The organism is Stenotrophomonas sp. Steno-C17 (assembly GCF_056393165.1).
In genome coordinates, this window is record NZ_JBWJPD010000005.1 from 115,344 (window position 1) to 172,113 (window position 56,770).

General features: G+C 67.0%; 50 protein-coding genes and 1 pseudogene (2 of these 51 only partly in view). 30 read left to right on the plus strand and 21 right to left on the minus strand.

Translation table 11 applies throughout. From position 1 onward, the window contains the following. Both AC06FA_RS06515 and AC06FA_RS06520 read left to right on the plus strand, forming a co-directional pair. Positions 1 to 2,277: the 3' portion of a bifunctional acetate--CoA ligase family protein/GNAT family N-acetyltransferase gene (locus AC06FA_RS06515; RefSeq protein WP_478067594.1), read on the plus strand. Its footprint begins 444 nt before the window's first position; the window shows 2,277 of its 2,721 coding nt (coding positions 445-2,721); the start codon falls outside the window, past its left edge; it ends in the stop codon at positions 2,275 to 2,277. Between the two features lie 181 nt (positions 2,278 to 2,458). Then, on the plus strand, positions 2,459 to 3,160 hold the full coding sequence (locus AC06FA_RS06520) for an alpha/beta fold hydrolase (protein ID WP_478067595.1): 702 nt from the start codon (positions 2,459 to 2,461) through the stop codon (positions 3,158 to 3,160). 76 nt (positions 3,161 to 3,236) lie between these two features. Here AC06FA_RS06520 and AC06FA_RS06525 read toward each other — a convergent pair. Then, a pseudogene (locus tag AC06FA_RS06525) lies at positions 3,237 to 3,803 on the minus strand (YdcF family protein); the annotation flags it as partial. Positions 3,804 to 4,211: 408 nt separating this feature from the next. Between AC06FA_RS06525 and AC06FA_RS06530 the strand changes: the two are divergent. Further along, positions 4,212 to 4,586 carry a hypothetical protein gene (locus AC06FA_RS06530; RefSeq protein ID WP_478067596.1) on the plus strand — a complete coding sequence of 125 codons (375 nt, stop codon included), beginning with the start codon at positions 4,212 to 4,214 and terminating at the stop codon, positions 4,584 to 4,586. A gap of 12 nt (positions 4,587 to 4,598) precedes the next feature. Continuing rightward, positions 4,599 to 6,335, plus strand: a complete 1,737-nt coding sequence (locus AC06FA_RS06535; RefSeq protein WP_478067597.1) for an ATP-binding response regulator — start codon at positions 4,599 to 4,601, stop codon at positions 6,333 to 6,335. 66 nt (positions 6,336 to 6,401) lie between these two features. Here the strand turns inward: AC06FA_RS06535 and dkgB are convergent, their stop codons facing one another. Continuing rightward, positions 6,402 to 7,211: a 2,5-didehydrogluconate reductase DkgB gene (dkgB, locus tag AC06FA_RS06540; protein ID WP_478067598.1), complete on the minus strand. Its 810-nt coding sequence runs from the start codon at positions 7,209 to 7,211 to the stop codon at positions 6,402 to 6,404. A gap of 87 nt (positions 7,212 to 7,298) precedes the next feature. Then, positions 7,299 to 8,513 (minus strand): MFS transporter, encoded by a 1,215-nt coding sequence (locus AC06FA_RS06545; protein WP_478067599.1) that lies wholly within the window; start codon positions 8,511 to 8,513, stop codon positions 7,299 to 7,301. 104 nt (positions 8,514 to 8,617) lie between these two features. Here AC06FA_RS06545 and AC06FA_RS06550 point away from each other — a divergent pair, with 104 nt between their 5' ends. Next, positions 8,618 to 9,523, plus strand: a complete 906-nt coding sequence (locus AC06FA_RS06550; RefSeq protein WP_478067600.1) for a LysR substrate-binding domain-containing protein — start codon at positions 8,618 to 8,620, stop codon at positions 9,521 to 9,523. A 25-nt stretch (positions 9,524 to 9,548) separates the two neighbouring features. Here the strand turns inward: AC06FA_RS06550 and AC06FA_RS06555 are convergent, their stop codons facing one another. Further along, positions 9,549 to 11,669, minus strand: coding sequence for a methyl-accepting chemotaxis protein (locus tag AC06FA_RS06555; RefSeq protein WP_478067601.1), 2,121 nt, complete (start codon positions 11,667 to 11,669; stop codon positions 9,549 to 9,551). A gap of 183 nt (positions 11,670 to 11,852) precedes the next feature. Between AC06FA_RS06555 and AC06FA_RS06560 the strand changes: the two genes are divergently transcribed. After that, entirely contained in the window at positions 11,853 to 12,308 is a 456-nt protein-coding gene (locus AC06FA_RS06560; protein ID WP_478067602.1) for an Rrf2 family transcriptional regulator, read from the plus strand. Further along, entirely contained in the window at positions 12,298 to 13,239 is a 942-nt protein-coding gene (locus AC06FA_RS06565) for an NAD(P)/FAD-dependent oxidoreductase (RefSeq protein WP_478067603.1), read from the plus strand. Before AC06FA_RS06560 ends, AC06FA_RS06565 begins: the two co-directional genes overlap by 11 nt. Before the next feature lie 63 nt (positions 13,240 to 13,302). Here AC06FA_RS06565 and AC06FA_RS06570 read toward each other — a convergent pair whose 3' ends face one another. Together AC06FA_RS06570 and AC06FA_RS06575 are read right to left on the minus strand one after the other, a co-directional pair. Next, a complete protein-coding gene (locus AC06FA_RS06570; RefSeq protein WP_478067604.1) occupies positions 13,303 to 14,523 on the minus strand; it encodes an RtcB family protein in 1,221 nt (406 codons plus the stop codon). 396 nt (positions 14,524 to 14,919) lie between these two features. Then, entirely contained in the window at positions 14,920 to 15,876 is a 957-nt protein-coding gene (locus tag AC06FA_RS06575) for an aldo/keto reductase (protein ID WP_478067605.1), read from the minus strand. Between the two features lie 169 nt (positions 15,877 to 16,045). On the opposite strand from AC06FA_RS06575, the gene AC06FA_RS06580 reads away from it, so the two are divergent. Together AC06FA_RS06580 and AC06FA_RS06585 are read left to right on the plus strand one after the other, a co-directional pair. After that, positions 16,046 to 16,906, plus strand: a complete 861-nt coding sequence (locus tag AC06FA_RS06580) for a class I SAM-dependent methyltransferase (protein WP_478067606.1) — start codon at positions 16,046 to 16,048, stop codon at positions 16,904 to 16,906. Between the two features lie 142 nt (positions 16,907 to 17,048). Then, positions 17,049 to 17,588, plus strand: coding sequence for a pseudouridine synthase (locus AC06FA_RS06585; protein WP_478067607.1), 540 nt, complete (start codon positions 17,049 to 17,051; stop codon positions 17,586 to 17,588). A 98-nt stretch (positions 17,589 to 17,686) separates the two neighbouring features. Here AC06FA_RS06585 and AC06FA_RS06590 read toward each other — a convergent pair whose 3' ends face one another. Together AC06FA_RS06590 and hrpB are read right to left on the minus strand one after the other, a co-directional pair. Beyond that, complete coding sequence (locus tag AC06FA_RS06590) at positions 17,687 to 18,076, minus strand: hypothetical protein (RefSeq protein ID WP_108751293.1); 390 nt, start codon at positions 18,074 to 18,076, stop codon at positions 17,687 to 17,689. A gap of 212 nt (positions 18,077 to 18,288) precedes the next feature. Then, the gene (hrpB, locus tag AC06FA_RS06595) at positions 18,289 to 20,793 is read right to left on the minus strand and encodes an ATP-dependent helicase HrpB (protein WP_478067608.1); all 2,505 of its coding nucleotides are present in this window, start codon (positions 20,791 to 20,793) and stop codon (positions 18,289 to 18,291) included. 67 nt (positions 20,794 to 20,860) lie between these two features. On the opposite strand from hrpB, the gene AC06FA_RS06600 reads away from it, so the two are divergent. Continuing rightward, complete coding sequence (locus AC06FA_RS06600) at positions 20,861 to 21,658, plus strand: TatD family hydrolase (RefSeq protein WP_478067609.1); 798 nt, start codon at positions 20,861 to 20,863, stop codon at positions 21,656 to 21,658. 335 nt (positions 21,659 to 21,993) lie between these two features. Here the strand turns inward: AC06FA_RS06600 and AC06FA_RS06605 are convergent, their stop codons facing one another. The 6 genes from AC06FA_RS06605 to AC06FA_RS06630 all read right to left on the minus strand — a co-directional run bounded on the left by AC06FA_RS06605 (position 21,994) and on the right by AC06FA_RS06630 (position 27,263). Then, entirely contained in the window at positions 21,994 to 22,908 is a 915-nt protein-coding gene (locus AC06FA_RS06605; protein ID WP_478067610.1) for a Rossmann-fold NAD(P)-binding domain-containing protein, read from the minus strand. Then, positions 22,905 to 23,843, minus strand: a complete 939-nt coding sequence (panE, locus tag AC06FA_RS06610; protein ID WP_478067611.1) for a 2-dehydropantoate 2-reductase — start codon at positions 23,841 to 23,843, stop codon at positions 22,905 to 22,907. Before panE ends, AC06FA_RS06605 begins: the two co-directional genes overlap by 4 nt. A gap of 87 nt (positions 23,844 to 23,930) precedes the next feature. Beyond that, entirely contained in the window at positions 23,931 to 24,698 is a 768-nt protein-coding gene (locus tag AC06FA_RS06615) for a hypothetical protein (protein WP_478067612.1), read from the minus strand. Between the two features lie 92 nt (positions 24,699 to 24,790). Further along, on the minus strand, positions 24,791 to 25,342 hold the full coding sequence (locus AC06FA_RS06620; protein WP_199933653.1) for a hypothetical protein: 552 nt from the start codon (positions 25,340 to 25,342) through the stop codon (positions 24,791 to 24,793). Between the two features lie 164 nt (positions 25,343 to 25,506). Continuing rightward, positions 25,507 to 26,298 carry an ABC transporter permease gene (locus AC06FA_RS06625; protein ID WP_312709180.1) on the minus strand — a complete coding sequence of 264 codons (792 nt, stop codon included), beginning with the start codon at positions 26,296 to 26,298 and terminating at the stop codon, positions 25,507 to 25,509. Further along, positions 26,295 to 27,263 carry an ABC transporter ATP-binding protein gene (locus tag AC06FA_RS06630; protein WP_312709178.1) on the minus strand — a complete coding sequence of 323 codons (969 nt, stop codon included), beginning with the start codon at positions 27,261 to 27,263 and terminating at the stop codon, positions 26,295 to 26,297. The genes AC06FA_RS06625 and AC06FA_RS06630 overlap by 4 nt, the downstream gene beginning before the upstream one ends. A gap of 84 nt (positions 27,264 to 27,347) precedes the next feature. On the opposite strand from AC06FA_RS06630, the gene AC06FA_RS06635 reads away from it, so the two are divergent. From AC06FA_RS06635 to AC06FA_RS06650, 4 genes are all read left to right on the plus strand, one after another. Beyond that, positions 27,348 to 28,097 (plus strand): ferredoxin--NADP reductase, encoded by a 750-nt coding sequence (locus AC06FA_RS06635; protein ID WP_478067613.1) that lies wholly within the window; start codon positions 27,348 to 27,350, stop codon positions 28,095 to 28,097. A gap of 145 nt (positions 28,098 to 28,242) precedes the next feature. Beyond that, the gene (locus AC06FA_RS06640; RefSeq protein ID WP_478067614.1) at positions 28,243 to 29,769 is read left to right on the plus strand and encodes an alpha/beta fold hydrolase; all 1,527 of its coding nucleotides are present in this window, start codon (positions 28,243 to 28,245) and stop codon (positions 29,767 to 29,769) included. Further along, positions 29,766 to 30,512: an ABC transporter ATP-binding protein gene (locus AC06FA_RS06645; RefSeq protein WP_478067615.1), complete on the plus strand. Its 747-nt coding sequence runs from the start codon at positions 29,766 to 29,768 to the stop codon at positions 30,510 to 30,512. Before AC06FA_RS06640 ends, AC06FA_RS06645 begins: the two co-directional genes overlap by 4 nt. Continuing rightward, a complete protein-coding gene (locus AC06FA_RS06650; RefSeq protein WP_478067616.1) occupies positions 30,509 to 31,693 on the plus strand; it encodes an ABC transporter permease in 1,185 nt (394 codons plus the stop codon). The genes AC06FA_RS06645 and AC06FA_RS06650 overlap by 4 nt, the downstream gene beginning before the upstream one ends. Here the strand turns inward: AC06FA_RS06650 and AC06FA_RS06655 are convergent. From AC06FA_RS06655 to AC06FA_RS06665, 3 genes are all read right to left on the minus strand, one after another. Continuing rightward, a complete protein-coding gene (locus AC06FA_RS06655; RefSeq protein WP_478067617.1) occupies positions 31,680 to 32,318 on the minus strand; it encodes a transposase in 639 nt (212 codons plus the stop codon). The two genes, AC06FA_RS06650 and AC06FA_RS06655, sit on opposite strands and share 14 nt — an antisense overlap. A gap of 211 nt (positions 32,319 to 32,529) precedes the next feature. Then, entirely contained in the window at positions 32,530 to 33,546 is a 1,017-nt protein-coding gene (locus tag AC06FA_RS06660; RefSeq protein ID WP_478067618.1) for an energy transducer TonB, read from the minus strand. Positions 33,547 to 33,746: 200 nt separating this feature from the next. Beyond that, complete coding sequence (locus tag AC06FA_RS06665) at positions 33,747 to 34,370, minus strand: TIGR00645 family protein (protein WP_478067619.1); 624 nt, start codon at positions 34,368 to 34,370, stop codon at positions 33,747 to 33,749. Positions 34,371 to 34,480: 110 nt separating this feature from the next. On the opposite strand from AC06FA_RS06665, the gene AC06FA_RS06670 reads away from it, so the two are divergent. From AC06FA_RS06670 to AC06FA_RS06695, 6 genes are all read left to right on the plus strand, one after another. Further along, positions 34,481 to 35,170, plus strand: a complete 690-nt coding sequence (locus AC06FA_RS06670) for a glutathione S-transferase N-terminal domain-containing protein (protein WP_478067620.1) — start codon at positions 34,481 to 34,483, stop codon at positions 35,168 to 35,170. Between the two features lie 169 nt (positions 35,171 to 35,339). Further along, positions 35,340 to 37,565 (plus strand): S9 family peptidase, encoded by a 2,226-nt coding sequence (locus AC06FA_RS06675; protein WP_478067621.1) that lies wholly within the window; start codon positions 35,340 to 35,342, stop codon positions 37,563 to 37,565. Between the two features lie 24 nt (positions 37,566 to 37,589). Then, a complete protein-coding gene (locus tag AC06FA_RS06680) occupies positions 37,590 to 38,105 on the plus strand; it encodes a cytochrome c oxidase assembly factor Coa1 family protein (protein ID WP_478067622.1) in 516 nt (171 codons plus the stop codon). Positions 38,106 to 38,510: 405 nt separating this feature from the next. Further along, complete coding sequence (locus tag AC06FA_RS06685; RefSeq protein ID WP_478067623.1) at positions 38,511 to 43,214, plus strand: RHS repeat-associated core domain-containing protein; 4,704 nt, start codon at positions 38,511 to 38,513, stop codon at positions 43,212 to 43,214. Beyond that, on the plus strand, positions 43,205 to 43,696 hold the full coding sequence (locus tag AC06FA_RS06690) for a hypothetical protein (RefSeq protein ID WP_478067624.1): 492 nt from the start codon (positions 43,205 to 43,207) through the stop codon (positions 43,694 to 43,696). Before AC06FA_RS06685 ends, AC06FA_RS06690 begins: the two co-directional genes overlap by 10 nt. 147 nt (positions 43,697 to 43,843) lie before the next feature. Next, positions 43,844 to 44,155, plus strand: a complete 312-nt coding sequence (locus AC06FA_RS06695) for a hypothetical protein (RefSeq protein ID WP_478067625.1) — start codon at positions 43,844 to 43,846, stop codon at positions 44,153 to 44,155. 31 nt (positions 44,156 to 44,186) lie between these two features. On the opposite strand, the gene AC06FA_RS06700 is transcribed toward AC06FA_RS06695, so the two are convergent. Next, positions 44,187 to 44,753: a hypothetical protein gene (locus AC06FA_RS06700; protein WP_478067626.1), complete on the minus strand. Its 567-nt coding sequence runs from the start codon at positions 44,751 to 44,753 to the stop codon at positions 44,187 to 44,189. A gap of 27 nt (positions 44,754 to 44,780) precedes the next feature. Beyond that, positions 44,781 to 45,146 carry a hypothetical protein gene (locus AC06FA_RS06705; protein ID WP_478067627.1) on the minus strand — a complete coding sequence of 122 codons (366 nt, stop codon included), beginning with the start codon at positions 45,144 to 45,146 and terminating at the stop codon, positions 44,781 to 44,783. Positions 45,147 to 46,410: 1,264 nt separating this feature from the next. Between AC06FA_RS06705 and AC06FA_RS06710 the strand changes: the two genes are divergently transcribed. The 3 genes from AC06FA_RS06710 (at position 46,411) to AC06FA_RS06720 (ending at position 49,128) form a co-directional block, all read left to right on the plus strand. Further along, a complete protein-coding gene (locus AC06FA_RS06710; RefSeq protein ID WP_478067628.1) occupies positions 46,411 to 46,770 on the plus strand; it encodes a hypothetical protein in 360 nt (119 codons plus the stop codon). A 52-nt stretch (positions 46,771 to 46,822) separates the two neighbouring features. Further along, positions 46,823 to 47,173 carry a hypothetical protein gene (locus AC06FA_RS06715; protein WP_478067629.1) on the plus strand — a complete coding sequence of 117 codons (351 nt, stop codon included), beginning with the start codon at positions 46,823 to 46,825 and terminating at the stop codon, positions 47,171 to 47,173. Between the two features lie 155 nt (positions 47,174 to 47,328). Continuing rightward, a complete protein-coding gene (locus AC06FA_RS06720; RefSeq protein ID WP_478067630.1) occupies positions 47,329 to 49,128 on the plus strand; it encodes a DUF885 domain-containing protein in 1,800 nt (599 codons plus the stop codon). Positions 49,129 to 49,257: 129 nt separating this feature from the next. Here the strand turns inward: AC06FA_RS06720 and AC06FA_RS06725 are convergent, their stop codons facing one another. Then, positions 49,258 to 49,716, minus strand: a complete 459-nt coding sequence (locus AC06FA_RS06725) for a hypothetical protein (RefSeq protein ID WP_478067631.1) — start codon at positions 49,714 to 49,716, stop codon at positions 49,258 to 49,260. Positions 49,717 to 49,893: 177 nt separating this feature from the next. Between AC06FA_RS06725 and AC06FA_RS06730 the strand changes: the two genes are divergently transcribed. The 4 genes from AC06FA_RS06730 to AC06FA_RS06745 all read left to right on the plus strand — a co-directional run bounded on the left by AC06FA_RS06730 (position 49,894) and on the right by AC06FA_RS06745 (position 52,508). Then, complete coding sequence (locus tag AC06FA_RS06730) at positions 49,894 to 50,142, plus strand: hypothetical protein (RefSeq protein ID WP_108754522.1); 249 nt, start codon at positions 49,894 to 49,896, stop codon at positions 50,140 to 50,142. Positions 50,143 to 50,266: 124 nt separating this feature from the next. Further along, the gene (locus tag AC06FA_RS06735) at positions 50,267 to 51,184 is read left to right on the plus strand and encodes a bestrophin family protein (protein WP_478067632.1); all 918 of its coding nucleotides are present in this window, start codon (positions 50,267 to 50,269) and stop codon (positions 51,182 to 51,184) included. Between the two features lie 19 nt (positions 51,185 to 51,203). Further along, on the plus strand, positions 51,204 to 52,193 hold the full coding sequence (hemB, locus tag AC06FA_RS06740; protein ID WP_108751261.1) for a porphobilinogen synthase: 990 nt from the start codon (positions 51,204 to 51,206) through the stop codon (positions 52,191 to 52,193). Between the two features lie 45 nt (positions 52,194 to 52,238). Next, on the plus strand, positions 52,239 to 52,508 hold the full coding sequence (locus AC06FA_RS06745) for an SHOCT domain-containing protein (protein ID WP_478067633.1): 270 nt from the start codon (positions 52,239 to 52,241) through the stop codon (positions 52,506 to 52,508). Positions 52,509 to 52,638: 130 nt separating this feature from the next. On the opposite strand, the gene AC06FA_RS06750 is transcribed toward AC06FA_RS06745, so the two are convergent. After that, entirely contained in the window at positions 52,639 to 53,502 is an 864-nt protein-coding gene (locus AC06FA_RS06750) for a TolB family protein (protein WP_478067634.1), read from the minus strand. Positions 53,503 to 53,550: 48 nt separating this feature from the next. On the opposite strand from AC06FA_RS06750, the gene aroE reads away from it, so the two are divergent. The 3 genes from aroE to dinG form a co-directional block, all read left to right on the plus strand. Beyond that, entirely contained in the window at positions 53,551 to 54,396 is an 846-nt protein-coding gene (gene aroE, locus AC06FA_RS06755; RefSeq protein ID WP_312709150.1) for a shikimate dehydrogenase, read from the plus strand. 3 nt (positions 54,397 to 54,399) lie between these two features. Further along, on the plus strand, positions 54,400 to 54,756 hold the full coding sequence (locus AC06FA_RS06760) for a hypothetical protein (protein WP_108751257.1): 357 nt from the start codon (positions 54,400 to 54,402) through the stop codon (positions 54,754 to 54,756). A 250-nt stretch (positions 54,757 to 55,006) separates the two neighbouring features. Beyond that, positions 55,007 to 56,770 carry the 5' portion of an ATP-dependent DNA helicase DinG gene (gene dinG / locus AC06FA_RS06765; RefSeq protein WP_108754518.1) on the plus strand. 339 nt of this gene lie beyond the right edge of the window, so the window shows 1,764 of its 2,103 coding nt (coding positions 1-1,764); the start codon lies at positions 55,007 to 55,009; its stop codon lies off the right edge, out of view.

Consider the following 56,770-nt stretch of genomic DNA (forward strand, 5'->3'; position numbering starts at 1 on the left):
TTCCCGCAGGCCGGCGACCTCGCCCTGATCTCCGAATCCTCGGCCATTGCCGCGGCGCTGGTGGAGTGGGGCGTGGCGCGTTCGGTCGGCTTCTCTGCCGTGGTGTCGCTGGGCGATACGATGGACGTCGACTTCGGCGATCTGCTCGATTACTTCGCCACCGACTACCGCACCCGCGCCATCCTGTTGTACGTCGAACACATCAAGGACGCGCGCAAGTTCATGTCGGCCGCGCGTGCCGCTGCGCGTGCCAAGCCGGTGGTGGTGGTGAAGTCCGGCCGCGCCGAGCGCGTGCAGCCCGGCAGCGCCGATACCCACGTGCAGGCCCTTGCCCGTGCCGATGATGTCTACGGCGCCGCCTTCAATCGGGCCGGGCTGCTGCGCGTCAGTGCGCTGGACGAGCTGTTCACCGCGGCCGAAACCCTGGGCCGCCTCGGCACGTTCCCGGGCCGCCGACTGGCCGTGCTCAGCAACGGTGGCGGCGTCGGCCGCCTGGCCGTGGACCAGCTGGTCGCGCTGCGTGGCACCCTCGCGCAGCTGTCCGACAGCACGGTGCAGACGCTGGACAAAGTGCTGCCGCAGGGCTGGTCGCGCAGCAACCCGGTGGACATCGTGGTCGACGCTGATGGTGATCGCTACGCCGCCGCCATCGAAGCGCTGCTGGCCGACAGCGAGAACGATGCGGTGATGGTGGTCAACGTGCCCACCGCCTTCACCTCATCGGCCGATGCGGCGCAGGCGCTGACCCGGACCCTGGGCCTGCGCCCGCGCTACCACCGCGACAAGCCGGTGTTCGCGGTCTGGCTGGGCAACGATGACCAGGCCACCGCCACGCTCAATGCGGCGCGCGTGCCGACCTATCCGACCGAAGCCGAAGCCGTGCGCGGCTTCCAGCACCTGGTGCGCTACCGCGAGGCGCAGAACGCGCTGATGGAAACCCCACCCAGCCTGCCGCAGGATTTCAGCGTGGACACGGCGCGGGCACGCACGCTGGTCGATGCCGCGCTGGCCAATGGCCAGCAGTGGCTCGATCCGCTGGCCACCCATGAACTGCTGAAGGCCTACGGCATTCCTTCCGCGCCAGTGCTGCACGCACGCGATGCGCACGAAGCGATGGACCTGGCCCAGCCGCTGCTGGAACGCGGTGCCACCGTCGCGCTGAAGATTCTGTCGCCGGACATTCCGCACAAATCGGAAGTGGACGGCGTGCGCCTGAACCTGGCTACGCTGCCGGCGGTGCAGAGCGCGGCCAACGAGATTCTTGCCCGCGCGCGCCAGCTGCGCCCCGATGCGCGCATCGACGGCCTGCTGGTGCAGCCCACCATCGTGCGGCCGAAGGCGCGCGAGATCATCGTCGGCATTGCTGATGATGCAACCTTCGGCCCGGTGATCGTGGTCGGGCGCGGCGGCACCGCCGTGGAAGTGATCAACGACAAGGCGCTGGCGCTGCCACCACTGGACCTGCGCCTGGCGCACGAACTGATCGGCCAGACCCGCGCCTCGCGCATCCTGAAGGCCTATGGCGATGTGCCGGCTGCCGACGAACGCGCGCTGGCGCTGGCCCTGGTGAAGCTGGCGCAGCTGGCCGCCGACATTCCCGAAGTGCGCACGCTGGACATCAACCCGTTGCTGGTCGACAGCAAGGGCATCCTCGCCCTCGATGCGCGCGTGGCCATCGCACCCTCGCGCATCCTGCACAAGGGCCGTGGCCATCCGCGCTTCTCGGTGTTCCCGTACCCGAAGGAGTGGGAGCGCACCATCGAGCTGTCTGATGGTGGACGCGCCTTCGTGCGCCCGGTACGGCCGGAAGACGATGCGCTGTTCCGCGCGTTCTTCGCCCGGGTCAGCGACGAAGACCTGCGCCTGCGCTTCTTCCAGTCGGTGAAGCATTTCAGCCACGAGTTCATCGCGCGCCTGACCCAGCTCGACTACGCGCGCTCGATAGCGCTGGTGGCCATCGATCCGCGCAGCGGCGACATGCTGGGCGCGGTGCGCCTGCATGCCGACGCCGATTACCACCGTGGTGAGTACGGCATCCTGATCCGCTCGGACCTGAAGGGGCACGGTATCGGCTGGCGCCTGATGGCGATCATGATCGAGTACGCCAAATGGCTGGGCCTGGACGTGGTGGAAGGGCAGGTGCTGCGCGAGAACAGCACCATGCTGGCGATGTGCCAGAGCCTGGGCTTCAAGGCGAAGCTGGACCCGGACGACCCTACCGTGATGGTGGTGACCCTGCCGGTGCAGCAGGTTGAGATCGCCGCCGCCCCGCCGTAGAGCCGAGCAAGCTCGACCGCTTAGGCGTTTAGTAGAGTCGAGCTTGCTCGACTGCTTTGGATCTTCGTAGAGTCGAGCTTGCTCGACTGATGTGTGCAGCGCAGTCGAGCAAGCTCGACTCTACCGTGCAATCGCCCGTTCCGGCATGGCCACGTCGCCCCGCCGGCGCGACAATACCCCCATGACCGAACGCATTCCCCTTCTGCTGCTGCCCGGCCTGCTCAACGATGCCGAGCTGTGGCGCGCGCAGCTGGCCGACCTGGCCGATATCGCCGACTGCACGGTGGGCGACCAGACCCGTGGTGAAACCCTGCAGGCGGTCGCCGAGGACGTGCTGGCGCAGGCGCCGCACCGCTTCGCCCTGGCCGGCTTCTCGCTGGGGGGCTTCGTCGCCCAGCAGATCCTGCGCATCGCGCCCGAGCGCGTGCTGCAGCTGGCGCTGATCGACACCTCGATCCATGCCGATTCGCCGGAGCGTGCCGAACAGCGCCGCAGCCAGCGCGCCAGCGTGCGCCTGCCGGGCAAGTTCCATGGCTTTGGTGATGCGTTGATGCGCAGCTACATCGATGCCTCGCGGCTGGACGACTACGTGCTGGTGCAGCGCGTGCGTGACATGACCGCGCGCCTGGGCGCCGAGGTATTCCTGCGCCAGAGTGGGCTGGAACGCCGCGATGGCCACGACGTGCTGGCCGCCTACCGCGATCCGCTGCTGATTGTCTGCGGGGCCAACGACCGCATCACGCCGTTGGCGGTGAGCGAGGAAATGCACGTGCTGGTGCCGCAGTCGCAGCTGGTGGTGGTGCCCGATTGCGGGCATCTGGCACCCATGGAAAAGCCGGACGAAGTGAATGCGGCGATGCGCGGGTGGTTGTTGCGGGAGTGAGCGGGGCCAGCGGAAGGGGCGGCTCGTTCCATCCCAGGCGGTTATAGACGTGGTAGCGGAGCACGCCGATGCGCTCGTGCAGCATCACTTCCACCAGTAGAAAATTCAGCGCCGATGGAAGCCAGCCGGGTGCGGCGCGCAGCCGATCGCTGGAAACACCTTCTGCGATCACGCCGAAATGCCGGAAGTAGAGCAGGCTGCGTTTGAGGTGCAGGCCTGAGGTGACCAGTACCACGCGGGACACTCCAGAGCGCAGGATCGCACTGGTATTGCGGGCGTTCTGCCAGGTATTCGCGCTCGCCCCCTCGTGCACGATGTGATCCAGCGGCACGCCCAGCGCGGCCAGTTCGCGCGCGTAGATGCCCGCTTCGCTGGATTGCCCCGCACGTGGCGCCCCGCCGCTGACGATCACAGTGCACGCTCGCCGCTGCTGCTGCTGGCAGAGAAGATGGTGCTGTGCCGTTGTCAGCAGGCGGCTGTACCCGGCCAGGCCTGGCCGCACACCGTGGTCGTCGCTATCGATGCCGCCGGCAAGCAGGACAATCACGGTGTCCTGTGGGTCATCGTTCGGTTCGAATGAAGCAGGCATGTGGGCGCGGTCCAGCATCCATTGCGTTGCAGGCGCCGTTGCGCTGGCCAGCATCGCCAGGGGAAGCAGGGACAGCAGCGCCGCGCTGCGCAGGCGCCGGGCGGCGACCAGGGCCGTGCAGAGCAGCAGAAGAAGAATGGTGAGGACCAGCACGGAGCACCCCAGACGAATTTGAATGGATTCCGATGGCGCGGTGCCATCGTTGTGTGGATGCTGGATGCCATGGATCTGAAGCAGCTGTCACCCGTGGCTAGAGCGATCGTCATCCTTGGGGGCGTAGTACTTGGAGCGGCGTTTGGCTATGTGCTTTCCGCGCTGTTTCCCAGCGTTTTTGCGCTTGTTCACGAGCGGATGCAGTAGTTCTACGTCCGCGCGTGCTGTCGCGATTAGCTCATTGCTACGTCGCGTTTGGCCGCCCGCGGTCTGCGAAAGCAGGTCATAAGCGACACATGGAGGAGCGTCATGCGCGTCAGAAAACGAACTGTGCCGTCCACGGAGAGGCCTGTGCTCGGCGAAGGCTCCGTGCTCCGGATGATGGCATCGGCGTCGCGCTCCGAGCTGCCCCGCTTCGTGGCAGCGGTGGACCACGCGATCTCCCAGTGGGCGCTGGCGGCCATGGACGAGCCGTGTTGCGATCTGGATTCAGAGCTGGCACGCCTGCATGCCCTGAAGAGCATCACCTCGGTCCTGGGTAGCGGCATGGTGGCCAGCGCGTGCGACGACCTCAGTGATTCCCTTCAATCGGGCATGGCAACCGAGGTGGTGCGGAAGCGGTCATGCGCCGTCGCTGCCGCGGCCCAGCGCCTTCTGCAGCGTTCCTTTGTTCCATACCGGTGAGGCGACACCTGCATGCGACCCGAATCGATCCATTCAATTCCCTCAGGTCCCACCGCCCTTCTTCAAGCCGCACGTGCGCTGGAAATGGATCGGCTGGCAGTGTTGCTGTCCTGTCTGCAGGAGCCGCGCGCCAGTCTGTTCAGGGTCCTGCTGCAGGCGCTGACAGTACTCTGGTGCTGGATCTGGAGTGATGGACCGCAGCCGGTGCTGGCAAACGAGGCCACGCGGGTGCTGCCCCTGTCCGTCGCGCTTCTGGGCGTGTCGGCGGCATGGGCACTCTGGGTCAATTACTTCCAGCATTGGGGTACAGCGTGGCGCGATGCGGCAGGTCTTCTGCTCAGTCTGGCCATGGTGACGATGCAGGTCGATGCGGCGTTCATCCTCTTGATGACCCTCAACGCAACGCTGCCCTTCCTGGTGATCGCCGCGACCGCGGTGTATGGGCGAGGCGCGATCGTGCCGGCGATCGTCGCTACGGCGCTGGGGTTGCTGTGGGCCGCGCCGGCGGGCTACTGGTACTCCCGCCCGGCGTATCTGGCGTATGCCCTGGCGCTGACTATCCTGCTACCTGCCGTGGTGGCCACCCTTGTCGCCGCCATGCGCGTCATCGCCCTGCGTGCCATTGCTTCTCGCCAGGCCCAGGGGCGGTTCGTGGGAACGATGAGCCACGAGCTGCGAACCCCCTTGAACGCCATCATCAACGGCATCCAGTTGCTCGAAGTGGATACGGCCACCCTTGCCCAGCGAAGTTCACTGGCAGTGGTGGCCCGGCAGGCGCGGGCGCTGCGGCACCGCATCGATGATGTGCTGGACGTCGCCAGCATGGACGGTGGAAGGCTGCGGTTGCGGCGCGAGCCTTGTTCGTTGGCATCCATCGTCGAGGCGATGCGAGCGAGCTGCGCACCTGCTGCAGAAGAGCGAGGCGTGCTGTTGAACATCGGGCGTTGCGATCCTGCCGTATGGATGTTGGCCGACGCAGGACGGGTCGAACAGGTGATGACAAACCTCGTCTGCAACGGCATCAAGTTCAGCCCGATGGGTGGCGAAACACGCGTGTCCGTCGAGGCCAGGAGCAGTGCTGGAGCGTGGCGGGTACGGGTGGTGGTCGCCGATTCCGGTTGCGGCGTCGACGAGGGTGATCGACAGGCGATCTTCTCCCCCTTCGTACAAGTGAGCGAGGGCGATGCTCGCTGCGAGCAGGGCGTGGGCCTGGGGCTCTACATCGTGCGACTGATTTCCGATGCCATGGGCGCTACGATCGAGGTGGGCCGCAGCGAGTGGGGAGGCGCAGCGTTTGAATGGAGTTTCAGCGCGCCTGCTGTCGCCGCAGGCGATGATTCACCTTCGCTTGCGGAACTGTTCGCGGCGCACGCCGCCTCGGTGCGGCCGCTGCATTGCCTGCTGTTCGAAGATGTAGACACCAACCGCCAGGTGGTCGAGCGCCTGATGGCGTGTGCGGGTCACCGACTCAGCTGTCGGCACGATGGACGTGAGGCGAAGGAAGTAATGGCGGCGCTGGCTCCCGATGTGGTGCTGCTTGACCTGCACATGCCCGGGTGCAGTGGCTGGGAGGTGCTCGAGGACGCAACACGCACGGCAGGCGCACCGCCCATTCTGGTGATGAGTGCCGACACTCGCCCGCAGGTGATCGAAAGGGCGCGTTCGCTGGGGGCGGCTGGTTTCCTGTGCAAGCCGTTGGACGTGCAGGAGGTGCTGGACCACCTGCGCAGGGCTTCGCCCCCAGCCTGAAAGGGCCGGCATTGCGCCGGCCCCACGGTTGCCCGGTAGCGCCGGGCCATGCCCGGCGGCCGTTCCTCAATCCCAGGCCGGCGCAATGCCTTCCGGGTTGGCCAGGCGATGGCCGCGGTCCAGCTTGGCGATCTGCGCCATGTCATCGTCGGTCAGGCGGATCGCGGCGGCTTCCAGGTTGCCGGCCAGGTTCTCGCGCTTGGTCGACGAGGGAATGACCGCAAAGCCCTGCTGCAGTGCCCAGGCCAGCGCCACCTGCGCCGGGGTGGCCTGGTGGCGGCCGGCAATGGCTTGGATTACCTGGTCCTTCAGCACTTCGCCATAGGCCAGGCTCATGTAGGCGGTAATGCGGATGCCGTTGTCCTGCAGGAACTTCACCAGCAGGCGGTTCTGCAGGTACGGGTGGATCTCGATCTGGTTGGTGGCGATGGCATCGGCGCCCAGGATCTCGATTGCCTTGCGGGTCTGGGCGATGGTGAAGTTGGAAATGCCGATCTCGCGGGTCAGGCCCTGCGCCTTGGCCTCGGCCAGTGCGGGCAGGTATTCCTCCATCGGCACATCCACCTTGTCGTTCGGCGAAGGCCAGTGGATCAGCGCCAGATCCACATGGTCGGTGCGCAGCTTCTGCAGGCTGGTGCGCAGGCTGGCCAGCAGCGCGTCGTGCTTGAACTCGCTGATCCACACCTTGGTGGTCAGGTAGATGTCGTCGCGCGGCACGCCGGATTCGGCAATCGCCTGGCCGACTTCGGCCTCGTTGTCATAGATCTGCGCGGTATCCACGGCGCGGTAGCCGACGTCCAGTGCGTTGCGCACCGAATCGATCACGGTCTGGTCTTTCAGGCGGAAGGTGCCAAGGCCAAAGGCGGGGACAGTCATGGGAAGCTCCAACGGGGGGAAAGGAGTGAACAGGAAGGGTAGGCCAGCGACCGTATGCATGCCGGCAACGGTGCATTGCATGGCCGGTCAGTGTGCGGCGGCGGCAATGCCCTCGGCGCGGTGGTCCACGCCATCGCGGCGGTCCAGGCGGCCGCTGAGCGCGGTCAGTGCATAGGCGGCCAGCACCACCAGCGCACCCAGCCACGGGGTGTGCATCAGGCCGATGTGCTCCACCACCAGACCGCCCAGCGAGGCGCCCAGGGCGATGCCGATGTTGAAGGCGGCGATGTTCAGGCCCGAGGCCACGTCGGTCGCCTGCGGTGCATAACGCTGCGCCTGCTTGACCACGTACACCTGCAGGCCCGGCACGTTGCCAAAGGCCACTGCGCCCAGCGCCAGCACGGTCAGCAGCATCAACCACGTGTTGTGGGCGGTGAAGGTCAGCACGAACAGCACCAGCGCCAGCAGCGCGAAGATGCGCTTCAGCGCCGGCACCGGGCCCAGCCGGTCGGCCAGGCGGCCGCCCCACAGGTTGCCGATCGCCACCGACACGCCGTACACCAGCAGCACCAGGCTGACCGCATTGGCCGAAAAGCCGGTGACGTCCTGCAGGATCGGCGCCAGGTAGGTGAAGGCCAGGAAGGTGCCGCCGTAGCCCAGTGCAGTCATCGCATAGACCAGCAGCAGGCGCGGCTGCGCCAGTACGCCCAGTTGCTGGCGGAAGCTGGCCGGCGCGCTCTGCGGCACCGTGCGCGGCACGAACAGCAGCGCGCCCAGCAGGGCCACCACGCCCAGCGCGGCCACGGCCAGGAAGGTCGCACGCCAGCCCAGATGCTGGCCGATGAAGGTGCCCAGCGGCACGCCGGTCACCAGCGCCACGGTCAGGCCGGTGAACATGATGGCGATGGCACTGGCGGCCTTTTCCTTCGGTACCACTGCGGTGGCGATGATCGAGCCGATGGAGAAGAACACGCCGTGGGCCAGGCCGGTGAGGATGCGCGCAGCGATCAGCGAGCTGTAGCCCGGCGCCATCCAGGCAATCACGTTGCCCAGGGTGAACAGCACCATCAGCGCCACCAGCAGCTGCTTGCGTGGCACGCGCCCGGTCAGCGCGGTCAGCACCGGCGCGCCGATGGCCACGCCCAGCGCGTACAGGGAAACCAGCAGACCGGCCGACGGCAGGCTGACGTGCAGGTCGGCGGCGATGGTCGGGATCAGGCCGACGATGACGAACTCGGTGGTGCCGATGGCGAACGCACCGAGAGTCAGCGCCAACAGGGCCAAGGGAATGCCACGGGTCATGACAGGGTCCAGAAGAGGGGAGGGGCGCAGTGTGCGCGGCCCACCTTTGCCGAAAAACCGCTCTTCACGCCAATCACTCTTGCGCTGTGGTCAATAATGGCGGCATGAAGACCACCCTCGACGAAATGCAGGCCTTCCTGGCGGTGATCGACAGTGGTTCGATCAGCGCGGCGGCCGAGCAGCTGGGCCAGACCCCATCGGGGGTCAGCCGCGCGCTGGGCCGGCTGGAGGACAAACTGGGCACCACCCTGTTGACCCGCACCACGCGCAGGTTGCACCTGACCGCCGAAGGTGAGGCCTACCTGCGCCATGCGCGGGCGATCATCGATGCGGTGGAATCGGCCGAAGAGCAGATGGCGGTGCGCCGCGAGCGCCCGGCCGGTCGGCTGCGGGTGGATGCGGCGATGCCCTTCGTGCTGCATGTGATCGCACCGCTGGTGGCTGGTTACCGCGCCCGCTACCCCGAGGTGCAGCTGGAGCTCAACAGTTCCGAGCGCTACATCGATCTGCTGGAGCGGCGTACCGATCTGGCCATCCGCATCGGCCCGCTGGCCGATTCAACGCTGCACGCGCGGCCGCTGGGCCGCTATCGGTTGCAGCTGGTGGCCAGCCCGGCCTACCTGGCCGCCCATGGCGAGCCAGCCAGCGTGGCCGGGCTGGGACAACACACGCTGCTGGGGTTCAACGAACCGGAATCGCTGAATCGCTGGCCGCTGCCGGGCGATGCCGATGGGCAGTTGCTGGTGCGCCCGGACGTGGCCGTTTCCAGCGGTGAAACGCTGCGTCGGCTGGCGGTGGAAGGCGTGGGCATCACCTGCCTGTCCGATTTCGTCACCGCCGGTGATCGCGCTGCCGGCACGCTGGTGCCGGTACTGGCCGCGCAGACGCTGGATGTGTACCAGCCGATCCACGCGGTGTACTACCGCAACACGGCTGTATCGGCGCGCATCACCTCATTCCTCGATCATCTGGGCGAGGCGATGGCGCAGGGCCAGCACCCGCGCTGGTAGCGCCGGGCCATGCCCGGCGGAACCCTCACGCCGCGCGCGCCAACGCTTCCTCCGTCGCAGCGTCGCTCGACAGGTCGAATACATCCACCGCGTCGATCAGGCGGTCGGCCTGCTGTTCCAGGCTGCGTGCGGCGGCGCTGGCTTCTTCCACCAGCGCGGCGTTCTGCTGGGTAGTGCCATCCATCTGGATCACCGTCTGGCTGACCTGTTCGATACCCGCGCTCTGTTCCTGCGACGCGGCGGAAATCTCGGCCATGATGTCGGTCACCCGCTGCACCGAGGCCACGATCTCGGCCATCGTGTTGCCCGCCTGGCGCACGTGCTGCGCACCCTGACCGACCTGTTCCACCGACGCTTCGATCAGTGCCTTGATCTCCTTGGCGGCGCCGGCCGAGCGCTGTGCCAGCGTGCGCACCTCACTGGCCACCACCGCAAAACCACGGCCCTGGTCGCCCGCGCGCGCTGCTTCCACTGCGGCGTTCAGGGCCAGGATGTTGGTCTGGAAGGCAATGCCGTCGATCACGCTGATGATCTCGGCGATCTGCCGCGACGACGCTTCGATTGCATCCATCGTCGCCACCACCTGGCCGACCACCGCACCGCCCTGCGAGGCCACGCCGTGGGCGCCGATCGCCAGCTGGTTGGCCTGCCGCGCGTGCTCGGCGTTCTGGCGCACGGTCGAGGTCAGTTCTTCCATCGACGCGGCGGTTTCTTCCAGATTGGCCGCCTGCTGTTCGGTACGCCGTGACAGATCGTTGTTGCCCGCGGCGATCTCGGCCGCTGCACTGTGGATGCTGCCGGAGGTGTGCTTGATGTCGGTGACGATGGTCGCCAGCTGCGCGGCAGTGGTATTGGCATCGCCGGCAATGCGGGCGAACACGCCCTGGAAATCGCCGTGCATGCGCGCGCCCAGGCGGCCATCGGCGATGGCGCGCAGCATGCCCGAGACCTCGCCCAGGTTGTGTTCGGTGGTCTCCATCAGGCGGTTCAGGCCTTCCACCATGCTGCGGAAGTCGTGCTGGAAACGGCTGCTGTCGCCGCGCTGGCTGAAATCACCTGCCGCCGCAGCTTCGGCCAGACCGCGGATCTGCCCGTTGATCGCGCCCAGGTTCGCCTTCACTGCATCCAGCGCCTGGGTAATCACCGCCTTCTCGCCCGGCAGCCGCTCCATGTCCTGGCTCAGGTCGCCCACGGCATAGCGGCCCATGATGGCGATCGCGCGCATCTTCACCTGGATGTGCGCGTCCACCAGCGCATTGGTATCGGCCACCATGCGCCCATAGGCACCGGGGAAGGCGCTGACATCCATGCGGTGGCTGATGGTGCCGGCATCGTGCTGTTCGGCCATGTCGGCCTGCGCGGCCAGCACGTTGCGCAGGGTGCCCTGTACGGCCTGCATGGCCTGCGCCAGGCGACCGATTTCATCACGGCTGCGCACCTGCACCACATGGTCCAGATCGCCGGCGGCCACCGCGCGTGCGGCCGCTTCCACCGCCAGCACCGGCTGCACCACCCCACGCCGCAGCCACCAGCCCAGGGCCAGCAGCAGGGCGACGGCGGCGGCCACGGTCAGCGCGCCGCTGACCACCAGCATGTGCCGCGCATCCTGCGACCCGGCGGCCACCGCAGCCTCGGCCACCTTGCCGGTGTGCTCGCCCAGCGCATCCAGCGCGGCGGCGACCGGTCGGTCCTTGCCGCGTACCAGGGTGTCACCGGCGGCCGGATCGTACTGGGCCTCGGCGAAGGCCTGCAGCGCGCCGTGGTAGGCCTGCTGCAGCTGCGTGTGCTGCGCGCTGAAGGCCTGCGCCAGTTCGCGCGTACGCGCATCGGGGCTGGCCGCCACACGCTGCGCGAGCTGGGCCACCACGCGGCCTTCGCTGTCGAACGCCTCCAGGTGGCGCTGCCGCAGCGCATCGTCGTGGCCGCGCAGCAGCACGTTCTTCCATTCCTGCACCTGGCTGCGGAACTCGCGCTGCAGGCGTTCGGCATCGCGGCTCAGCGCCACCTCCGGCGGCACTTCGGTGGACAACTTCAACCAGGCCGAGGCCAGGCCGGCCAGGGCACACAGCAGGACGACAGCCAGACCAACAGAGACGGCACCGAGCAACTTGGACTGCAGTCGCGGCGCAGCGGACGACACGTTCATGGAAGGGGCTCACGGATGAATGGCGATGCGGTATCGACCGTTCTTGATGCCCCTGAAGTGGGATTCAGATCACATTACCGTTCTGTTTAGAGAGGTGAAGATTTTGTTTCATAGGACAGATGTGTCCATATGAAACGAAAACGGACGCTAGACGGTTGGTTTAAATGTAACTATCGTAGTTACATGAAATCCGCCAATCCACTGTCCGACGCGCTGCATGTGATGGCCCACCTGGTGGGCCAGCACGGCCCGCGAACCTCTGAACAACTGGCTGCCTGCCTGCCCACTCATCCGGTGGTGATCCGTCGCCTGCTGGCACAGCTGCACAAGGCCGGGCTGGTGCACAGCAGCCGTGGTCACGGCGGCGGCAGCCAGCTGGCGCGCGATGCGGCCGCGATCACCCTGCATGACGTGTACGTGGCGGTGGGCTCACCGCCGCTGGTGCAGGTCGGTACACGCGACAGCGGCGGCGGCTGCCCGATCCAGCAGCTGGTCAACCAGGCGCTGCTGGACGGCGCACGCGAGGCCCAGCGTCTGCTGGAAGCGCGTCTGCAGGCCAGCACGCTGGACCAGCTGGGCGCCGACTTCGCCCGCCACCTTGCCCATCACCGTTCCCTGGAAGGTCCCCATGAATCCTGATGTCCTCATCGTCGGTGGCAGCTACGCCGGCATTGCCGCCGGCCTGATCCTGGCGCGGGCGCGGCGTCCGGTCACCGTGATCGACAGCGGCCTGCCGCGCAACCGCTTCGCCACCCACTCGCACGGCGTGCTGGGCCAGGACGGTATCAGCGGCGCCGAGCTGCTGAAGAACGCGCGCCAGCAGCTGCTCGATTACCCCACCGTGCGCTGGCTGCACGGCGAAGCGGTGGACGCGCAGGCCGGTGCAGATGGCGTGCAGGTCCGCACCGCCGATGGACAGGTGCTGGCCGCGCGCAAGCTGCTGCTGGCCACCGGCATTGCCGACCAGCTGCCGGATCTGCCCGGCCTGGCCGAGCGTTGGGGCAGCACGGTACTGCATTGCCCGTACTGCCACGGGTACGAGGTGGGCGGCGGCGCCATCGGTGTGTTGGGCGGCCATCCGCTGTCGGCGGCGAAGGCACCGTTGTTCGCCGAATGGGGCAACGTCACCTTCTTCAGCCAGGGCCTGCCGATCAGCGATGACGAACGCGCAGCCATGCAGCAGCGCAACGTGCAGGTGGAAGACACGCCGGTGGTGGGCGTGCGCGGCGATCAGGACACGTGGCTGGAAGTGGAGCTGGCCGATGGCCGCCGCATTGCCCAGCGGGCGCTGTTCGTCGCTGCCCCGCAGGTCATGGCCACGCCGCTGGTGCAGCAGTTGGGCTGCGCGTTGCTGGAACACCCGATGGGCGTGCTGGTGGAGGTGGATGCAATGAAGCAGACCAGCGTTGCGAATGTGTACGCCGCCGGTGATGTCACCACAGTGGGCAACATCACCCTGTCGATGGCCGAAGGCGTGCGCGCCGGCATCGGCATCCATCACGCCCTGGTGGGCGAAGACAGCAGCGGGGCCGGATCCGGGGTCGGATCCCTTTCGCAGAAAGGGCTCTGACCCCGCGATGTGTCGACTAAGGTCGACACCTACCAGGGCGGTGTTCCAAAGCGGCGGGAACCCTCAGCCCTTCACGCACAGCACCTGGCGCAGCGTGTGCACCACTTCCACCAGGTCCCGCTGCGCGGCCATCACATCATCGATCGACTTGTACGCCGCCGGTGATTCATCCAGCACGCCGCTGTCCTTGCGGCACTCCACGTGCGCGGTGGCTTCGCGGTGCTGGGCCAGGGTGATCTGCTGGCGCGCCGCACCCCGGCTCATCACCCGGCCGGCACCGTGGCTGCAGCTGTGGAAGCTGTCCGCGTTGCCCTTGCCACGCACGATGTAGCTGCGCGTGCCCATGCTGCCGGGAATGATGCCCAGTTCGCCCGCACGCGCGCTGACGGCACCCTTGCGCGTCACCAGCAGTTCCTGCCCGGCGTGCGATTCCTTCTGCACGTAGTTGTGGTGGCAGTTCACCGCCATCGCCGCCAGCTTGAACTTCGGCAGGCGCTGGCGCATCTCGGCCAGCACGCGCGCCATCATCGCCTCGCGGTTCTGCCGTGCGTAGTCCTGCGCCCACGACACCGCCTGCACGTAATCGTCGAACAGCGGTTCGCCTTCCATGAAGAACGCCAGGTCCTTGTCGGGCAGATGGAAGCCAAGCACGCGGCGCTCCAGTTCACGCCGTGCCTGTTCGATGAAGTAAGTGCCGATCAGGTTGCCGGTGCCGCGTGAGCCGCTGTGCAGCATCACCCACACCGCATCGGTTTCATCCAGGCAGAGTTCGATGAAATGGTTGCCACCGCCCAGCGTGCCCAGCTGGCAATCCAGCTTGTCGGTACGGATCTTCCGGTGCTTTTCCTTGATGCGCTCCAGCCCCGCGGCCAGCCCCGACTGCACCAGCCGGGTGCCGATGCTGTCGGGCAACCGCTGGTGCTCGCCGCTACAGCCGTTGCCGACCGGCACGCTGCGTTCGATGCCGCTGCGCAGTTGGCGCAGGTCATCGGGCAGGTCGTTGGCACGCAGCGTGGTGCGTACCGCGGCCATGCCGCAGCCGATGTCCACGCCCACAGCGGCCGGAATGATCGCGCCCCGGGTGGGGATGACCGAGCCGACGGTTGCGCCCTTGCCCAGGTGTACGTCGGGCATGACCGCCACCCACGGCCCGACGAACGGGATCGCGGCGATGTTGCGCAGCTGCGCGTGGGCCTCGGCTTCCAGCGGAACGCCGTCCACCCAGCCCTTGATCGGCGTGCTGCCTTCGGCATGCAGCCATTGATAATTGTGTTGAATGTCCATGTCGTGATGAATGTCCTGCACAGGCCAGCACCACGGCACGGCCGTGGGCATTTCCCTGTGGTTGCAGTGCGGGCACGCGGGCGTGCGCGGCGCAATGCCGATACGTGTGACGACGCAAACGAAAACGCCCCCGGAACTGCATTCCGAGGGCGTCGACAAGCCTCGGAGATCGGGGCGACCGATCTCCGCAGCGCGGGTATCAGGCCGTTGTCAGCTGGAATTCCTTCACCGACGCACGGATCGCCACGTCCATGCGCAGGCATGGCAGCAGGTTGGCGATGGCGACGGCGGGTGTGTTCAAGGAAGGAATCCGGTAGCTGTTGAAACGTGGCGCGCACCATAAACCACGAACCCGTGGTGCGCAACCACGCCATGCAGGGCGATTGATCCGTTGCCTCAGCCTTCGGCGCTGGCGGCATCGAGCTGCGCGATGTCCTGCACGCTCAGGCCAAGGTTGGCCGCAGCCAGCAGATCGTGCAGCTGTTCAACGCTGGTGGCGCTGACAATCGGTGCGGTGACCGACGGCCGTGCGATCTGCCACGCCAGCGCGATCTGCGCGGCGCTGGCGTTGTGCTTGCTGGCCACATCATCCAGCGCCTGCAGGATGCGCAGGCCGCGCGGGTTCAGATAACGCTTGACCACCATCTCGCCACGCGCCGGGCTCTTGGCCGCATCGGCGGCGGTGCGGTATTTGCCGCTCAGGAAGCCGCTGGCCAGCGCGTAGTAGCCGATCACGCCGATCTGTTCGCGCTGCACCAGCGGCTCCAGTTCGGTTTCATAGCCGGCGCGGTCGTACAGGTTGTACTCCGGCTGCAGGGTCTCGTAGCGCGGCAGCTTGTAATCGCTGGATACCTTCAGCGCATCGGCCAGGCGCGTGGCGCTGTAGTTGGAGGCACCGATGGCGCGCACCTTGCCGGCCTCGATCAGGCGACCGAACGCGGCCAGGGTGGCTTCCAGCGGGGTGGATTCGTCATCCTCGTGCGCCTGGTACAGATCGATCACATCGGTCTGCAGGCGGCGCAGCGAATCTTCCACCGCCGCATCGATGTTGTCCGGGGTCAGGCCGGGGCGCTCGGCCCACTTGGCCACCTTGGTCGCCAGGATGACCTTGTCACGCTTGCCGCTGCGGGCGAACCATTTGCCGATCAACGTTTCCGATTCACCGCCCTGGTTGCCCGGTACCCACTCCGAATACACATCGGCGGTATCGACCAGGTTGAAGCCGGCATCGACGAAGGCATCGAGCAGGGCGAAGCTGGCCTTTTCATCGGCGCTCCAACCGAACACATTGCCGCCGAAGGCGAGCGGACGTACATGCAGGCCGGAACGGCCGAGTTCGCGGGTTGCCGTCATGGACACGGACTCCTTGGGGGAAGTCCTCCAGCATAGAGCGCCGCCTGTGACCGTGCTGCGGCGGTCACCACAAAACAGTGTTCCGTCGCGCGCATGCCGCTAACGTTTTGTGAACACCTGCGACGCGGCGACTGCTAGTCTCGCCGCATCTTCCGCTGGAGTCGTCCCGATGAATGCTGTTTCGTCCCTGCGTGGCTGCCGTCTGCTGCTGGCCTCCGCCCTGCTGGTTGCCGTACCCGCGCTTGCTGCGCCTGCGACCGTGGTGGCGCCGACGAAGATCCAGGTGTCGCCCGCGCTGAACGCGGCGATCAAGGCGCCGACCCGCGATGCCAACAACATCAAGCGTGACGGATACCGTCATCCTGCGCAGACCCTGGCGTTCTTCTCGGTGGCACCGGAAAAGACCGTCATCGAGATCACCCCCGGCAACGGCTGGTACTCGGAAATCCTGGCACCGCTGCTGCGCGACAAGGGCCACTACATTGCCGCGGTGGTCGATCCGCAGGCCGTGGCCGAAGGTCGCGGCCGTGATTACCAGCAGCGCAGCCGCGATGGCCTGGAAAAGAAGTTTGCCGGCGCGCCGGCGCAGTTCGACAAGACCGCCGTGGTGGCCTACGACCCAGCCAAGCCGGTGTTCGGTCCGGCCGCGTCGGCCGATGTGGTGCTGACCTTCCGCAACGTGCACAACTGGCGTAAGGCCGGCCAGGCGCAGGGCATGTTCCAGGGCTTCTTCAACGTGCTCAAGCCGGGCGGCGTGCTGGGCGTGGTCGAGCACCGCGCCAAGGCCGACGTGGCCGATGATGATGACACCGGCTATGTCGGCCAGCAGCAGGTGATCGCGATGGCCGAGGCCGCCGGCTTCAAGCTGGACGCGCGTACCGAAGTGAACGCCAACCCGCGCGATACCAAGGACCACCCCAATGGCGTGTGGACCCTGCCGCCGACCAACCAGCACGACAAGGCCGACGACGCCAAGTACCAGGCCATCGGTGAAAGCGACCGCATGACCTTGCGGTTCGTGAAGCCGTAAGGGGGTAGCGCCGGGCCACGCCCGGCGAGCGCAGCGGCGCTGCAGTGGTCGTACTGTGTATCCGCCGGGCATGGCCCGGCGCTACCGTTGGGGTGACGCGCGGCGTGGGACAATAGCCCATCGCCGCCTGCCGTCCCCTGCAATGCTGATCGCCTTCAACAAGCCCTTCAACGTGCTGTGCCAGTTCACCGACCGCAGCGTGCCGCCGCGGCCGACCCTGGCCGGGTTCGGTCTGCCGCCGCGCGTGTATGCCGCTGGTCGCCTGGACCATGACAGCGAGGGCCTGCTGCTGCTGACCGACAACGGCACGCTGGCACACAAGCTGACCGACCCGCGGCACAAGGCCGACAAGACCTACTGGGTGCAGGTGGAAGGCACGCCCAGCGACGAGCAGCTGCAGCGGCTGCGTGACGGCCTGGTACTGAATGACGGGCCGACCCTGCCAGCGAAGATTGAGCGCCTCGATCCGGCGCCGGAGCTGTGGCTGCGCGATCCGCCGGTGCGGTTCCGCAAGACCGTGCCTGACAGCTGGCTGGCGGTCACCATCCGTGAAGGTCGCAACCGCCAGGTGCGGCGCATGACCGCCGCGGTGAACCTGCCAACGCTGCGGCTGCTGCGCGTGGCGATGGGGCCGTATCGGCTGGACGACCTGCAGCCGGGGCAGTGGCGGCAGATCGGCTGAAACGAAAAGGGTCGGAGCCCTTCCTGCGGAAGGAATCCGACCCTGGGTCGTGGGGTCAGACCCCTTCCGCAGGAAGGGCTCTGACCCCTGAGGGGGGCTCAGGTATCGCTGCCGATATCGCTGTGCTCGTCCACCACGGTGTCGTTGCGGCGATCACGCGCATGGATGCGCTGCGCCTGGCCATTGACCACATGGCCGTTGGCCGCCTTCTTCTTCTGCTGCTTGCGGTACAGCGCGTAGCCCAGCAGGCCCACGCCCACGGCAGCGGCGGCAATGGTCACCGCCGGATTGCGGCGCGCGAACTTGGTGGCGACCTTGCCGCCGGTCTTCACTGCGCCCAGTGCGGCGCCGGTCTTGATCCAGTCACTGGCCTGCGGGCCCAGATGGCGCAGGCTGCCGCCGGCACTCTTCAGGCCGTCGCCGGCGCTGTGGGCCAGGTCCAGGGCGCGCTCCAGGGCGCGGTCGGTGATTACGGTCAGCTTGCTCATGCGGGGGTCCTTTGCCTCGGGTCGAAGTCCAGTGTGTCGTGCTGCCTGTAAACGGTATGTCAGGCAGGGCTGTCGATGCGTTGACGCTACCCCGTCCATTCAGCATCCGGCAGGCCGGGGTCGGATCCCTTTCCCCAGGAAAGGGCTCTGACCCCGCTGGGTGAATCCGGGGTCAGAGCCCTTTGCGTTGCAAAGGGATCCGACCCCATCGCTCAGGTGCCGCGCGGCTTGGCCCGGTGGGTGGCGGTGGCGGTCCACGGGTCGTCCGGCCACGGGTGCCGCGGGTAACGCCCCTTCATTTCCTTCTTCACCTCGGCATAGGTGTTTTCCCAGAAATTGCGCAGGTCCTGGGTGACCTGCAGCGGGCGGCCGCCGGGCGACAGCACGTGCAGGGTCAGCGGCACCCGGCCATCGGCAATGCGCGGGGTGTCGGCCAGGCCGAACAGCTCCTGCAGCTTCACCGCCAGCACCGGTGGCTGCGGTTCGCCGGTTTCACTGTCCAGACCGTAGCTGATGCCGCGTTCCAGCCCCGACGGCACGCTGATGCGGGTGGGCGCGTGGCGCTCCACCAGCTGCCGCTGCGCCCATTCCAGCGGCGACTTCAGTGCTTCGCCAAAACTGCTCTCGTCCAACGCATCCAGGCGGGTCTTGCCGGCGAACGCCGGTTGCAGCCACTGCGCGCGGCTGGCCAGCAGCGCGTCGTCACTGCAATCGGGCAGGCCCAGCTCGGGCATCCAGCGGCGCAGCGACTCCACCCTTGCCTGCCATTGGCGCAGGCCCTCGGTCCACGGCAATGCCTGCAGGCCCAGTTCGGCCACGGCGTCGGTCAGCGCCTGCGCGGCGTGCTGCGGGTCCACACGTCCGGCCGAGCGGCTGTCCAGCACGATGCGGTCGAAGCGGGTTTCGCGCAGCGCCACCAGGGCACGCCGTTCGCTGTCCCAGCGCACGGCGTCCTCGGTCACGAAGCGCTGCGGCCACGCGCCGCGCAGATAGCCTTCATCCACCGGTGCGGCGCGCAGCAGCAGCGCATCGCGTGCCTCGAAGCGCAGTTCGCTGGCCACCAGCCACGGTTCACCGCGCAGGTCGCTCAGCTCGTGCAGGCGTGCGCTGCGGCCGTTGGCCAGCAGGTAGCGCAGCGGGTCGGCCGGGTGCTGGAAGGCGATGCGGTCGGGGAAGGCATGGGCCAGCAGGTCGCCCAGTTCGTGCGCTTCAATGCTGGACGGTGGCAGCGCATCGCAGCGCAGGCGTCGGCGCCACTGCTTGGCGGCCGCATCGATCGCGGCCAGGCCGCTGCGGTTGGCATCGGCCGGTGCACGGCCGTTGCGGAACGCCGCCAGTGCCCGCCAGCGTGCTGCCAGCGCATCACCGCCCTGGCGCAGCGGATCACGTGCTTCCAGCAGCGCGGCCAGATCGGCGGCCAGCGCCTGCGCGCGACCTGCCGGCGCGGCCAGCAGCATGGCCGCCAGCCGCGGGTGCGTGCCCAGTGCCAGCACACGGCGGCCCAGCGCGGTGATCGCCCCCGTTTCCGACAGCGCGCCCAGCCGCTGCAGCAACTCGCGCGCGGCGGCCATCGGCCCACTCGGTGGGGGATCGACGAAGCGCAGATCGCTGCTGCCCCAGGCGGCCAGTTCCAGCGCCAGCCCGGCCAGTTCCACCTGTTCGATTTCCGCACGCCGCTGCGGCTCCAACCGTTGCGACTGCGGCCACAGGCGCCAGGCCACGCCTTCGGCCACGCGGCCGGCACGCCCGGCGCGCTGGTCGGCCGACGCCTGGGCGATGGCCACCACGTCCAGCCGGGTGAAGCCGCTGTTGGGGTCGTAGCGCGGCTCCCGGGCCTGGCCACCGTCGATCACCACGCGCACGCCGGGCAGGGTCACCGACGATTCGGCCACGTTGGTGGCCAGCACCACGCGGCGGCGGCCATCGCTGGCCGCCTGCAGCACGCGCGCCTGCTGTTCCACCGGCAGTTCGCCATGCAGGGCCAGTACCTCCACGCTGCTGTCCAGCGCGTCCTGCAGGCCGGCCTGGACGCGGGCGATCTCGCGCTGGCCGGGCAGGAACACCAGCGCGTCGCCGGGGTGTTCGGCCAGGGCCTGCTGCACCGCGCGGCGCACCTGCAGCTCCAGGGTCTCGTCACGGCGGGCCGGAAAGTGGCTGATCGCCACCGGGTAGCTGCGGCCTTCGCTGCTCAGCCGCGGCGCATCCAGGAAGCGCGCCAGGCGCTCGCCATCCAGCGTGGCCGACATCACCAGCAGGCGCAGGTCGTCACGCAGCTGCGCCTGCACGTCCAGCGCCAGTGCCAGCCCCAGGTCACCACTCAGGTGGCGTTCGTGGAATTCATCGAACAGGATCGCGCCCACCGTTTCCAGCATCGGGTCGTCCTGCAGCATGCGGGTCAGGATGCCCTCGGTGACCACCTCGATGCGGGTGCGCGCCGAGACCTTGTTCTCGAAGCGGATGCGGTAGCCCACCGTGCCGCCCACCTCCTCGCCCAGTTGCCGGGCCATGAACAGCGCAGCGCTGCGTGCGGCCACCCGGCGCGGTTCCAGCAGGATGATCCTGCGGTCCTGCAGCCACGGCGCATCCAGCAGGGCCAACGGCACCTGGGTGGTCTTGCCGGCGCCGGGTGGGGCTTCCAGCACCAGGCGCGGGTGGTCGGCCAGGTGCTGCTGGATCTGCGGCAGCAGCGGCGAAATCGGGAAGAGCGGGGCATTCATGTGCAAAGGATAAGGGGCGCAGCGCGGCGCAGGTACAATGCGCGGGTTTCCTGTCTCTGCTGCCCCCATGCACCTGATCGATATCGGCGCCAACCTCACCCACGATTCCTTCGACCGCGACCGCGATGCCGTCCTGGACCGCGCGCGCCGGGCCGGGGTGGTGCAGATGGTGATCACCGGCGCCAGCCGCGAGCATTCGCCGCTGGCCCTGCAGCTGGCGCAGCAGCACCCGGGCTTCCTGTACGCCACCGCCGGCGTCCACCCGCACCACGCGGTGGAATACACCGACGAATGCGATGCGGAAATGCGCGCGCTGCATGCGCATGCCGAGGTGGTGGCGGTGGGCGAATGCGGGCTGGACTACTTCCGTGATTTCTCGCCGCGCCCGGCCCAGCACCGTGCGTTCGAGCGCCAGCTGCAGCTGGCGGCCGACAATGGCAAGCCGTTGTTCCTGCACCAGCGCGACGCGCACGCCGATTTCATGGCGCAGATGAAGAACTTCGACGGCCGCCTCGGCCCGGCGGTGGTGCACTGCTTCACCGGCGAACGTGACGAACTGTTCGATTACCTGGACCAGGATTGGTACATCGGCATCACCGGTTGGCTGTGCGATGAACGCCGTGGCGCGCACCTGCGCGAGTTGGTGAAGAACATCCCGGCCAACCGCCTCATGATCGAGACCGATGCGCCGTACCTGCTGCCGCGCACCCTGAAGCCAATGCCGAAGGACCGCCGCAACGAGCCGATGTTCCTGTCGCACATCGTGGAAGAGCTGGCCCGCGACCGTGGCGAAGACGTGGCCGTGACCGCAGCCAACGCCACCGCGGCTACGCGCACGTTCTTCCGGCTGCCCGACGCGGGTTGACCGCGTTGCCGGCGGCACGTCGCGCCGGTTGACCCGAACGTTGAACGAACCGACGTTGCGTCGTGATGGCGAACCGACCGACATTGCGCCGTGATCTCGAACGAATCGACGTTGCGTCGTGATCTCGAACGAATCCACGTTGCATCGTGATCTCGAACGAAACGACATTGCTTCGTAGAGTCGAGCTTGCTCGACTGCTGTTGGCAGAAGCAGTCGAGCAAGCTCGACTCTACGGCGCCGGCCATCCGGCCATCCGGCCATCCGGCAATCCGGCAATCCGGCAATCCGGCAATCCGTCATCGCCCGGCGGTGCGGGCAATCCGCAAGCGCTCGGATCAACCAACGCTGGCAGCAGGTAGCGCCGGGCCGTGCCCGGCGAGCGCAGCGGCCAGCTGTTCCAGCCCTTCCCGATACGTCGCATACCGCGGTGCCCATCCCAGCGCTTCGCGCGTGGCACGGCTGTCGATGCGCTTGTTGCTGGCATAGAAGCGCCGCAGCGTTGCGCTCACTGCCGGGTCATCCCAAGCCACGGCCGGTGGCAGGGTGAAGCCCCCCAGCTGCGCGGCGAACGCCAGTACCTCCTGCGGTGGCGCAGGTTCGTCATCGGCGGGCAAGTACAGCCCGCCCGGCGTGGGCCGCTGCATCGCCGCGATGACCACCGCGGCCAGATCCTCCACGTGCAGCCGGTTGAACACCAGCCCGGGGCGCACCACATGGCGGGCGCGCCCCTGCGCCAGCTGCAGCAACGCATTGCGGCCAGGGCCATACAGGCCCGGCAGGCGGAACATCGCCGAGGCGATGCCACGCTCCTTCGCCAGCGCCTGCCATTGCGCCTCCGCACGCAGGCGCTGCACGCCCGCCGCTTCGGTGCTGTCGGCCAGGCTGTGTGCATCCACCCAGCCGCCCTCACGGTCTGCATAGACCGAGGTGGACGACAGATAGCCCACCCAGCGCAGCGCCGGGCTGGCCAGCAAGACTGGCCGCAGCAGGCGCAGCGCGGGATCGCCGTCGGCATCGGGCGGTACGCTGCAGAGCACGGCCTGCGCCTGCGCAACGGCCTCCAGCAGGTCTGGCGACGGGATTGCATCGGCACGCAGCGCGAACCGCCGTACCCCATCATCCGGCGCGGCAGCGGGATCGCGCACCGTGCCCGCCACCGGTACCCCCTGCGCCTGCAGGCGGGTGGCCAGCACGCGCGCGCTCCAGCCCAGGCCCAGGATCAGCACCGGCCCGGGCAGCGCCGTGTTCACGGCGCGCGCTGTGCCTGGTAGGCCTGCAGGCTGCTGTAGGCGACCTGCAGCAGCAACGCTTCCTGGTCGGCAGCACGTGCACGGGCCAGCATGTCGCCGACGATCTGCGCGGCCTCGACCTGCTGGCCGGCCTCCAGATCGCGCAGCATCGAGGCTTTCAGTGCCGAACCGGCTTGGGTCAGGGTGCTGCGCGCAACGTCCTGCGCATCGTCGGGAATCGCTTCGCCGGCCGCTTCGGCCACGGCCAGGCATTCGTCGTACAGGCCGCGCACGATCGCCTCGCCATCATCGGTGGCCACGATCGTGCCGATGTCCGCGCGCAGCAGGCAGGTTGCGGCGGCCAGTGCGGTCAGGAAGGTGTACTTGATCCATTGCTCCTGGCCGATCTGGCCGCTGGCCAGGTGGTCCACGCCCGCCTGCACGCAGGCGGCAGCGAAGGCCTGCACGCGCGGCGACAGCGCGCCGCCGTCACGCTCGCCGAACGTCAGCTTGGCCGGCCGGCCCAGGTGCAGCACCGCGCCGTCGGCGGCCTTGGTGGCACTGATGAAGCACAGCCCGCCCAGTACCGCCTCGCGGCCGAAGCGTGCGTCCAGCGCGCCGTAGTGGTGCAGTCCGTTGAGGATCGGCAGCACGGTGGTCGCCGGGCCCACGGCCGGGGCGATCGCGTCAATCGAACTGTCCAGGTCGTAGGCCTTGCAGCTCAGCATCACCAGGTCGAACGGCTGCGCGGCGGCCAGAGCGGGCAGGGCCTCGGCGGTGACATGCTGCACCGGGAAGCGCGCATCGCCCAGCGGGCTCTGGATCACCAGCCCGTCGCGGTCGAGCTGGGCCGCGCGCGCGGGGCGCACCAGGAACGTCACATCCACGCCGGCCTGGGCCAGGCGACCGCCGAAGTAACCGCCGGTGCCACCGGCACCAAGAATCAGGATACGCATTGCATGCTCACCGCAGTTGGGGGATCTACCCATTGATTGTGCCGGAGATCGCCCACCCGCGTCGTGCCGCGCATGGCGGCGGCGCTGTCAGCGCAACGCGGCGCTGAAGTCCTCGGTGTAGCCCAGCAGCAGCGTGGTGCGCGTCGCCAGCGTCGCCCCCAGGCCTGCCCAGACGGCGTCGGTGCCGGCGGCGTAGACCTGTTCCAGGTCCGCAACCAGCGCAGCGGCCTGCGCCGGTCCAGGCGCACTGTCACGCTGGAACCCCAGCCACGCAGCGCCCAGTCCGAACAGGCGGTAGCCGTACTGCTGCTGCAGGTGGCAGATCAACGCGTGGTTCTGGAAGACATCCCAGTCGGCGCTGAAGTAGCCATTGGGCAGCGCGGCGATCAGCAGGTCATCGCGCTCCACCGGTACCTGCTGCACGCACACGACGTCGTCCACGATCCGATCCGGCGTGCTGTTGGCCGCCAGCAGGGCTTCGATATCAGGGGCGCTGCACATCAGCGTGCCAGCCAACGCGGTCCAGTGCAGCCGATGGCGGGCGTCTTCCAGCTGCGCAACTACATGTGCCAACAAGCGCTCGCGGATCACCAGGGCATCGGCAGGCGTTGCCGGTTCTTCATCGTCATACAGCGCGATCCGCTCATCATCCGCGGCGTGCATGCTGGTGTACCGGCATTGGCCCGCATCATCGAGCGTGCACAGGTAGCGGTGCCGTTCATCGCCTGCGCGCAGCGATGCCAGGCAGGCGCGCACCTCGTCCAGGGTTGGCGCATCGGTCAGCAGCGCATGGCTGAACGCATCGATGGGGCCGTCCGACACGGCGTTTTCCAGTGGAATGAGCGTCATCTTCATGTCCACAGCCTACCGGCAAAAAGAAGAGCCGGGCACAGGCCCGGCGCTTCCGATGGCGGCATCCACGCAGCACGTGGATGACCTGGCACGGCTCAATTGATCGCGGTGATGAAGGCCGGATCCTTGATGGTCTGTTCGATGTTGAGCTTGATGGTCTCGTTCAACGAACCAAAGATGTTCACGAACTTGGACGTGTTGCGCTGCACGTTCTTCACCTGGTCGTAGACCACCTGGCCCTGCGGGTCGGTCACCACGTAGCGCACGCGCAGGGTCCAGTCCACGCTGTAGCCCAGATCGTCGATCAGGAACTCTTCCACCTTGCCGCTCAGGACATTGCCTTCCTTGTCCATCTTGATGCCGACCAGGCGCAGCTCGGAAAACACGGCATCGCGCATGATCGCATCCACGTTCTTCTCGAACAGGATGTTGCCCATGGCGGTGTTGCGCACCTGGTTGGGCTTGATCTCGCCGCCCTTGGCCGGCAGGTACTCGAACGCGGTTACATCCACCCGGCCTTCGGCGGTCAGCACCGAGCTGGGGGCGTAGTTCAACGGAATGGGCCGGGAAGCGCAGCCGGCCAGAACGAGCAGGAACAGCGATGCAGCGACGAGCCGGGCAGGGCCGGCAGTACGACGGGTGAACATCTGGTTGGGTCCCCTGGTGCGTCCATGACATATGAAAAACCAGCCGGCCCGGGGGCCCGCTGGTCGGTCTGGTGAAGCGCACCGATTAGACGACCGAACCGGGCGCCAGGCAAGTGCCCTGGCGCCACCGGAATCGATCCCGCCCCGCAGGGCGTGGAACTACCTCAGCTGCGCATGCCTACGCCGCGGCGCAGCAGCCACAGCGCAAGGGCGGTCAGCACCACCACGAAGCCGATCATCAGGGCGTAGGCCACCCACACCGGCACGTCGCTGCTGCCCAGCAGGCCGTAGCGGAACGCGTTGACCATGTAGAAGATCGGGTTGGCATGGGTGGCCGCCTCGGCCCAGGTCGGCAGCAGCTTCACCGAATAGAACACGCCGCCCAGGTAGGTCAGCGGGGTCAGGATGAAGGTCGGCACGATCGCCACGTCATCGAACTTCTTGGCATACACCGCGTTGATGAAACCGGCCAGCGAGAAGATCGTCGCGCCCAGCACCACGGTGCTCAGCGTCACCAGCGGGTGCGGGATGCGCACCGGGGTGAAGAACATGGCGATGATCAGCACGATCACACCGACCATCAGGCCGCGCAGCACTGCACCGGCCACGTAGCCCCACAGGATCACCCAGTTCGGCATCGGGCTGACCAGCAGCTCTTCCACGTGGCGGCCGAACTTGGCGCCGAAGAACGAGGAGCTGATGTTGCCGTAGCTGTTCTGGATCACGCTCATCATCACCAGGCCCGGCACGATGAACTCCATGTAGCTGTAGTCGCCCATGTCGCCCACCCGCGAGCCGATCAGGCGGCCGAAGATGAGGAAGTACAGGGTCATGGTGATCGCAGGCGGCACCAGGGTCTGGCCCCAGATGCGCAGGATGCGCGCGACTTCCCGGCGCACGATGGTCATCAGCGCGATGCGGTTGCGCTGGCCGTCGGTCAGCTCGGTGGTGCTCATGCAGACGTCTCCAGGTTGCCGGTGAGGCGCACGAACAGCTCCTCCAGGCGGTTGCTCTTGGTGCGCATCGAACGTACGCGGATGCCGGCCTCGTTCAGCGTGGCGAACACGCGGTTGAGGTCCATGGCGCGCGGCATGTCGATGTCCAGCGTGTGTGCGTCGGGCGCGGTCAGGGTCGCGCCTTCGATCACCGGCAGCTGCGCCGGCAGGTCACCGTCGATGTCCAGCAGGAAGCCTTCCACGTCGAGTTTGGCCAGCAGGGCGCGCATCGGCCCCTGCTCCACGATCTGGCCGTGGTTGATGATGGCCAGGTTGCGGCACAGGTATTCGGCTTCTTCCAGGTAGTGGGTGGTCAGGATGATCGTGGTGCCGGCGGCATTGATCTCCTTCAGCACCCGCCACATGTCGCGGCGGATCTCGATATCCACACCGGCGGTGGGTTCATCCAGGATCAGCAGGCGCGGGCGGGTCATCATCGCGCGGGCGATCATCAGCCGGCGCTTCATGCCACCGGACAGGGTGCGGCTCATCACCTGCGCCTTTTCCCACAGGTGCGCACGCTTCAGCTCCTCTTCGGCTCGCTGCTCCGCTTCCTCGCGGGGCACGCCGTAGAAGCCGGCGTAGTTCACCAGGATGTCGAAGGGCTTCTCGAACAGGTTGAAGTTGATTTCCTGCGGCACCAGCCCGATCAGGCGCATGGTGGCGCTGCGGTTCTGCACCAGGTCGCTGCCGAACACCTCCACCTTGCCCTGGCTCAGGTTGACCAGGGAGCTGATGATGCCGATCAGGGTGGACTTGCCGGCGCCGTTGGGGCCCAGCAGGGCGAAGAAATCGCCCGGGGCGACCTCCAGCGAGACCCCCTTCAGGGCCTGGGTGCCGTTGTCGTAGGTCTTGCGCAGGTCGCGCACGCGCAGGGCGGGCGCCGTTTCGTTCAGGGAAGCCAAGCTTGCAGCCTTCGCGCCCATGGGCTGGCGCAGGAGAGGGGCGGGGAGGGTCTATTATAGAAGACCCCGAGGGCTTGCCCCGGCTACACACTGTCCCGAAAAGTCGTGCCTGTCCAATTCCCCATCAAGCTGGTCGGCCGCCGCATGCTGGCGCCGACCATTGGCCACTACCAGTTCGTGCGTGATGACGGCCAGCCGCTGGATTTCCAGCCCGGCCAGTTCATCCAGGTCCATTTCGCCTACGCCGACGGCACCGAAACCAAGCGCAGCTACTCGCTGGCGACCATCCATGACCATGCCCTGGGCCCCGGCGAGGCGGTCGACATCGCCGTCAGCTTCGTGCCCGGCGGCGCCGCCACGGCGCTGTTCGAGGCGCTGGACATCGGCGGCCAGGTCAGCGCGTCCGGCCCGTATGGCCGCTTCTGCCTGCAGCCCGGCGATCACAATGCCCGCTACCTGCTGATCGCCACCGGCACCGGCGTCACCCCGTACCGGTCGATGCTGCCGCTGCTGGAAACGGCCATGGCCGAGCGCGGCGTGCAGGTGGTGCTGCTGCAGGGCGCACGCAGCCCCGGCGAACTGCTGTACAGCGATGATTTCTACAGCTTCGCCGAAAAGCACCCGAACTTCCGCTATGTGCCGTGCCTGTCGCGCGAACTGCCGGCCGAGCCGCACCCGGACGTGCACCACGGCTACGTGCAGCAGGCCCTGGCCGGCATCCAGCCGGACCCGGCCACCGACATCGCCTACCTGTGCGGCAACCCGGACATGGTCGATGCCTGCGCCGAGGCGCTGAAGGCGGCCGGCCTGGGCAACCCGCAGGTGCGGCGCGAGAAGTACGTCAGCAGCAAGTAAGGCAGCCGATGGGCGCCCGGTTTTTCGTCCGGCGCCCATCGCCGCCAGCACCGTGCCCGTGTAAGTTGTTCTCCTGCAGTTGGTCACATCCGCCACGGCTGCCCGTCGTGGTCGACAGGAACGTCCTCCAGGGGAAACACGCACGATGCAAAAGCACCCACTTGTACTGGCCGGGGTACTGGCCAGCCTGCTTGCCGCCGGCTGCAGCGCACCGCCTGCCAACGGCACCGCCGACGGCAGCCAGACCCCCAGCCGCCGCTACGGCCAGATCGATTTCCACCCGTGCACGCTGTCCACCGTGGGCGCCAGCGCCAACGTGGAAGCGCAGTGCGCCACCTTCAAGGTGCCCGAGGACCGCGCCAACCCGGCCGGCCGCAGCATCGACCTGCGCATTGCCCTGCTGGAGGCGGGCAACAGCGGTGCCGGTGAACCGGACCCGGTGTTCTTCCTGGCCGGTGGGCCGGGCCAGGCCGCCAGCGAGGTGGCCGTCATTGTCGATACCGCCCTGCGCCAGGTGCGCAAGCAGCGCGACGTCTTCCTGATCGACCAGCGTGGCACCGGCGGTTCCAACCCGCTCAGCTGCCTGGGGGCCGACGGCAAGGAACTGCATCTGGACGAAGACGCTGCGCCCACCGAAGCGGTGATGCGCGACTTCGCCACGCAGTGCCTGGCCTCGCTGCAGGGCCGTGCCGATCCGCGCTTCTACACCACCACTGAAGCCATCGCCGACCTGGACGCCGTGCGCCAGGCGCTGGGCGCGGAAAAGCTGAACCTGGTGGGCGGTTCGTATGGCACGCGCGTGGCCCAGCGCTATGCCATGGCCTACCCGCAGCACACCCGCAGCATCGTCATCGATGGTGTAGTGCCCAACGACCTGGTGGTGGGCGGCGAGTTCGCCAAGACCTTCGACAACGCCATCACCCTGCAGTCGGCGCAGTGCCGCAAGGATCCCACCTGCAGCAAGCGTTTCCCGGTCGATACCCGCGATCAGCTGCGCAGCGTGGCCGACACCCTGCGCCGCGCACCGGTTACCGTGGATTACCGCGACCCCGGCACCAACGCGCCGCGCCAGGACGTGCTGTCACCGGACAGCGTGGTCGGCCTGGCGTTCGCCTTCTCCTACGTGCCCCAGTATTCCTCGCTGCTGCCGCTGGTGCTGGATGAAGCGGCCCAGGGCCGTTACGCGCCGCTGGCATCGCTGGTACGCGGCGCCACCCGCAGCATGGATTTCCAGATCAACCGCGGCATGCAGTGGTCGGTCATCTGCAGCGAAGACGCGCCGCGTTTCCAGGCCCCGCCGGCCAGCGATGACGCGCTGTTCGGTGCCGAAGCGGCGCGCGCGTTCTTCGCCGCCTGCCCGGTGTGGCCGCACCAGCCAGCGCCGGCCGCCACCACGGCCGCGCTGAAGGGCGACCTGCCGGTGCTGCTGCTGTCCGGTGAACTGGACCCGGTTACCCCGCCGCGCTACGCCGACCAGGTGGTCAAGGGCCTGCCCAATGGCCGTGCCCTGGTTGCCCGTGGCCAGGGCCACGGCACGCTCGGCGCCGGCTGCATGCCGCGCCTGCTCGGCCAGTTCATCGACACCACCGACGCCAAGGCACTGGATGCCAGCTGCCTGGACACGCTGAGCTACGTGCCGGCATTCACCTCGTTCAACGGATGGGCCCCATGATCGTCGCCGAGAACCTGCACAAGGGCTTCGACACCCGCACCGGCCGCATCCAGGCCGTGGCCAATGTCGGCTTCACTGCGGCCGATGGCCGCATCACCGGCCTGCTGGGCCCCAACGGCGCCGGCAAGACCACCACCATGCGCATGCTGTACACGCTGATGACCCCCGACCAGGGCCGCATCACCGTCGATGGCATCGATGCGGCGCGCGACCCGGTGGAAGTGCGCCGCCACCTGGGCGTGCTGCCCGATGCCCGCGGCGTCTACAAGCGCCTGACCGCGCGCGAGAACATCGCTTACTTCGGCGAACTGCACGGCCTGTCGGCACAGCAGATCCGCGAACGCACCGAAGTGCTGTCGCATGCGCTGGACATGGGCGACATCCTGGACCGGCAGACCGATGGCTTCTCGCAGGGCCAGCGCACCAAGACCGCCATCGCGCGCGCGCTGGTGCACGACCCGCGCAACGTCATCCTGGACGAGCCCACCAACGGCCTGGACGTGATGACCACCCGCGCACTGCGCCGGTTCCTGCTGGGCCTGCGCGAGGAGGGACGCTGCGTGATCCTGTCCAGCCACATCATGCAGGAGGTGGGCGCGCTGTGTGACCACATCGTCATCATCGCCAAGGGCACCGTGATGGCCGCCGGTAGCAGCGATGAACTGCGTGCGCAGGCGGGCGAAACCAATCTGGAAGATGCGTTCGTGAAACTGATCGGCAGCGAAGAGGGCCTGCACGCATGAGCATGATGTCGACCCTGATGACGGTGATGCGCAAGGAACTGCGCGACCTGTCGCGTGACCGCCGCACGCTGGCGCTCACCCTGCTGTTCGGGCCGCTGCTGTACCCGCTGCTGATCCTGGGCATGGGCAAGTTGTCGGAAAGCCGGGTGCGCACCCAGATCGAAGAGCCGCTGCAGATTCCCACCATCGGCGCCGAGCACGCGCCCAACCTGGTGCGCTTCCTGGCCGCGCAGGGCCTGAATGCCACGACCGCACCGGCCGATCTGGCCGAAGCGATCCGTTCGCAGGATATCGACGTAGCCCTGCGCATCAGCCCGGATTTCGGCAAGGACTGGGCCGAAGGCAAGCCGGCGCTGGTGGAGGTGATCCGTGACAGCACCCGGCGTGCGGCCGAAGTGCCCAGTGCGCGGCTGCAGGCGGCGCTGGCCACCTACAACGGCCAGGTGGGCGCACTGCGCCTGATGGCACGCGGCCTGGACGCGCAGGTGGCCCGCCCGCTGGATGTGGCCAACCAGGACATGGCCAGCGCTGCAGCCAAGCGCGGCATGATGCTGTCGATGCTGCTGCCGGTGCTGCTCACTCTCACCTCGTTCATTGGCGGCGCCTATCTGGTGATGGATTCCACCGCGGGCGAGCGCGAGCGGCAGTCGCTGGAGCCGCTGCTGGCCACGCCGGGTTCGCGCAGCGCCATTGTCAGCGGCAAGATCGCCGCCGCGTGCGTGGTTGGCTTCGCCTCGCTGCTGCTGACCCTGGTGGCGTTCAAACTGAGCGCGCAGATCGCCCCCGGCAACGTCGGCCGTCAGCTGAACATGAACATCGTGTCCATGCTGCAGATGCTGCTGGTCATGCTGCCCATGCTGCTGATCGGCACCTCGCTGCTGACCTATCTGTCGGCCGCCGCCAAGAGCATGAAGGAAGCACAGAGCCACATGACCTGGCTGGTGCTGCTGCCGATGCTGCCGGGCTACGGGTTGATGGCCTACCCGGTGAAGAGCGAGCTGTGGCAGTACGCGGTGCCGTTCCTGGCGCAGAACCAGATGCTGTTGAAGGTGATCCGCCACGAGGTGATCTCGCCGTCGGTGTGGGGCATCTACCTGGCCGCCAGCCTGGGCCTGGCCGCGGTGCTGTGGTTCGCCGCAGTGCGCCGTTACCACAACGAGCGCCTGGCTATTTCCGGCTGAGCCGGGGCGCGCGCAGGGTGACCGCCGCCGCAAGGGGAGGCGGTCGTCGTGCCAGCGCCTCGATCGCGATGGCATCGGCACGGGCGGTGCCATCGCACAGGAAGGCGGCGTAGCGCAGCGCACGCGTCTGCGCGTCGTCGCCCAGCGCCAGATACTGCGGGTGCGGTGTCAGCAGCGGGTCCGCGCGCAGCCCCAGGTTGCCGTGAATGCTGGACCAGGCGTGCTGTTCGGGGTGGTCCACGGCACGGGCATGGACCGGGCCCAGCTCGACGTGGCGGTGCGCACCCAGCAGGTACGCCGGATCGTGCACGGGCAGGCACTGCAAGCCATTCTGCCAGCGCGGCGCGGGGCGCCCGTGGCGTTGACTGAAGACCCGGCTGTAGGCCGCGCAGCACGCGCGCAGCGCACGTACCGCGCCATCGCCGTTGCGCGGCGTCACCAGCAGATGCAGGCGGTCATCCATCACCACATACGCATGCAGCAGCACCCCGTGCTGCAGCAGCGCGCTGTGCAGGCGTGCCAGCAGCTGGCGGCGGTCCTCGTCATCGACAAACAGCGTGGCCGGGGTGCGTGCACGCTGCAGCACCAGGCAGGGAGGGTAGGGCGATGGTGGCGGCTGGTGCATCGCAGGTGCCTGATGCAGGGAATCCCCCAGCCTGCGCCGCCTGTACCCGCAGCGCGAGCGGGCAACACCCCAGCAAGGCCTGCGGCGTGGCTGCAGTGGTGGCCTCGCAGTCAGATGCGACAGGTTTCCTGCGCACGGCAAGGCGCCCACAACGCAACAGGGCCCGGATCGCTCCGGGCCCTGCAGGCAGCATGCAGCCGTGGTGTGCGGCTCAACCGCCTGGTGCGAACACCAGCGTGCGGCGGGTGGTGACCGGTGCGCCCACCGGCTCGAAGCGCCAGCGCTTCACCGCGTTCAGTGCCTCGCGGTCGAACACCCGCGACGGCGTCGCGCGCAGCACACGTGCATTGGTCACCGAACCATCGGTACCCACGGTGATCTCCACCAGCACTTCGCCGGAGGTGCCCGAGCGCAGTGCCTCGGACGGATAACGCGGGGCCGGGGTGCTGACCGGGCGCAGGCTCGGTGCCGCGGTGGCAGCGGCCTGGCGCGCGGCGGTGGCCGCCTGGGCGGCAGCCTGCTGCTGCTTCTGCTCGGCCTCGCGGCGTGCGGCGGCCTGGCGTTCGGCATCCTGGCGCTCGCTGTCGCGGCGCGCCGCGTCCTGCTGGGCGGCAATCTGCTTGGCGGCCTCGGCTTCCTTCACCCGCTGGTCGGCCAGGCGCTGCTGTTCCACCAGCTGCTTGGCGCGGTCCTCGGCGTCCTTCTTGACCTTGGCGGTCTCATCTTCGGTGCGCTTGGCGGCCACCTGCACGCCCTTGGTCATGCCTTCCTTCAGGCGCGGCAGGGCCGGGGCGGACGGGTCCACCTTCTCGATCAGCGCCACCAGGCGCTGGGCTTCACTGAAGTCCTCGCGGCCCAGGTGCTGTTCGGCGGCGATCAGCGTGTACGGCAGCAGGTCGGTCAGCGCGCTCTTCACCGAGGCGTCGTCCGGGGTCTTGTCACGCAGGGCCAGGTAGTACTCGATGGCGTTGTCGCCGGCCGGCGCGTACATGCGGTTTTCGCGCAGGGCCTGGCTGGCGGACTCGCGCAGCTGTTCGGTGCCCATCGACTGCACCTTGGCAGCCACCGCCGGTGCGGCGGCATCGGCCGGGGCTGCGGTGGCGGGCGCGGCGGCACCGGGTGCAGCCGCAGCGGGTGTTTCTTCCTTGCCCGAGCAGGCCGCCAGGGCCAGCACCAGGGCAACCGGCATCCACCGGCGCGCGGCAGCGATCGTAGAGACGTGCGACATCCTGCTCCCCTTTAGAAGACGACGTTACGTAGTGCGTTTGGCTGCAGCGCCGGGATCGGGATCCGGGCGTGGTCGCTGGCGTTTCCCGACGCCAGCGCCGACTGCGGCGAGGGTGCAATCTAGCATCCCGGCCGCCATCGCGTACAAGGGCCGGTGGCGGTGGCCGGCAGCAACGCGGGGTTGCCGCCGGCCCGGCAGGCTCAGTGCGCGCCGCCCTTGCCGTGGCTGTCGGCCTTGTCGTGGCCGTTGGACATCAGCTTGTCGGTCCAGGCAATGCCGATGGCCGACAGGATGAACACGCAGTGGATGATGGTCTGCCACAGCACGCCATCGGCGGTCAGCATCGAGCACTTGGCGGCGCCGATGTTGGCGGCGGCCACGTTCATCTGTTCCGGGGTGCACAGCGGAATGCCGCCCAGCGCGCCGGTGGCGATGAAGGTCTTCAGCAGGTGGATGGAGGAGATGCCGATGATCGCCATCGCCAGCTTCACCTTCAGCACGCTGGCGTTGACGTGGCTCAGCCATTCCGGCTGGTCCGGGTGGCCTTCCAGGCGCAGGCGCGACACGAAGGTTTCATAGCCACCCACGATCACCATCACCAGCAGGTTGGAAATCATCACCACGTCGATCAGGCCCAGCACGATCAGCATGATCTGCTGCTCGCCCATCGAGGCCGAGTGGGAAATCAGATGCCACAGCTCCTTGCCGAACAGGAACACGTAGACGCACTGCGCCACGATCAGGCCCAGGTACAGCGGCAGCTGCAGCCAGCGCGAGGCGAAGATCAGCGAGGACAGCGGGGACAGGGGGCGTTGGGGGCTCATGCAGGACAGTGCGTTGCGGGGAAGCGGCGAGGTTACCGGCCCACCATGACGGTGCCAAGCCAACCAACGCACTAGACTGGCACTTTCCTGAACGACGCCGAGCCGACGCCATGATCGACCTGTATTACTGGCCCACCCCGAACGGCCACAAAGTGACCCTGCTGCTGGAAGAAACCGGACTGGATTACCGCGTGCACCCGGTCAACATCGGTGCCGGTGACCAGTTCAAGGCCGATTTCCTGGCCATTTCGCCCAACAACAAGATGCCGGCCATCGTCGACCATGCCCCGGCCGACGGCGGCGCCGCGCAGAGCGTGTTCGAATCCGGCGCGATCCTGCTGTACCTGGCCGAAAAGACCGGCCAGTTCCTGCCCACCGACCCGCGCGGGCGCATCGCCACCCTGGAATGGCTGTTCTGGCAGATGGCCGGGCTGGGCCCGATGAGCGGGCAGATGGGCCATTTCAACGTGTACGCGCCGGAAAAGATCGGCTATGCCATCGAGCGCTACGACAACGAAGTGCGCCGCCTGCACGGGGTGATGGACAAGCGCCTGGCCGAGCACGCCTACCTGGGCGGCGCCGAGTACAGCATTGCCGACATGGCCAGCTACCCGTGGATCGGTGCCTACGACAAGATTCCGGTCGATTTCGCCGCGTTCCCGAACCTGAAGCGCTGGCACGACGCCATCGCCGCGCGCCCGGCCACCCAGCGCGCCTACGCCCTGCGCGACAAGGTGAACCCCAACGCGGGCAAGCCGCTGAGCGACGAAGAGCGCAAGCAGCTGTTCGGCCAGCGCTGACCCATGACGGTAGGTGCCGACCGTTGGTCGGCACTCCTGGGCGGTCGCCGGGGTCAGATCCCTTTGCCCCGCAAAGGGATCTGACCCCCGCTGGCCATGGGCAGAAGGTCATGCTGCCTTCGCGCACCGGCTTGGTTAGGATGGACACTGACGTTGCCCGGGATGTCCCATGCGCCACCTGTTCGCCTCGCTTGCCCTCATGATCGCCACCAGCACTGTTGCCCACGCCGAAAAGCTCACCCTGGAAGCCATTACCGGCCCGCTGCCGCTGTCCGGCCCCACGTTGATGAAGCCCAAGGTGGCCCCGGACGGCTCGCGCGTCACCTTCCTGCGTGGCAAGGACACCGACCGCAACCAGCTGGATCTGTGGAGCTACGACATCGGCAGCGGCCAGACCCGCCTGCTGGTGGATTCGAAGGTGGTGCTGCCCGGCACCGAAACCCTGAGCGACGAAGAAAAGGCGCGTCGCGAGCGCCAGCGCATCGCCGCCATGACCGGCATCGTCGATTACCAGTGGGCACCGGACGCGCAGCGCCTGCTGTTCCCGCTGGGCGGCGAACTGTATCTGTACGACCTGAAGCAGCAGGGTGCCGCGGCCGTGCGCCAGCTCACCCACGGCGAAGGCTTCGCCACCGACGCCAAGCTGTCGCCGAAGGGCGGCTTCGTCAGCTTCATCCGCGGCCGCAACCTGTGGGTGATCGAGCTGGCCAGTGGCAAGGCCGTGCAGCTCACCCACGATGGCAGCGCGACCATCGGCAATGGCGTGGCCGAATTCGTGGCCGACGAGGAAATGGACCGCCATACCGGCTACTGGTGGGCGCCGGATGATTCGGCCATCGCCTTCGCCCGCATCGATGAAAGCCCGGTGCCGGTGCAGAAGCGCTACGAGGTCTACGCCGACCGCACCGATGTGATCGAGCAGCGTTACCCGGCTGCCGGCGATGCCAACGTGACCGTGAAGCTGGGCGTGATCGCGCCGGCTGCCGATGCCGCGCCGCGCTGGATCGACCTGGGCAAGGAACAGGACATCTACCTGGCGCGCGTGGACTGGCGCGATGGCCAGCGCCTGACCTACCAGCGCCAGTCGCGCGACCAGAAGCAGCTGGACCTGGTGGAAGTGGACCTGGTCGGCAAGGGCACGCGCATGCTGGCCCATGAAACCAGCCCGACCTGGGTGCCGCTGCACAACAGCCTGCGCTTCCTGCAGGACGGCAGCCTGCTGTGGTCATCCGAACGAAGTGGCTTCCAGCACCTGTACCGCATTGGCAACGACGGCAAGACCACCGCACTGACCCACGGCAACTGGCCGGTGGACGAACTGCTGGCCGTGGACGAAGCCGCGGGCAAGGTCTATTTCCGCGCCGGCATCGACTCGGCACGGGAAAGCCAGATCTACGCCGTATCGCTGCAGGGGGGCGCGCCGCAGCGCCTGTCGCAGGCCCCGGGCATGCACAGCGCCAGCTTCGCCCGCAACGCCAGCGTATACGTGGACACCTGGTCCAACAGCAACACCCCGCCGCAGATCGAGCTGTACCGCGCCAACGGCGAGAAGATCGCCACGCTGCTGCAGAATGATCTGGCCGACCCCAAGCACCCCTACGCGCGTTACCGCGACGCACAGCGGCCGATCGAGTTCGGCACGCTTACCGCCGCCGACGGCAAGACCGCGCTGAACTACAGCATCATCAAGCCGACCGGCTTCGACCCGTCCAAGCGCTACCCGGTGGCGGTGTACGTGTATGGCGGCCCGGCCAGCCAGACCGTTACCGACAGCTGGCCCGGCCGTGGCGACCATCTGTTCAACCAGTACCTGGCCCAGCAGGGCTATGTGGTGTTTTCGCTGGATAACCGCGGTACCCCGCGCCGTGGCCGTGATTTCGGCGGCGCGCTGTACGGCAAGCAGGGCACGGTGGAAGTGGCCGACCAGCTGCGCGGCGTGGCGTGGCTGAAGCAGCAGCCCTGGGTGGACCCGGCGCGCATCGGCGTGCAGGGCTGGTCCAACGGTGGCTACATGACCCTGATGCTGCTGGCCAAGGCGTCGGACAGCTATGCCTGCGGCGTGGCCGGTGCACCGGTCACCGACTGGGGCCTGTACGACAGCCACTACACCGAACGCTACATGGACCTGCCCAAGCGCAACGACGCCGGCTACCGCGAAGCGCGCGTGCTGACCCATATCGACGGCCTGCGTTCGCCGCTGCTGCTGATCCACGGCATGGCCGACGACAACGTGCTGTTCACCAACTCCACCAGCCTGATGAGCGCGCTGCAGAAGCGTGGCCAGCCGTTCGAACTGATGACCTACCCGGGCGCCAAGCACGGCCTGTCCGGCGCCGATGCGCTGCACCGCTACCGCGTGGCGGAAGCCTTCCTGGAGCGTTGCCTGAAGCCCTGATCGCGACTGGGAAGGAGCCCGCCGATGCCACTGCCACCGCCCGTTCCCGCACGCGCCGCCCCTGCCACCGGTTGGTGGCGGCGCCACTGGCGCTGGGCCATGCCGCTGGCGGTGGTGCTGCTGCTGGCCACCCTGGGTGGCGCCATCGCGTGGAGCCTGCTGCGCTGGGCAGAGGCCGCGCGCGACAGCGCGCCCATGCGTGAGGCCATGCGCCGCGCCGGGTGCAGCATTGAACTGGTGCAGGCCTTCGGTGAACCGCTGCAGGCCGACACGGTGCCAGTGGGCAGCATGCAGACCGCGATTGACGGCCAGCGCAACGTTGGCCTGATCGTCGGCCTGCAGGGACCGGACGCGCGCGGGCGGCTGTTCGTGCAGGGCAGCCGCCGTGATGACGTCTGGGATTACCCGGTGATGTACGTGCTGGGCGAGGACGAACAGACCTTCGACCTGAGCGCCCTGGACGATGCGGAAGCCGCAGAAGAATGTGCGCTGCGGGAATGCCGCGCGCGGGGCGGGTGTGGGGTGGGGTTGGCGTTGTGATCACAACTGCGAAGGCGCCGGTGGGGCTGCTGCCATGCGCGGTGGCAAGCTGTTGACCATTCTCACCGCAGCGCTGTTCCTGGACACGGAAACTTCGCGCGGGCACTCGACGCCAAGCGGCGTTTGCGCTCTGCACGCCGCGAATTGTGTGATGTCTATCTCGGTTCTAACGAATGGGCGGGGGATGACTCACCATGTCGAGTTTCCATCGGTGATCAGATAAATCCGAAATGCGGCGCGATCCGGGCCTGGCATCTTGCGCTGGACCAAAGGGTGGGGGATAACGACCTCATGCGGCCACGCCGCATTCCGTGGTCAGGGACGATCCGATGTCCGACGTGACGGTTCATCCGTTCTGCGTCTTTCCCTCGACCGACGCTGTGTTCGCCAGGAAGGAGAACAGGGATGTCGAACGTATTCAATAGGTCAGTGCGCAAGGTGCTGGCCACGGTAGCACTGGGGGGCGCCATTCCGCTCTCCGTGCAGGCTCAGGAAGTCGAGAAAAAGTGGGAAAGTTACCTGTCAATGGGACAGGCGCGCACCACTGAAACTGCGGTTCAGCAGGACATCAAGACGTTCTTTTCGCACTACGAGGACGACAAGCCGTTTACTTGGGAGGTCAAGAGACAGCGCGTACTGGCGAAAAAGACTGTGTACGACTATCGGGTAAAACCCGAGCGTATCGTCAGCACTGACTGGGCCTACACCTACGCTGATCAGGAATACGCCGACGAGGATGCTGTGCGTAAGGCAATCCTGGCCACGCGAGCCAGTGATCCGCAATGCGCTGCAACCACGTTGGTGGAAGACGAATGGACCGAGGTGGGTGGCCTTGGCCGTGGCGATGACGGAAGCGTCACGCACGCAGAGAAGAAGTTCCACTACACCGTCAATCATTACTTCGCTGGCACGCAGCAATGCACTGTGATGCAAGGCTGGGAGCACGCTCGGCGCGACAGGAGCGCCTTGTGCCCGAATCGATCCGCGATGCTGTGGAATGAATCCATACAGATGTGCTCGCTGCTGGAGCAGGACGAGCCACCCATGGCGCCTATTCTGTCTTATACAAGCTCACCGCTTCCGCCGCAGCAATGCCCCGTCGGAAATCCCTGTGATCCGACCACTGGCGACAAATCTCAGCCGGAACTGGACCTCGACTTTGGCTGGATCAGCTTCCGTCGCCACTACCATTCCCTGACCAGCACCGCAGGCGGAGCCCTGGGCACCGGCTGGACGCACTCGCACAATATCCGGCTTACAGCCGCGGTGGACGATTCGACGTTCCCTCCGAGCACGGAATTGAACGTTGGGTTGATCGAAGGCGACGGCGGCCAGATTGCCTTTCAGAAGGTGGGCGCGCAGTACGAAGCCGTGGATGGCAGCGGCGACCGAGCCGTGCAGCAGGGTAGCAACTGGCTACTGTCGCGGGCGGACGAACGCATTATCTTCGACGCGTCCGGTCGCATGCAGCGCCGCGAGCATGAAGATGGAACGGCGCTGACCTATGAGTACGATGGCCATGGACGCTTGCTCACCATCACGCATTCGACTGGGCGGCAATTGGTCCTTCACTATGCTGTCTCGTTCGACGATTCGCTCATCTCCTCACTGTCACTGTCAGGAACCGCTGTGGTGGCGTATGGCTATGCGGCTGGAGGGCAGCTCACCAGCGCCACCTATGCCGATGGCGGCGTTCGCACCTACCACTACGAGGACGCGCGGTTCGCGTCACACTTGACGGGTATCACCGCAGAGGACAGTCGCCGCTACAGCTGGTACGGGTACGACGCAAAGGGAAGAGTCACCTGTAGCCGTCATTCAGGTGACTGTACGTTGGCAGATGTCGGCATCGATGGCGTCAGGCTTGACTACACGGCTGCAGGTCCGGTGGTCGTCACCGACGCGCTCGGAGAGCAGGTTACCTATGGGCTGACGGCAAGTGGCGCCAGCAGCCTGCCGCGCAAGGTCAATGGCATCACCGACAGCAATGGTACGGTGGGCCATACCTATCTACCGGAAGGCACTGATTTTCGCCGTCGTCTGCAGTCTTCCACGGACCGACGCGGAACAGTTACCCAGTACGTGTATTCGGAAGCATCGGATCCTGCCGTGGGTACTGTGTCCGTGAGGACCACCACCGAGGCCGTTGGATCGCCGGAACAGCGTGTTAGCGAGAGACGGGTCGCATTGGACAGCAATCGCCTGGCGCAGCAGACCGTAGGCAACCAGGAAGTACGCATTGCCCGCAACAGCCGCCTGCAACCTGCAGCGACCACCGTGCGCGACACCGTTACGAATCAGACGCGCATCACTACGCGAAACTACTGCGAGGCAGTCAGTGCGGACTGCCCGCTGGTTGGGCTTGTGCGTAGCATCGATGGCTCACGTACTGATGTTAACGACGTCACCAGCTACGCCTACTATTCGGAGGATGACGCAGGATGCGCGAGCAATGGGGCTTGCAGTCACCATAAGGGAGATCTGCGCAGTGTGACCAATGCGCTTGGACACACGGTCGAGATGCTTTCCTACGATCCCTTCGGGCGTCCGCTTACAGTGCGCGATGGCAATGGCGTAGTCACCGATTACAGCTATCACCCGCGCGGTTGGCCGACATCGATCACGGTGCGCGGCGCGACCACGGCTGACGACCGCTCGACCCAGATCAGCTACTGGCCCACTGGCCAGGTGCAACAGGTCACCGAGCCTGACGGCAGCAGCGTTACCTACGTGTACGACGCGGCCCAGCGCCTGACCGATATCGCAGACAGTGCCGGGAACACCATCCATTACACGCTGGACGATGCCGGCAACCGCCTCAACGAGGACACCGTTGATGCGGGTGGCATCCTGCGGCGCACACTGGCGCGGACCTTCAACATCCTTGGCCAGTTGACCGCGCTGAAAGATGCGGGCAACCATGCCACCGGCTTCACCTACGACGCCAACGGCAACCCGCAGACGGTGACCGATGCGCTGCAGCGCGTGACCAGCCAGCAGTACGATCCGCTGAACCGGCTGGCCCAGACCCTGCAGGATGTGGGCGGCGTGGCGGCAGAGATCCGCAGCCAGTACAACGCGCTGGATCAGGTCACCCAGGTGACTGATCCCAAGGGCTTGCACACCACCTACGCCTACAACGGCTTCGGCGACCTGACCGGTCAGGTCAGCCCCGACAGCGGCAGCAGCAGCTTCACCGTGGATGCGGCGGGCAATCGCAAGACCCGCACCGATGCACGTGGCGTTACGGCCACCTACAGTTACGACGCGCTCAATCGCTTGATCGGTGTTGCGTACCCCGATCCGAATCTGGATATCGGCTACAGCTACGATGTGGCGCCGGCTGCCTGTGCCGCCGACGAGCGCTTCGCCAAGGGGCGCCTGAGCCAGGTACTGCACGCCAATGGCAGCACCCAGTACTGCCACGACCGCTTCGGCCAGATCACCCGCAAGGTGCAGACGATCAACGGTGTGGCCAGCACCTTGCGCTATGCCTACAGCAAGGCGGGCCGCCTGACCGCGCTGACCTATCCCGATGGCAGTGTGGCTGACTATGTGCGCGATCCCCTTGGGCGCATCAGCCAGGTTGGCTTGACCCGCCCGGGTCTGTCGCGGCAGGTGGTGGTCGACAACGTGACCTACGCCGCCTTCGGCCCCGCGACGGGATGGAGCTATGGCAATGGCCGCCAACTGCAGCGTCCGCTGGATCTGGATTACCGCCCGCAGGCGGTACACGACCCGGCCGCCGGCGGCCTGTCGCTGAGCTACGGCTATGACCCGGTGGGCTCAATCACCGAATTGAAGAATGGTGCGGGCTCTACGGTGTTGGCCACGTATGCGTACGACACGCTGGGCCGGCTGACCCAAACCCAGGACGGTACGACGGGCACGCCGATTGAAACCTATACATACGATGCCACCGGCAACCGCACCGCACTGACCACCGCGGCCGGTGTGGCCAGCTACACCTATCCCGCCAGCAGCCATCGCTTGACTGCGGTGGATGGCGAAGTGCGTGGCCATGATGCGGCGGGCAATACCACCAGCATCGGCAGCAAGGCGTTCACCTACAACGACGCCAACCGCATGAATGCGGTGAAGCAGGGCAGCGCAGTGCTGGAAAGCTATGCCTACAACCATCGTGGTGAACGCGTTCTGCGTACCCCGGCGGGCGGCACTGCGCAGATCACCTTGTATGACGAGGCAGGGCAATGGCTGGGCAACTACAGCGCCAGTGGTGACGCGCAGCAGCAGGCCATCTGGCTGGACAACTATCCAGTGGCGCTGATCAACGTGCCCGCTGCGGGCGTGCCGGAGCTGGCTTACGTGCAGCCGGATCACCTGGGCACACCGCGTGTGGTGATCGACCCAGTGCGGGATATGGCGATCTGGGAGTGGAGCAACAAGAGCGAAGTGTTTGGGAACCAGATCCCGAGTGCCGACCCGGACGGTGATGGTGTGGCGTTCGAGCTGGCGCTGCGCTTCCCGGGCCAGCAGGCGACGGATGCGAGTGGGATGTTCTACAACTACCAGCGGGAGTATGACCCGGCGGTGGGGAGGTATTCGCAGAGTGACCCGATTGGGTTGGATGGCGGAATTTCAACATACTCTTATGCATCGAGCAACTCGATGGGTTCTTCAGATCCGCTAGGTTTGATGGCAAATTGCACGTGTGTGGATGGCGGAGTCAACATCGACATCCCGATTAAGTTCAGTGGGGACGGCGCAAGTCCTGAAGTGGTGAGCAGGATGATTAATGCTATTGAATCAACATGGTCCTCGCCAGGGTTCAAGGTCACAGTTAGTCAGCCCACGAAAGGCCGCATGAATCGAGTGGATGTTCCCTTGGGAAATGGCGTCTCCAACGTTCGCGGGTCGAGCGTCGGGACATGGTATGCAGGTGCAAGTGAATGGACGGCTGCCCATGAGGCTGGGCATCTCATGAAGTTCATGATCGACGGGCGAACGGACATGTACGACGTGACGTCAACGAATCCGCGCAGGACAGCCCCCGTTCCTGGTTGGGAGGGGAACATCATGGCAGAGCATCTGGGCCTGCCTGATGATCGGGTTAGGGAGAGTATTAAGAGGAGGCTAAAGTGCAAATAGAAGCCAAACTGCGTGCAGCGCTATTGCTCTTGCCGATGCTTGGTGGCTGCAGCATCAACAAATTTCATCATGCGGAGTGGAACTCGGACTGGGTAGATGTTTCATCCGAAGCGATCTTCCCTGGGAATTCCAAGACTCTACCGCTTGATCGCATTTCCACGCTTGATCCGGATAGTGAAGCCGCCATTGCGGAGTGGATGTTGAAGAATGCGCTGATCGTGGTCTCGGCGTCAGAGATTGAAGAGAAAATTGGTTCGATGCCGTCGAATGACCTGAAGCCAGCACCCGGGGAGAGCGTCTATCTCGTCAGAGCGGCTTCGGATGAGGGCAATGGAAAGTTCATCGGCTACGTCAACGACAAGGGACTTCTCATCATGTATGGGGTCATGGGTGGGTGCGGCGAGCAGAAGCACCGGGTCGTTGCCGTGAGTCTGCGTGAGAAGCCCGTCAACGTCTTCGGCCGGTGCTCGGCAGCGCTTTAGTGCGCCCGGTGCGTTGGTGCAGCGCTGTCCGGCGGTGGCCGTGTATTTCCGTCCTGTACGTCCACCATTGCGGAGGAATTCTCGATAAGGGCAATGCATGAAATGTTGAGCAACCAGCCCAAGGGCTGCGGATGCGGGGAATAGGCTATGGCTTGGGTGTTGGTTGCCTTCTACGTGGTTCTCTCAGTGCTTGCGTACTTCGCAATGCTCGGCAGAACACCTACCAGGCGGCTGCTATCGGCGATCGGAATCATCGCTGTTCAGATTGCTGCGCTTGTATGGATTCAGATCATTTCCAGAGCACTGGGCTCGCAGTCCCGCCGCGGGTCCTATTCCCTTGGGATCGGTGAGCTCTATCTCGCCATACGCCCCATCCTCTTTTTCAATTTTGCTGTGTGCGTCGTGCTCGTGCTGATCTTGCTGGTTGCTCTAGCCGGAAAGAAGGCGAGTAGCAATTGACGGTCGGCAACCCGGCGCCGATGGGAACGGACTATTGTTGCGCTACCGTAGAGTCGAGCTTGCTCGACTGAATCTCGCAGCATCCCCTCATCAAAACCGATCCCGCTCCACCAACGCCCACCACACCGAACGGACGGCCACGGTACCAGTCCATCAGCCCCCCGCCAGATGGAAACGCACACCGGTCATCCTTCGGCACCGCAGGCCCGGCCCGCCACCACGGTCGGGCCCGCCCATCGGGAATGCTGACACCCTCAATCTGGTTGAACGCCATCAACTGCTGCAGATCCAGATACAGCGCCTCAGATTCCGGCGCACGCTGCAGCGCGTCCGCCGGCAGACGAAGCGTGACCGACGTTGTGGTGCGCTCCACCCTCAGCACGGGAAAGCCCTTGCAGCGGACCTGAAAAGAGGGCGCAACGGCATCCGCCGGGTAGATCGTGAAGCCGGTTGCTCGGCGCGTGGAAACAAATCCGTGCGCACTGCCATAGAGCTTCTCGAATTTCGCGAATTCCACCTTCGGATAGACCCACGTCTCTTCGGCTGCGCTCTGCGGCCAGGGCAACAAGGCAATAGCGGCCAGCGCGGCGATCACCATCAGGCTAGACGAGACGAACGACCTCACTTACGACCCTACGCCGAGGGGCCGCACGCGTTCCTGGATGAAGACGTTGAGCGCGAGGCAGGCCATGGCCAGGCCTTCCATCACGCGGTCGCCCACGTCCTGGTCGGGGTCTCCGTTCTGGCGGGCCCGCTCGGCGGCCAGCAGCAGTTCCTGCACCACGCGCTGGCCAGCCAGGGCGCAATCGGCGTCGGCCAGCGCGATCTGGCGACTACGCAGCGGGTGGCGTTCCGGCCAAGGCTGGCCATCTGCGGCGGCACCGGCGCCAATGCTGCGCAGCAACTGGGTGAGGGTGTTGGGGTCTGGCGCGGGATCGGCTGCCGGCGGTTCCTGGATGGAATGCGGGGCAGGGGAATAGGGTGCGGTCATGGCGGGCTCCTTGCGTGCAGGCAGAAGCCGCCACCGATAAAGGTGGCGGACGATGCGTGGCTCGAAACCCGGTGTACGCTGAACCGGCAGGCACAAGGCCTCCACGCACCGCCCGCCATAGCCGGCAGACGGATTGCCAGCCGACACCACGCGAAGGTGGTGCCGACTGGCAAGCGTAAACATCAACGTACAACCGGGGATTTCGAGGCCCCGACCACCCGTTTTCGGTGGCCCGGCAAGGAATACGCCCGGTTGCGTTCAATGCCAAGGCAGTAGGGCCGAAGCCGTCACTGCTTTCAACATTTTCAGAATCGTTGCAAATTGCGCGGCGTTGCTGATGCCTTGTCACGCAAGGCTCTTGCCGGTATTGGCGGCTCAGGCGAGTCCGTTGTCGCGAATCGACTGCACCCGCCGAGGGCAGGGCAGATGCGTCATGACGATGCCCTCGGCCAGCGGCCGTTGCTGGCCTTTCATCGCCACCTTGGTCCGCTCAAGCCACGCGGCATTGTGGCTGCGCGCGTGGTGCGATCAGTGCTTGGCGTCGTCCAGGATGCTATCGAACAATCTGCGGGGTAGGGGAGTAGCTTTCGGTCATTGCGGGCTCCTTGCGCGCAGGCAGAAGCCGCCACTGGTAAAGGTGGCGGACGATGCGTGGTTCGAAACCCCGCGTGTGGATATACGGGCAGGCGCTAGGCCTCCACGCACCGCCCGCCATAGCCGGCCGACGGATTGCCAGCCGGCACCACACAGGGTGATGCCGGCTGGCAGACGTTTACTTCAGCGAACTACCGGGGTTTCGAATCCCGGCCACCGATGCACGGTGGCATCGAAAGGAATACGCCCGGTCATGCGCGATGCCAAGGGAGTAGGGCCGACGTCGTCACTACATGCAACGTTCTCAGAATCATTGTAAGTTTCGCCGTGTGCCAAGCGCCTTGGTATGCAAGGCGTTCACCGGTATCGGCAGCTCAGGCGCGTTGGCAATTGCAGAGGTGCCTGAGGCGCCAAGGGCAGCGCAGATGCGACATCTCGATGCCCCGCCAGTAGACGCTAGTGGCCCCTCATCGCGACCTTGGTCCGATCAAGCCCGACGGCATTGTGGCTGCGCGCGTGGCGCGACCAATGCTTGGCATCGTCCCGGATGCTGGCGAACAAATGGCGGCCCTGCCGTGCGTTGTTGCATGTGGCATTGCCGTATCAGCCCCATGCTAGGCTCGGTCACGTCCCCGGCAAACGATGCCAATCAAGGAAAGGATCCACCCTGATGCGCCTGGTGACCTTCACCTGCCCATTCTGTGGCGCGCACCGGCAACGCTTCCTCATGCGTACGGCTTGGAAGAGTCGGGCGCAGGTCTCCTGCCGGGAATGTGGCATCGTTGTGTGTTCGAACCCTCCACGGGGCACGCACCTGCTGTACCTGCTGTACGCCGAGGTCATCACCCTGCTGGCGTCATTGGCGCTGGTCGTGGCGTATGTCCTCAACGCATGGGCATGGCTGGGCGCAATCTGGCTGGTGGCAATGGTGCTGTGTTGGTTTCCCGGAGCGATCAGGCACGCACGAAGCCCGATCGTCCGTGCCGTGCGGGATCCCAACTACAGCTACGCGCGTAGGCCGAACGCGTGAGTGGCCGGCACACTGCCATGTATCCGGGATCTTCATGAGACGCAGACTTTTCATGATGTTTGGCACAGCGTCAGCCCTGGCGGCCTGCAACGGTGGTGATCGACTGGGCGAGCTGCAAACCAAGCCCATTTCCGCGCTCATGAGCAGGGCTTACTACGGGGGAATGTGCGAGGGCCCGGCGAGTGCTGGCGAGCAGATCGCAGATATTCGCGCCATGAAAATCCATACCAGTGCCGGTGATTGCCGGGTGCTCTATCTGGATGGCGTCGACCGGGCCGGTGAGCTTCTGATCTACGCGGAAAAGCCTGGTGACCGTCTGGCGTGCGACGGGTTGCTGCAACGGCTGAAGGCAGAGGATGCCAGCGCGGCGGTCATTGCCAAGGCCGCCGAGCGCTGCACCTGATCGAAAGCGCTTGCCTTGGTAGAGGCCAGCCTTGGTTGGCCCCTTGGAGCCGCCCACCAAGGTGGGCGTCTACCAGAGCCGTCCGTGACCTCCAGCCGATTGTCGCCATCGCCCCAACCGCGTAAGTTGCGGGCAACCCTTTGCTGGAGTGTCCCATGAAGCCCATCGCGTTGGCCGTTGCCCTGGCCCTGAGTGCCGCCCCGTTGCTGTCCGCACCGTCGGCCCTGGCCGCACCCGCCGCCAAGGCGGCTACCCCGGCCAGCCCGGCCTGGGTGGCGCGCAGCAACGCGCTGGCGCAGATCCTGCTGGACGCGCAGGGGCCGTTCCAGCCCGAGGAAACCGGCTTCTTCGGCGTGCCCGGCTATGACGACAAGGTGGCCGACCTGGGCCCGGACAACGGCCAGCGCTACCGTGCCGCCATGGCAAAGGCCCGCGACGAACTGAAGGCCAAGCTGGCCAGCGAGAAGGACCCCAACGTCCGCCAGGACCTGGAGATCATGATCGCCGCGGCCAACCAGAACATCGAAGGCAGCGAACTGAACGACAAGTACCTGCTTCCCTGGCGCGATGCGCCGCAGACCGTGTTCAGTGGCCTGAACCTGCTGCTGTCCGACCAGGTGCCGGCCGAGCGCCGCAGCAAGGCGCTGGATCGCCTGAAGGCCTATGCCGGCCTGCAGCCGGGCAGCACCGCCTTCACTACCCTGGCTCGCCAGCGCTACGAAGAGCGGCTGAAGGACAGCAGCCTGCTGCAGCCGACCACGATCGAAGTGCAGCAGTCGCTGGACAACGTGCAGACCTACATCACCGGCATCGAGTCGCTGCTGAAGAAGTACCAGATTGCCGGGGCCGATGAAGCCATGCAGGCGCTGGCCGGGCAGATGAAGGACTACGCCGAATGGACCCGCAAGGAAGTGCTGCCCAAGGCCCGCACCGACGCGCGCCTGCCGGCGCCGCTGTATGCCTACCAGCTCAAGCAGGTGGGCATTGATATCGACCCGAAGCTGCTGATGCAGCGCGCCCAGTTGGAATTCATGGAAACCCGCTCGGCGATGCAGCAGCTCGCCCCGCTGGTGGCCAAGGAAAAGGGCCTGAAGGTGGCCGACCCGAGCGACCCGGTGGCGGTCATTCGCGCACTGAAGGCCAACAAGATTGCCAATGACCAGTTGGAAGGGCATTACCGCAAGGTGATCGATGCCATCGATCCGCTCATCCGCGAACACGCCATTGTCGATGTGCCCAAGCGCGCCATGCAGATGCGCCTGGGTTCGGCGGCGGAAAGCGCGGCCAGCCCGGCCCCGCACTTCCTGCCGGCGCCGCTGGTGAACAACACCGGGCAGCAGGGCACCTTCGTGCTGCCGCTGGGCAACCCGGCCGCGGGCGAGGGCGCGCAGTACGACGACTTCAACTTCGGTTCGGCCGCATGGACCCTGAGCGCGCATGAGGGCCGCCCCGGCCACGAGCTGCAGTTCACCGCCATGGTCGAGCGCGGCGTGTCGCTGGCACGCACCATGTTCGCGTTCAATTCGGTGAACGTGGAAGGCTGGGCGCTGTATGCCGAAGCCGAGATGGTGCCGTACGAGCCGCTGGACGGGCAGATGATCGCCCTGCAGTTCCGCCTGCTGCGCGCGGCGCGCGCGATGCTCGACCCGATGCTCAACCTGGGCCTGACCGACCGTGCCACCGGCGAGCGCGTGCTGATCGATCAGGTGGGCCTGTCCAAGGCCATGGCCACGCAGGAGCTGGACCGTTACATGGTGCGCATGCCCGGCCAGGCCGGCAGCTACTTCTACGGGTACACCCGCATCCTGGAACTGCGCATGCAGACCGAACTGGCGCTGGGCGCGAAGTTCGACCGCCTGGCGTTCAACAACTTCCTGCTCGACCAGGGCCTGCTGCCGCCGGACCAGCTGGCCGAAGCCGTGCAGCAGCAGTTCGTGCCGAAGTACAAGCGCTGAACCACGGGGTCGGATCCCTTTCCGCAAGGAAAGGGCTCTGACCCCATGGGTTACGGCCAGGTAGCGCCGGGCCATGCCCGGCGAGCGCAGCGGAAAAGCCGCCGGGCATGGCCCGGCGCTACCGTCGCATCAGCGTTGCGGGGTAATGGTCTGCGTCGGCAGGCGTGCCGGCGGTTCCGGGTTGGGCACCCAGATCGCCACGCCGGCCGCGCGCTTCTGCGTGGTGGGAATGCCGATGCCCACGCCGCCGCCCACGTGCGAGCCGTAGCTGCCGGCGCCTACCGACATGCCCACCGGCGAGCCGCTGCTGCCCACGCCCATCAGGATCACGCCGTTGGCGCCCAGCGCGGCGGCTTCGCGCTTCAGTCGCGTCACGGCCGCGTCGGTCTGGCCCTGGGTACCGAAGCCCACCGCCGAAGACGATTCCAGCTGAGCGATTTCCTGCGAACCGGCCGGCGGGGTGGAATAGATCTGCACCAGGGCCGGGTCGATCGGCGCACGCGCCCGGCCCAGCATGACTTTGGAGGTGCTGGCGCACCCGGCAGCGGCCAGCAGCATGGCCGCCAATGCGACCCAACGGATGTTCATGGCGTATACCCCTGTGGATTGCCTCGGATCATCGGACCCGCACTCTGAATCGGCGCCAACACCGGCACGCCGGCCCTGGCCGCATGCTGGCACGGCCGCGGTGATGCTGTCGCCAACGCCGGTAGGCGGCCGCGCCGGGAACCGCTATGGTGGCGGCAACCAAGCACGGAGCGTGGCATGGGCGTTATCAGTCTGTTGTGGGGTGTGGTGGCGCTGCTGTGGATGATCCTGGCGCTGATTCCCCTTCTGGGGTGGGGCAACTGGTTCCTCATTCCCTTTGCGGCCGTGGGCGCGATCATCGCCGCCATCGGCATCCTGTTCACCCACCCCAGCAAGCGCGGCCGCGCCTGGGCCGGCCTGGTGCTGAACGGCATCGTGGTGGTGGTGGGCATCTTCCGCCTGGGCCTGGGCGGCGGGGTGATCTGAACACCCCCGGCGGGTGCGACCGGGCGTCGCAGGTGCGCGGTCGCGGCGCGGGCAGGGGCGTAGAATGGGCGGCTGCGCGAGCCCCCCGCGTGCCTGCAGGACCGCGTCCGCCGCGGTAGCCCCGATGATCATTCGCCCCCGGCCGCACGGCTGGCAATTGCTGTACATCCTGCGCGGTTCCATCGTTCCGGCGGTGGCGCCCAAGGTGCTGGCCATCCTGGTGCTGGCCATTGCCGTTGCCGCGGTGGTGGAACTGGCCCAGCCGCCCGGCATCGAGCGCGTCTCGGCCGCACCGTTCACCCTGCTGGGCCTGGTGCTGTCGATCTTCCTCAGCTTCCGCAACAGCGCCTGCTACGACCGCTGGTGGGAAGGCCGCAAGCTGTGGGGCCAGCTGGTCTACGAATCGCGCTCGCTGGCCCGCCAGCTGCACCTGCTGCTGGCCGACGATGCGCCACGCCGGCAGCGCGTCAGCTACCTCACCATCGCCTTCGCCGCCGCCCTGGCCGCGCGCCTGCGCCGCCGAGAGGTCGCCCTGGCGGCGGTGCCGTGGCTGGATGATGACCAGCGCGCCCAGCTGGCCCAGCGCGACAACGTGCCCGATGCGCTGCTGGCGATGATCGCCGCCGAACTGGCCCAGGCCCTGCGCGCCGGCACCCTCGATTCGATCCTGTACACGCAGCTGGAAGAGCGCCTGCACGCCATGTCGTCCATCCAGGCCGGCTGCGAGCGCATTCTCACCACGCCGTTGCCGTTCGCCTACACCCTGCTGCTGCACCGCTGCGCGTGGATGTTCTGCGTGCTGCTGCCGTTCGGCCTGGCCAGCTCGCTGGGCTGGGCCACGCCGGTGCTGTCGGCGGTGCTGGCCTATGCGTTCTTCGGCCTGGACCAGTTGGGCGAAGAGATGGAAGACCCGTTCGGCCTGGAGCCGAACGATCTGCCGCTGGACGCCCTGGTGCGCACCATCGAAATCGACCAGCTCGATGCGCTGGGCGAACGCCCCCTGCCCGAACCCCTGCTGCCGCAGGGCTACCTGTTGCAATAGCCACTCCTCGGAGCCTGCCATGCCTCACCCCCATTACCGCCCGCGGCGCATGCGCCATGACGAATTCTCGCGCCGCCTGATGCGCGAGAACACGCTGACCACCGACGACCTGATCTACCCGGTGTTCGTGCACGAGCCGGCCGGTCGCGTGGCCGTGCCGTCGATGCCGGGCGTGGAGCGGCTGTCGATCGAAGAACTGCTGAAGGTGGCCGAAGAAGCGCTGGAGCTGGGCATTCCGGTCATCGACCTGTTCCCGGTCATCGATGCCTCGCAGAAGACGCTGGACGCTTCGGCGGCCTGGGCCGAGGACGGCCTGGCGCAGCGGGCGATCCGCGCGCTGAAGACCCGCTTCCCGGAACTGGGGGTGATGACCGACGTAGCGCTGGACCCGTACACCACCCACGGCCAGGACGGGATCATCGACGACAAGGGCTACGTGCTCAACGACATCACCGTGGAAGCGCTGGTGAAGCAGTCGCTGTCGCACGCCGAAGCCGGCGCCGACATCATCTCGCCGTCGGACATGATGGACGGCCGCATCGGCGCCATCCGCCGTGCGCTCGATGCCGACCACCACGTCAACGTGCGCATCATGGCCTATTCGGCCAAGTACGCCTCGGCCTTCTACGGCCCGTTCCGTGATGCGGTGGGCAGCGCCGGCAACCTTGGCAAGGCCGACAAGAAGACCTACCAGATGGACCCGGCCAACGGTGACGAGGCGCTGCGCGAGATCGCGCTGGACCTGGAAGAAGGCGCCGACATGGTGATGGTCAAGCCGGGCATGCCCTACCTGGACCTGGTGCGCCGGGTGAAGGAGAAGTTCGGCGTGCCGACCTTTGCGTACCAGGTGAGTGGCGAGTACGCGATGATGAAGGCCGCCTTCGCCAACGGCTGGCTGGACGAACGCGCCTGCGTGCTGGAATCGCTGCTGGGCTTCAAGCGTGCCGGCGCCGATGGCGTGCTGACCTATTTCGCCCCGCAGGTAGCGCGCTGGCTGCGCGAGCGCTGACAATAGCGCCCACGAACGCGTTCACGAACTAGGGAGACACAGGCGATGGCACCGGAACTGGGATGGATGCAGTGGTTGATCTGGATCGTGGGCACCACGATCTTCGGCGCCATCATCGTGTTCGTGTTCCTGGCCGCCCGCCGTGCCGCCCGGCGCGCGCCGGAACAGCCGTCCGCCGCGCGCCATGTGGCCCGCAGCCAGGCGCTGCCGGATGCAGTGGAAGCGGAGTTGGCCGCGTTGAACCAGCGCAAGGACACCGGCCAGATCAGCGAAGCCGAGTACGAACAGCAGCGGGCCAAGGTGTTGGCGCGCTGAGCGGCATGACCCGGGATCGGATCCCTTTCCGCAGGAAAGGGCTCTGACCCCTTCGCGAGTGTGCCAACCAAGGTTGGCACCTACCGTGGGGGTTGGCCCGCCCTGTGGTTCATCCACGCATGGCGTGGATCTACTTTACGCAGCCGGCCACGGCCACGATTTTCGGCACCGCCAACCGGTACACATCCACGCCACCGGCGCGCGGTGCACGCGCGGCGCTGCTGGCCACCAGCATTTCGCCGGGCTTGGCGTTGTCGATCACCGGTGCCGCAGTCCAGCCGCCGCTTTGGTTGAACGACAACCCCAGCGGCTGCAGCGCCGCCCCGGTCCACGCACAACCGCTGGTCATCACCTGCGCCGCCGTGGCGCCCACGCGGCTGAACACCACCGCGCCGTCCTGGCCCAGCCAGTCACCGTCGGTCTCGTCGCCCGCGCTGTTGAGCGCGTCCAGCGCCACCGCCGTGCCGCGCCCGCCCTGTGCATCCAGCGGTGCCACGAACAGGTCCCAGCCCGCGCCGCGGCCCTGCTCGCGCGCGAACAGCAGCCGGCGGCCATCGGCGCTCAGCGCCGGGCCACGCTCGGGGCGGGTCTTGCCGGTGCCCGCCAGCGGCTGCGCAGGGCCCAGGCTGCCATCGGCCGCCAGCGGCGCGCGGTACAGCGCCAGCGCGCCCTCGCGGCCAGCGGCAAACAGCAGCCAGCGCCCATCGCGGCTGAAGTACGGATCGACCACCTCGCCGGGCACCGCCACCGGCAGGGCCTGCGCCTGCTGCCAGCGCCCGTCCACCACCCGTGCCTGCCACAGCCCCCAGCCCGCTTCGCCGCGGCGGGCGAAGACGATGCGCTGGCCATCGGCACTGATCGTCGCGCGCCCTTCATCGGCCCGGGTCGATACCACCCCCATGCCCTCGATGCCGTACTCGTTCAACGCCCTCGCCACGGGGGCAGAGAGTAGACTGGCGGCGAGCACCAGCAGGGTCGGGGTGATGCGCATCATCCAGGTCCGTGCACGAAAGAGCATCAGTCTAGCCAGCTTGAGGATTCCATGACCGACCGTTACGCCGTCTTCGGACACCCCGTCGCCCACTCGAAGTCGCCGCAGATCCACGCGACGTTCGGTCGCCAGGAAGGCATCAGCGTGGACTACCGCGCCATCGACCTGGCCCCGGACGCCTTCCTGGCCGGGCTGGAAGCCTTCGCTGCCGAAGGCGGCGTGGGCGCCAACGTCACCTCGCCGCACAAGGAAGCCGCGTTTTCCGTGTGCACCACCCTGACCGCACGCGCGCGCCGCGCCGGCTCGGTCAACACGCTGCTGCGCAAGGGTGACCGCTGGCATGGCGACACCACCGATGGCATCGGCCTGGTGCGCGACCTGACCGATCGCCACAGCCTGGACCTGCGCGGCCGCCGCGTGCTGCTGATCGGTGCCGGTGGTTCGGCGCGCAGCGTGGCACCGGCGCTGCTGGATGCCGGCATCACCGAACTGGTGGTGGTGAACCGCACGCCGGAACGTGCCGACGAACTGATCGATGCGATGGGTGAACCCGGCCGCGCCATCAGCCGCTACTGGGAAGACCTGCGCGAGCTGGGCGATTTCGAACTGATCCTCAATGCCACCTCGGCTGGCCGCGACCGCGATGTCGAGTTCAAACTGCCGCTGTCGCTGGTCAATTCGATGACCACTGCCGTGGACCTGAACTACGGCGAGGCCGCCATCGCCTTCCTGGCCTGGGCGCGTTCGGCCAACTGCCGCAACACCGTTGATGGCCTGGGCATGCTGGTCGAGCAGGCCGCCGAAAGCTTCCTGCAGTGGCATGGCGTGCGCCCGCAGACCGACGAGGTCTACCAGCAGCTGCGCGCCGGTGCCGGCGCCTTCGCCGGGCAGGACTGATCCATGGATGCCTCGGCCATGCTGATGAGCGTGCTCAGCCTGCTGGGCGTGCGCCTGCCGGTGCTGATCGCACTGTGCGTGGGCCTGGTGTGGGTGCTGGGCGCGCCGCGTGATGCGGCCCGCAGCGGCGCGCTGGCTGGCCTGCTGCTGTTGCTGGCCGCCAACCTGGGCAGCCTGGGGGCCAGCGTGGTGCCGCTGTGGCTGGTCAGCAGCGGCGATTTCAGTGCCGTGTCGGCGATGAGCGCGGTGCTGGGCGGGGTGCACTTCGTGCTGGCCCTGCTGGATGCCTTCGGCATCGTGCTGCTGGTCTGGGCGCTGGTGCGGCTGCTGCGCGCACGGCCGGCCGCGTCGGCGCCGTAACGCTGGGCAAGCCGCCCTGATTGGTAGCGCCGGGCCATGCCCGGCGAGCACAGCGGTCCCGATCAAGCCGCCGGGCATGGCCCGGCGCTACCGATGATGGGCCTGCCGCATCTGCCTTGGCCGCGGCGCTGCGCCCGGCCCAAGCCCGCCAACCGCCGCCGCCGCTGACCCCGTTCAGCGCCGCCGGCCCGGTGCCGTCGGCCGGCCATGCGACAATGGCCGGCCTGATCCAGCCACGGTAACTTCCGGCGTGACCGAAACTGTCGCCGCCCCCCGCAAGCTCGATGACGCCTTGAAGGATGCGATCCGCAAGGCCTATACGACGCTGCAGGCCAACACCCCCGGCTTCTCCACCCGCCGCTCGCAGAGCCAGATGATCGGCGTGGTGTCGCGCGCGCTGTCCACCAGTGGCGGCGTGGGCGTGGTCGAAGCGCCCACCGGCGTCGGCAAGAGTCTGGGCTACCTGACCGCAGGCGTGCCGATCGCACTGGCCAGCAAGAAGAAGCTGGTCATCAGCACCGGGACCGTGGCGCTGCAGTCGCAGCTGGTCGAGCGCGACATTCCCAACTTCCTCAAGGCCACCGGCCTGGAAGCGACCGTGGCGCTGGCCAAGGGCCGCACCCGCTACCTGTGCACGCGCAACGCCGCCGAAGCGCAGGGCGAGGGCGCCCAGGGCGGCATGTTCGAAGACGAGGCGCCGCTGTACGACCGGCCGCTGGCGCCCATCGAAATGGATATCGCCAAGCGCCTGTCCGATGCCTTCACCAGCGGCAGCTGGGACGGCGACATCGACAACGCGCCGGAAACCATCAGCCCCGGCCTGCGCAGCCGCATCACCACGCCGGCCTCGGCCTGCGCTGGCCGTCGCTGTGCGTACTCGGCGCAGTGCGCGGTGCTGCGCTCACGCAACACCGTGCGCGATGCGCAGATCGTGGTGACCAACCACGCGCTGTTGCTGTCGGCGCTGTCCATTGGTGACAGCGACAACGGCCAGCCGATGATCGCCGCGCCGTCGGACATGCTGCTGGTGCTGGACGAAGGCCACCACATCGGCAACGTGGCCATCGACCAGGGCGCGGCCAGCCTGGCCCTGGATGACATGGCCAAGCGAGTCGGCCGCCTGCAGATCCTGATTGCCGGTGCGTACCGTGCGGTCGACAAGGACCGCCTGGGCAACCTGCTGCCGAACGAGGCCATCGACGTGGCCAGTAACGTGGCCAAGCAGCTGCGCGCGTTCCGTGACCACGTGGAAGCGGTATGGATGCCGGCCCCGGCCGATGAAGAGCCGATGTGGCGCGCGGCCAACGGGCGCCTGCCCGAGGCCTGGCGCGAACCCATCGAAGCGCTGGCCGACGACACCCGCAGCCTCTACAACTGGGCCCACGCCGCCACGGCACAGGTGGCCAAGGGCAAGCCGGACGACGCTGCGCGCGAGCGCCTGCAGCGCAATCTGGGCATGGCCCTGGAAATGATCGAGCAGCAGTACAACCTGTGGCAGGCCTGGCGCCGCGAGGACAAGGACGGCGCGCCGCCTACCGCGCGCTGGGTGACCGCCACCCGCGATGGCGACCTGGTGCTGCACGGCTCACCGGTGTCGGCCGCGCACGTGCTGCGCAAGCTGCTGTGGGATGAAGTGGATTCGGTGGTGATGACCTCGGCCACCCTGACCGGCGGCGGTGATTTCCAGTCGCTGGCCATCGACAACGGCATCCCACCGGAAGCGGAGATGGTGTCGCTGGCCTCGCCGTTCGACCTGCCCAACCAGGCCGAACTGATCGTGCCGAAGTTCCCGGTCACCCCGGACGACCGCGACGGCCACCCGCGCGAGGTGGCGCGTTACCTGGACACCGAACTGGACTGGGCCAAGGGCTCGATGGTGCTGTTCACTTCGCGCTGGAAGATGGAAAAGGTTGCCGGCCTGATGTCGGCCGCGCGCCGCAAGCAGGTGCTGGTGCAGGGCGAAATGTCCAAGACCCGGCTGATTGACGAACACCTGCGCCGCGTGGCCGCCGGC

Coding starts and splice junctions, on each gene's coding strand:
- AC06FA_RS06715 (WP_478067629.1), top strand. CDS start 46,823: ATGATGTTTGGCACAGCGTCAGCCCTGGCGGCCTGCAACGGTGGTGAT.
- AC06FA_RS06535 (WP_478067597.1), top strand. CDS start 4,599: ATGCGACCCGAATCGATCCATTCAATTCCCTCAGGTCCCACCGCCCTT.
- AC06FA_RS06590 (WP_108751293.1), bottom strand. CDS start 18,076: ATGAGCAAGCTGACCGTAATCACCGACCGCGCCCTGGAGCGCGCCCTG.
- AC06FA_RS06720 (WP_478067630.1), top strand. CDS start 47,329: ATGAAGCCCATCGCGTTGGCCGTTGCCCTGGCCCTGAGTGCCGCCCCG.
- AC06FA_RS06680 (WP_478067622.1), top strand. CDS start 37,590: ATGCCACTGCCACCGCCCGTTCCCGCACGCGCCGCCCCTGCCACCGGT.
- AC06FA_RS06625 (WP_312709180.1), bottom strand. CDS start 26,298: ATGAGCACCACCGAGCTGACCGACGGCCAGCGCAACCGCATCGCGCTG.
- AC06FA_RS06705 (WP_478067627.1), bottom strand. CDS start 45,146: ATGACCGCACCCTATTCCCCTGCCCCGCATTCCATCCAGGAACCGCCG.
- AC06FA_RS06700 (WP_478067626.1), bottom strand. CDS start 44,753: ATGGTGATCGCCGCGCTGGCCGCTATTGCCTTGTTGCCCTGGCCGCAG.
- AC06FA_RS06550 (WP_478067600.1), top strand. CDS start 8,618: ATGAAGACCACCCTCGACGAAATGCAGGCCTTCCTGGCGGTGATCGAC.
- panE (WP_478067611.1), bottom strand. CDS start 23,843: ATGCGTATCCTGATTCTTGGTGCCGGTGGCACCGGCGGTTACTTCGGC.
- aroE (WP_312709150.1), top strand. CDS start 53,551: ATGACCGACCGTTACGCCGTCTTCGGACACCCCGTCGCCCACTCGAAG.
- AC06FA_RS06745 (WP_478067633.1), top strand. CDS start 52,239: ATGGCACCGGAACTGGGATGGATGCAGTGGTTGATCTGGATCGTGGGC.
- AC06FA_RS06760 (WP_108751257.1), top strand. CDS start 54,400: ATGGATGCCTCGGCCATGCTGATGAGCGTGCTCAGCCTGCTGGGCGTG.
- AC06FA_RS06585 (WP_478067607.1), top strand. CDS start 17,049: ATGCTGATCGCCTTCAACAAGCCCTTCAACGTGCTGTGCCAGTTCACC.
- AC06FA_RS06685 (WP_478067623.1), top strand. CDS start 38,511: ATGTCGAACGTATTCAATAGGTCAGTGCGCAAGGTGCTGGCCACGGTA.
- AC06FA_RS06650 (WP_478067616.1), top strand. CDS start 30,509: ATGAGCATGATGTCGACCCTGATGACGGTGATGCGCAAGGAACTGCGC.
- AC06FA_RS06555 (WP_478067601.1), bottom strand. CDS start 11,669: ATGAACGTGTCGTCCGCTGCGCCGCGACTGCAGTCCAAGTTGCTCGGT.
- AC06FA_RS06530 (WP_478067596.1), top strand. CDS start 4,212: ATGCGCGTCAGAAAACGAACTGTGCCGTCCACGGAGAGGCCTGTGCTC.
- AC06FA_RS06695 (WP_478067625.1), top strand. CDS start 43,844: ATGGCTTGGGTGTTGGTTGCCTTCTACGTGGTTCTCTCAGTGCTTGCG.
- AC06FA_RS06655 (WP_478067617.1), bottom strand. CDS start 32,318: ATGCACCAGCCGCCACCATCGCCCTACCCTCCCTGCCTGGTGCTGCAG.
- AC06FA_RS06675 (WP_478067621.1), top strand. CDS start 35,340: ATGCGCCACCTGTTCGCCTCGCTTGCCCTCATGATCGCCACCAGCACT.
- AC06FA_RS06730 (WP_108754522.1), top strand. CDS start 49,894: ATGGGCGTTATCAGTCTGTTGTGGGGTGTGGTGGCGCTGCTGTGGATG.
- AC06FA_RS06570 (WP_478067604.1), bottom strand. CDS start 14,523: ATGGACATTCAACACAATTATCAATGGCTGCATGCCGAAGGCAGCACG.
- AC06FA_RS06545 (WP_478067599.1), bottom strand. CDS start 8,513: ATGACCCGTGGCATTCCCTTGGCCCTGTTGGCGCTGACTCTCGGTGCG.
- AC06FA_RS06580 (WP_478067606.1), top strand. CDS start 16,046: ATGAATGCTGTTTCGTCCCTGCGTGGCTGCCGTCTGCTGCTGGCCTCC.
- AC06FA_RS06575 (WP_478067605.1), bottom strand. CDS start 15,876: ATGACGGCAACCCGCGAACTCGGCCGTTCCGGCCTGCATGTACGTCCG.
- AC06FA_RS06725 (WP_478067631.1), bottom strand. CDS start 49,716: ATGAACATCCGTTGGGTCGCATTGGCGGCCATGCTGCTGGCCGCTGCC.
- AC06FA_RS06620 (WP_199933653.1), bottom strand. CDS start 25,342: ATGTTCACCCGTCGTACTGCCGGCCCTGCCCGGCTCGTCGCTGCATCG.
- AC06FA_RS06670 (WP_478067620.1), top strand. CDS start 34,481: ATGATCGACCTGTATTACTGGCCCACCCCGAACGGCCACAAAGTGACC.
- AC06FA_RS06665 (WP_478067619.1), bottom strand. CDS start 34,370: ATGAGCCCCCAACGCCCCCTGTCCCCGCTGTCCTCGCTGATCTTCGCC.
- AC06FA_RS06645 (WP_478067615.1), top strand. CDS start 29,766: ATGATCGTCGCCGAGAACCTGCACAAGGGCTTCGACACCCGCACCGGC.
- hemB (WP_108751261.1), top strand. CDS start 51,204: ATGCCTCACCCCCATTACCGCCCGCGGCGCATGCGCCATGACGAATTC.
- AC06FA_RS06630 (WP_312709178.1), bottom strand. CDS start 27,263: ATGGGCGCGAAGGCTGCAAGCTTGGCTTCCCTGAACGAAACGGCGCCC.
- dkgB (WP_478067598.1), bottom strand. CDS start 7,211: ATGACTGTCCCCGCCTTTGGCCTTGGCACCTTCCGCCTGAAAGACCAG.
- AC06FA_RS06750 (WP_478067634.1), bottom strand. CDS start 53,502: ATGATGCGCATCACCCCGACCCTGCTGGTGCTCGCCGCCAGTCTACTC.
- AC06FA_RS06560 (WP_478067602.1), top strand. CDS start 11,853: ATGAAATCCGCCAATCCACTGTCCGACGCGCTGCATGTGATGGCCCAC.
- AC06FA_RS06565 (WP_478067603.1), top strand. CDS start 12,298: ATGAATCCTGATGTCCTCATCGTCGGTGGCAGCTACGCCGGCATTGCC.
- AC06FA_RS06520 (WP_478067595.1), top strand. CDS start 2,459: ATGACCGAACGCATTCCCCTTCTGCTGCTGCCCGGCCTGCTCAACGAT.
- AC06FA_RS06660 (WP_478067618.1), bottom strand. CDS start 33,546: ATGTCGCACGTCTCTACGATCGCTGCCGCGCGCCGGTGGATGCCGGTT.
- hrpB (WP_478067608.1), bottom strand. CDS start 20,793: ATGAATGCCCCGCTCTTCCCGATTTCGCCGCTGCTGCCGCAGATCCAG.
- AC06FA_RS06735 (WP_478067632.1), top strand. CDS start 50,267: ATGATCATTCGCCCCCGGCCGCACGGCTGGCAATTGCTGTACATCCTG.
- AC06FA_RS06710 (WP_478067628.1), top strand. CDS start 46,411: ATGCGCCTGGTGACCTTCACCTGCCCATTCTGTGGCGCGCACCGGCAA.
- AC06FA_RS06600 (WP_478067609.1), top strand. CDS start 20,861: ATGCACCTGATCGATATCGGCGCCAACCTCACCCACGATTCCTTCGAC.
- AC06FA_RS06615 (WP_478067612.1), bottom strand. CDS start 24,698: ATGAAGATGACGCTCATTCCACTGGAAAACGCCGTGTCGGACGGCCCC.
- AC06FA_RS06640 (WP_478067614.1), top strand. CDS start 28,243: ATGCAAAAGCACCCACTTGTACTGGCCGGGGTACTGGCCAGCCTGCTT.